Consider the following 57,671-nt stretch of genomic DNA (forward strand, 5'->3'; position numbering starts at 1 on the left):
CCGGATGGCCGGATGGCCGGATGGCCGGATGGCCGGATGGCCGGATGGCCGGATGGCCGGATGGCCGGATGGCCGGATGGCCGGATGGCCGGATGGCGGGGCGTCTGTCAGCCGCTTCGTCCGGTCCGCCGGTCGGCCGGTCGGCTCGCCGGCCCGCCACTTGGGCGGTCCGCCGGGGCGCCGGTTTACCTGCCAGCCGGTCCACCGATGCACACCGGTCCACCGCTCTGTCCTGGGCACCGGACCCCGGGCCACCGGACCACTGTGCGCCGGTGTGGCAACGGCCGTCGGAGGGACTTTCGTTGCGCAGCGGGAGGGGCGCCGGCGGGCGGGGCGTGTGGGTTACCAGGGCAATTGCCCGGCCACGCGCAGGTGTTGTACGGCGTACGACCGCCATGGGCGCCAGGTGCCGGGGAGGTCGGCGCCGGGCGGGGACACGTCCGGATCGCCGAGGGCGCGTACGCGCAGGGCGGCGGCGACGGCCGGGTCCATGCCGGGCAGGGCGAGCAGGGCCTCCTCGGCGTCGTCCCGGTCGGCGCCCGCGTCCAGCCGTACGGTGCCGTCGGCGAGGGCGGCGGCCAGCGCGCCCAGCGGCCCGGCGGGCTCGGCCTCGGCGAGGACGGCGGGCTCGGGGAAGAGATGCGTGAGGCTGCCGCAGGGCGCGTCGAGGGCCTTGCCGTACCTGCGGACCAGCTCCTGGGCGCCCCGGGTGCCGGCCAGGGCGCGCACGGCGGGCTCCAGCGGGTCCACCGCACCGGGTGAGCGCAGTCCGGGCCGGGCGGCGACGAGCGGGGCGAGCCGTGGGGCGGCGCCGAGGCGTTCGTCGACGGCGTACGGGTCGGCGTCCAGGTCGAACAGCCGGCGCAGCCGTTGCACGGCGGTGGTCAGGTCCCGGGGGTCGGTGAGGTTCAGCCGGGCCTCCAGCCAGCCGCCCGGGTGGGTGCCGGCACCGGCCCGGGAGGCCCGGGTGCGTTCGTGGACGGCGACGAGCGCGGTGCCATACGGCAGCCGCAGACTGCGCCGGTAGGTACGGCCGCCCGGGCGGCCGGTCACCTCCTCGACTCCCAGTACGGCCTCCTGGGCGAGCTGGTCGAAGACGGCGGCGGCCTGGTACGGGCCCCGGTGGGCGAGCCGCAGCGGGATGCCCGCGCCGGGCGCGGCGCGGCGGACGCCCCGGCCCCGGGGGGCGGCGGCACGCACTTCGGTGGGTGTCGCGTCGTACACCTCGCGGATGGTGTCGTTGAACTGCCGCACGCTGGCGAACCCGGACGCGAACGCGATCTCGGTGACGGGCAGGTCGGTGGTCCGCAGCAGCACCCGCGCGGTGTGCGCCCGCTGGGCACGGGCGAGCGCGACGGGCCCGGCGCCCAGTTCCGCGGTGAGCTGCCGCTGGACCTGCCGGGCGCTGTAGCCGAGCCGCGCGGCGAGCCCGGCGACGCCCTCGCGGTCCACGACGCCGTCGGCGATCAGGCGCATGGCCCGGCCGACGACGTCCGCGCGGACGTTCCACTCCGCCGAGCCGGGCACGGCGTCCGGCCGGCACCGCCGGCAGGCGCGGAACCCGGAGCCCTGGGCGGCGGCGACGGTCGCGAAGAACCGCACGTTGTGCCGCTTGGGCGTCACCGCCGGGCAGCTGGGCCGGCAGTAGATCCCGGTGGTCTCGACAGCGAAGAAGAACGCCCCGTCGAACCGTCCGTCCCGGCTGCGTACCGCCTCGTACCTGGTGTCCGCGTCCATCACGTGTTCCAGTGTGCGCCCGGCCGAGGGACGCGGCTGGCGGAAATCGGACGTGGACCGGGCGCCCGCCGAGCGACGGGACCCGGGAGCGGTGGCTTCCGGGTCCCGTCGCTCGGCGTGAGCCGGTCAGTGCCAGGACCTGCGCTTGGCCTCGCCCGCGGCCTTGCCGGCGAGGCCCCTGCGCTGCCACTCCTTCTTCAGCTCGGACCGGAGCCGCGCGTCGGACTTGGCCACGGTCCACTGGTTCTCCCGCACGAGCTTGCGGTAGCTCTCCAGCCGCCGGTCCGGAAGGTCGCCGTTCTCCACGGCGGACCGCACCGCGCAGCCCGGCTCGGCCTCGTGGGCGCAGTCATGGAACCGGCACCCCGCGGCCAGTTCCTCGATCTCGGCGAACACCTGCCCGACCCCGGTCCCGGCGTCGTACATGCCGACGCCCCGCAGCCCGGGCGTGTCGATGAGGACGCCGCCGGAGGGCAGGGTGAGCAGGCTGCGGGTGGTCGTGGTGTGCCGGCCCTTGCCGTCGACGTCACGGGCGGCCTGCACCTGCATGATGTCCGCGCCGGCGAGCCCGTTGGCGAGCGTGGACTTGCCCGCGCCGGACTGGCCGAGCAGCACGCTCGTACCGGAGCCGACCAGCGTGGCGAGGGCGTCGAGGCCGTCGCCGTGCAGGGCGCTGACGGGGATCACGGGCACGCCGGGCGCGCTGGTCTCCACGTCCTGCACGAGGTGGGCCAGGGTGGCCGGGTCCGGCACGAGGTCGGCCTTGGTGAGGACGACGACGGGTTGCGCGCCGGACTCCCAGGCGAGGGCGAGGAAGCGTTCGACGCGGCCGAGGTCGAGTTCCACGGCGAGGGACACGGCGACGACGGCGTGGTCGACGTTGGCGGCGAGGATCTGCCCCTCGGACCGCTTGGAGGAGGTGGAGCGGACGAAGGCGGTGCGGCGCGGCAGATACGCGCGGACGTAGCGGGGGTGGCCGCCGGGGTCGACGGCGGCCCAGTCGCCGGTGCACACGACCCGCAGCGGGTCGTGCGGGGTGACGAAGGCGGTGTCGGCGCGGACGACTCCGTCGGCGGTGACGACGTCGCACTGGCCGCGGTCGACCCGGACGACCCGGCCGGGCAGGAGGCCGTCGGCCGCGTGGGGGGCGAACGCGTCGGCCCAGTCCTCGTCCCAGCCGTAGCGGGCGAGGGCAGTGCGGACAGCGGAGGTGGAAGTCAAGGGAGACCCTTCACAGGGTGGCCCCGGGCAGGCGCGTCTGAGGCGCGGTCGGTCAGCCGGTGGCCACGAAGGTGGACTTGAGGAGTTCCTGGGGGAGGGCAGCGCCCGGCGCAGTCACAGCCATCGTCGACACCTCCTCGCCTCGCTCGCGCGTCCGCACACCACCTCGGCGTGCCCGGCAACTGTAGCCCACGGGCGGGGACATGCGTCAAAGCGTTTATCCGCCCGGCCCCGGCCGCCCGACCGAGGGCGCCCGCCGGTTCTCCCTCGCCGGCTCTCCGTTCCCGTTCCGTCCCGTTCCTTCCCCGGCGTCAGCTCACCGCGCAGGCCGCCCCGTTGAGGGTGAAGGCGGACGGGGGCCGGTTCGCGTCGTGCCAGGAGCCGAGGAAACCGAAGGACACGGTGCCGTGCGCGGCCACGGTTCTGTTGTAGTCGGCGGCGGTGGCGGTGACGCGGGAGCCGTCCTGGTGGACGGTGGCGTCCCACATGTTGCCGACCTGCTGGCCGTCGCGGAAGGACCAGGAGACGCGCCAGCCGGTGAGGGCCCGGTCGGTGGTGACGGTCACGGTGGCCTGGAAGCCGTCGGGCCACTGGCCGACCAGGTGGTAGGCGATCCGGCAGCCGGTGGTCCGCGGGGTGGCGGGGGTGCTCGTGGGGCGGGGCCGGGGAGCGGCGGAGGAGGTGCCCTGGGGCTCGGGGCCGGGTTCCTCCGGGACGGGCGCGGTCGTGGTGCCGGCCGCGGAGGGAGTGGCGGACGGTGTGGCGGACGGCGGCGCGGTCGTGGCCGGGCGGGCGGTGGTGTGGGAGGCGCCGCGGTCGGCGGCCGTCTGCCGGTTGTCACGGGCTTCGGCGACGCCGTCGCCGGAGGCGCCGAACGGCATCATCGACACGCCGAGCGCGAGCGCCGACAGCAGGACCGCGGCGGCGAGCAGTCCGCCGCGCAGGACGCGGCTGCGGCCCGCACCCTCCTCGGCGTCCCCCGTGCCGGGTCCGGACGGGCCGGGGCGGCCCGCGCCGAGACGGACCTCGGCGGCGCGGCGGCGGCGCTCCAGGTAGGCGAGGCCGCCCCAGCCGATCACCCCGCCGGCCAGCGCGGCGGGCAGGCCGCCGCCGTGCAGGCGCAGGCAGGCGGCGGCCTCGGCGCACTGCACGCAGGTCGCGAGGTGCCGGGAGAGGTCGGCGGGGGTCTCGGTGGCGGCCGAACGGGTGACCGCATCCAGCAGGCGGGCGTACGAGCGGCACTCCGCGTCCGTCAGGGAGTCGAGGTGGGCGCGGTGGCAGCGGTCCCGGAACAGGGTGCGGACCTGGTCGAGTTCGCCGGCGGCGGTGGCCGGGTCCAGGCCGAGCCGGCGGGCCACGGTGGGCAGGGGCAGCGCCTCCACCTCGGCCAGCCACAGCAGCGCGGCGTCGGCCTCCTGCATGTCCCGCAGGCCGCGCAGCGCGACCGGGCGGTGCAGCGGCGCTCCCGTGAAGCGGGCGGCGCCCGGCGAGTTGAGCCACAGTCTCAGGTCGGGGTCGAGCCGGTGTCCCTGGCCGCCCGCCTCCCAGGCCGCCGCGGTGTTGCGTACGGCGGTGAGCAGCGCCGGGATCGTGGGCAGCCGGGCGGTGCGGCGGCCGGCGCCGCGCACGTGGGGGGCGGCGGCGGCGCGGACCTCGCGCATGCCGAGCGTGAACGCCTCGGTCGCCAGCTGGTGGGCCGTCAGGGACCCGGAGGTGCACAGGTCCGCGTACGAGAGCACGGCGTCCCAGCACTCCGCGAACAGCGCGGCCTCGGTGTCGTCCTGGGGGGTCGGCAGGTCGGGCATGGGACTCCTGCATCCACGTGCGAGTCAACTCACCAGAGGGGGAATGGAGTTGTAGGGGACCTCGCGGGAGGACACAGAGCCTTTCACGGCCTCGACACAACTGACAAGCTGCCTGTTCACATCCTGTTACCGAAGGTCATCACCCGGACGCGTGGCACGACGGCCCGTGGCTCCCGCCTCTGGTACGGACGCGGACGCGGCCCCGTTCACCGGCCACGCCCGCGTATCGCGGGATCCTCGTCCGGCGGGGTCAGACCCCGGCCGGCGTCTCCGTCCCCTCCGCCGTTTCCCGCGCGGGCAGGCTGTCCATGAAGGAGCTGACGGAGAAGACCGCGCGGCCCGGTCCGGGCGGGCCGTAGCCGGGCGGGGAGGACAGGCCGAAGTCGTCCATCGTCTGCCGGTAGGCCTGGAGCAGCCGGATGTGGTACTCCAGCGGCGCGCCCTGCGGGTTGGCCTTGCCGAGCGGGGTGGTGGGCTCCGGGCACCAGGTGGTGAAGCGGGGCGTGATGCCGTGCGACATGAAGAACCGCAGGCCCTCGGTGGTGGAGGCGATGGCCTCGTCGACGGTGGTGAAGCCGAAGGGCTCGGCCATCTCCACCCCGGCCACGAAGTTGGGGATGACGTTGCGGGCGCCGAAGACGTCGGCGGAGTCGAGGATCCGCTTGTGCCACTCGTCGCGGCCGACGTAGCGCTCCTTGCCGGGGCAGTACAGCTCGAACAGCCGGCGGTCCCACACCTCGAAGTTGGGGTGGTAGATCTGCACGCCGTAGTCCTTGAACCGCTGCACGTCGTCCTTCGGCAGCGCCTGCGCCACGACCTTGCCGATCCACCGGCCCGGGAAGCGCTCCTCGATGGCCTTGGCGTAGTGGCCGTAGAAGTCGGCCTCGTCCCGGCCCGCCACCGTCTTGGTGATCGCACCGCCGGTGAGGGTGTACGCGGTGGACGCCTTCTGGGTGTCGTACCGGTCGATGATCTCCAGCGCCTCGAGGACCTCCTCGACGTCCTTGACCCCGGTGTACGGCCGGCCGGCGGCCTTGTGCTGGCGCCAGTTGTGGTTGATGTCGCAGTACTGGCACTCCTCCTTGGCGCCGAAGTACTGGCACACCCGGAAGACGGTCAGATAGATCAGATAGCCCCACTGGATGGTCGGGGCGACCTCCATCACGGACTTCCCGTTGGACAGGGTGTGCCGGTAGTACTCGGGCATCGGCGGCACGCCCACGTCGGCGATGCGCCTGCCGTCCAGGTACAGCCCCAGCAGCCCCTCCTCGTCGGAGGCGACCCGGTAGGGGGAGGCGGGGTTCACCCGTACGGAGACGACCGTACGCCTCAGGTCGTACGGGCCGCCCGTCAGGATGATCTCTTCCGGGGGCCGGCGCAGCGCGGCCTCGCCCAGCTCGGGCAGGGTGCCGTGGTCGAAGGAGAAGATGAAGTAAGACTTCGGCTTGACGTCCCCGTCCTCGTTGTCGCTGAGGGCGGACTCGTCGAAGGCGACACCGCCCCGGAGCAGGTCCTCCTTGAAGACGGCCTCCCGGGGCACCTGCGGGAAGCGCTCCATCAGATCCTCGACCAGCGCGGTACGACTGCCCATTCGTCTGTCTCCTCCCGGCTCAGGCGTACATCCCTCACCGTATGCCCCCGCCTCCGGCTTCCCCGTGCCGGGTCCCCGCCGGGCGCACGCCGTGTCCCGGCCCGGACCGTGCGCAGCCCGCGCCGGTCAGGCCGTGCGCTCCAGCGCCGCTCGGTCGACGGCGTGAAGGAGGCCGGCGCCCGACACCAGCCGCTCGGCCTCCTCCACCACCGTGCGGCCGAGGCGGGCGACCTCGTTGCCCTGGGAGCCGGCCAGGTGCGGGGTGACGAAGGCGTTCGGCAGGTCGTACAGCGCGGAGCCGGCGGGCAGCGGTTCGGGATCGGTGACGTCCAGGACGGCACGGAGGCGTCCGGTGCGCAGCTCCCCGACCAGTGCCTCGTGGTCGACCAGGGCGCCGCGCGCGGTGTTGATCAGCACCGCTCCCGTGGGCATGAGGGCGAGTTCGCGGGCGCCGATCAGATGACGGGTCTCGGCGGTCTCGGGGGCGTGCAGGGTGACGATGTCGCAGGTGCGCAGCAGCTCGTCCAGGGGCAGCAGCGGTACGCCGAGGCGGCCGGCCTCCGCCGCGTCCGCGTAGGGGTCGGCGAGCGCGACCCTGAGATCGTGCGGGCGGAGCAGTTCGATCAGGCGGCGGCCGACGCGGGAGGCACCGACGATCCCGACCCGCCGGCCGTGGTTGCCGATGCCGGGGACGATGCCCTCGTAGGGGAAGGCGCGCCGGGTGCGCAGCTGGTCGCGGAAGCCGAGGACGTCCTTGCCGGCGAGCAGGATCATGGCGAGCGTGTACTCGGCGACGGGCAGGGCGTTGGCGGCGGCGGCCGAGGAGACGAGGATGCCCCGCTGCCAGACCTCGGGGGTGGCGAACCCCTTGACCGAGCCGGCCGCGTGCAGCACGGCGCGCAGTCGTGGTGCGGCGTCCAGGGCGGCCGCGTCCAGGCGGGGGCAGCCCCAGCCGGTGACGAGGATCTCGGTGCGGGCCAGGACCCGGCGCACCCCGGGTCCGGTGAAGTCGTGCGCCACCAGGGCGGGATCGATCGCCACGCACGCCCGCAGCCGAGCGAGCAGCGCGGGCGGGAAGAGGTGCGGCAGGTTCTCGGCGGCCATCGCGAACAGTGCCTGGGGACGCTCGGGCACAAAAGTGACCTTCCGGCTCGGTGGCACGCGGGCAGCAAGCGTTCTCTACGGTAGGTGGCGCCGGACAAGAGGGTCAACGGACACGCGAGTTCCCGGGAGGGACGCAGACATGACGGAGAGCGCAGGGGCGACGGAACCGGCGACGGGAGGCGTGCGGCCGGGGACCGTCTTGCCGGGGTTGCCGGGCCGGCGCGAGCACGCGGGCGGGTACACCAACTGGGCGCGCACCGTGCGGTACGCGGCGCGGGAGCTGCACCGTCCGCGCACGCCGGAGGAGCTTTCGGCGCTGGTGGCGGGCAGTACCCGGGTGCGGGTGCTGGGCAGCGGGCACTCCTTCAACCGGATCGCCGACCCGGGCCCGGACGGCGTCCTGCTGTCCACCGCCGGGCTGCCGCCGGTGACGGAGGTGGACACGGCGGCCCGTACGGTCCGGGTGTCCGGCGGGGTCCGGTACGCCGAACTGGCCCGCGCGGTCCACGCGCACGGTCTGGCCCTGCCCAACATGGCGTCCCTGCCGCACATCTCGGTGGCCGGCTCCGTGGCGACCGGCACGCACGGTTCGGGTGTCGGCAACGGGCCGCTGGCGTCGGCGGTCCGGGAGGTGGAGCTGGTCGTCGCGGACGGTACGGCGGTGACGATCGGCCGGGACGACTCCCGTTTCGACGGGGCCGTGACCTCCCTCGGCGCGCTGGGTGTCGTCACCGCGCTGACGCTCGCGCTGGAGCCGGCCTATGAGGTGGAGCAGCGGGTGTACACCGAACTGCCCTTGGAGAAGCTGGATTTCGAGACCGTGGCGGCGGCCGGGTACAGCGTGAGCCTGTTCACGGACTGGCGGGAGCCGGGGTTCCGGCAGGTGTGGGTCAAGCGGCGCACGGACGGCCCGGCGGTGGACTTCCCGTGGGCGGCGCCCGCGGCCGTACCGCTGCACCCGGTGCCGGGGATGCCCGCGGCCAACTGCACCGCACAGCTGGGCGTGCCGGGGCCGTGGCACGAGCGGCTGCCGCACTTCCGGGCGGAGTTCACGCCGAGCAGCGGGGAGGAGATCCAGTCGGAGTACCTGCTGCCGCGGTCGGCGGCGCTCGACGCGCTGCACGCGGTCGACGGGATACGGGGCACGGTCGCCGGCGTCCTCCAGGTCTGCGAGGTGCGTACGGTCGCCGCCGACCGGCAGTGGCTCAGCCCCGCCCACGGCCGGGACTCGGTCGCGCTGCACTTCACCTGGGTGCGCGACGAGGCGGCGGTCCTGCCGGTGGTGCGCCGGCTGGAGGAGGTGCTCGACCCGTTCGATCCGCGTCCGCACTGGGGCAAGGTGTACGAGATGCCGCCGGCCGTGGTCCGCCGGCGGTACGCGCGTCTGCCCGGCTTCCGGGCGCTGGTCCGTTCCCTGGACCCCGGCGGCACCTTCACCAACGCCTTCGTACGGGACCTCCTCGACGGCTGACCGGCCCCGCGGGAACCGCCCGTCTCCCCCGCGGCCGCCTCCCTGCGCGGCCCCCGGCGGCCCCCGCCCGGGGCCCTTGTCGGACGTCCGCCCCAGCCCATAGCCTGACGGCCGCGCCGGTGCCGATGCCGCACCGGCCCGGCCGGCACCGGAAGGACAGCCGCGTGAAGCCCACCTCACGTGACCTCCGTACCGCGGACCACGACGAGACGCCGCGCCGGATCACCGCCGGGGCTCCCGCCTCCCGGCGGCCCCCGTGACAGCGCCCTGCCCGGTACGACGACGGAGGACGCACGTGTCCGGACCGCATCAAGGGCTGACCCAGGAGACCGATGTCTTTGCGCACCCGCACCGCCGACCACGTCGAGGACGTCTCACCGGGTTCCGGGGCGCTGCCGCCCCGCGCCTGGTACGCCACCTCGGACGCCAAGTCCCTCTCACTGAACGGAAGCTGGCGCTTCCGGCTGTCGCCGACGGCCGACGCCGAGGACGACTCCTTCGCGGCGCCGGGGTACGACGCCGGTGACTGGGCGGAGATCTCCGTGCCCGGCCACTGGGTGCTCCAGGGCCACGGCTCCCCCGTCTACACCAACCACCGCTACCCGTTCCCGGTGGACCCGCCCCGGGTGCCGACCGAGAACCCGACCGGCGACCACCTGCGCGTCTTCGACCTCCCGGCGGACTGGCCGGCACCGTCCGGCGGTGGTGCCGGCTTACGCTTCGACGGGGTGGAGTCCTGCGCCCGGGTCTGGCTGAACGGCACGGACCTCGGCCATTTCAAGGGCTCCCGGCTGCCGCACGAGTTCCCGGTCGGCCCCCTGCTGAGGGCCGGGGGAAACGTCCTGGCGGTCCGCGTCCACCAGTGGTCGGCCGGCTCCTACCTGGAGGACCAGGACCAGTGGTGGCTGCCGGGCGTCTTCCGTGACGTCACCCTGCTGCACCGGCCGGCCGGCGGCGTCGCGGACTTCTTCGTGCACGCCTCCTACGACCACACGGCCGGCGCGGGCACCCTGCGCGTCGACTCCGACGTGCCGGGCCGGGTGACCGTCCCGGAGCTGGGCATCGACATCGCGACGGGCGAGCCGGCGACCGTGCCCGTCGCACCGTGGTCCGCCGAGTCACCCCGGCTCTACGACGGCGTCCTGGCCACCGGGGGCGAGCGGGTGCCGCTGCGCGTCGGCTTCCGCACCGTGGAGCTGTCGGACGGCCTGATCGAGGTCAACGGCCTCCCGGTGCTCTTCAAGGGCGTCAACCGGCACGAGTGGCATCCGGAGCGGGGCCGCGCCCTGGATCTGGAGACCATGCGTGAGGACGTGCTGCTGATGAAGCGGCACAACATCAACGCGGTCCGCACCTCCCACTACCCGCCGCACCCGGCCTTCCTCGACCTGTGCGACACGTACGGCCTGTGGGTGATCGACGAATGCGACCTGGAGACGCACGGCTTCACCGAACAGGGCTGGCGGGACAACCCCGTCGACGACGACCGCTGGACCCCGGCGCTGCTCGACCGGGCGGCCCGCATGGTCGAACGGGACAAGAACCACCCGTCGGTCGTCATCTGGTCGCTCGGCAACGAGGCCGGCACCGGCCGGGGCCTGACGGCGATGGCCGCGTGGATCCGCGCCCGCGACAGCTCCCGCCCGGTCCACTACGAGGGGGACCACGACTGCCGTGACACGGACGTGTACTCACGGATGTACGTCGGCCACGCCGAGGTCGAGCGGATCGGCCGCGGCCTGGACGGCGGCCCCCGCAAACGCCGCGCGCTCCCCTTCCTGCTCTGCGAGTACGCGCACGCCATGGGCAACGGCCCCGGCGGACTCGCCGACTACCAGCGGCTGTTCGAGGCCCACGGCCGGCTCCAGGGCGGTTTCGTCTGGGAGTGGATCGACCACGGCATCGCCCACCCCGAGCTGGGCTACGCGTACGGCGGTGACTTCGGCGAGGAGCTGCACGACGGCAACTTCGTCTGCGACGGCCTGCTGTTCCCCGACCGCCGCCCCTCCCCCGGCCTGGCCGAGTACAAGAAGGTGATCGAGCCGGTCGCCATCGCCGCGTCACCCCCGCGCGAGCGGAGCCGGCGGCCCGGGACGGACGCGCACGGCACGGTGCGCATCACCAACCGGTACGACGCCACCGACCTGTCGGCGCTGGCGTTCACCTGGGCCTACGACGTGGAGGGCGCGACGGTGCGGTCCGGCACCCTGCCGGTGCCCGCGCTGGCCCCCGGGGAGAGTGCCGAGGTCGGGCTGCCCGCCGTGCCGGCCGGCGCACCGGCCGGTGAGGCCCACTGGACCGTCCGTGCGGTGCTCGCCTCCGGCACGGCGTGGGCGCCGCCCGGCCACGTCGTCGCGTGGGGCCAGATCCCGGCCTCGGCGCGCCGGGTCCCGTACGTCGCCGCGACCGCCCGGCCGGTGCACGGGGACGGCCTCGTCACCCTCGGCCCCGGTGTCTTCGACGCCCGCACCGGGGCGCCGCGGACGATCGGCGGGGTGGCCGTCACCGGTCTGCGCCTCGACGTGTGGCGGGCGACCACCGACAACGACGACGGCGCCGCCTGGCAGGGCGACCCGCGCCACGGGCCGCTGTGGCGCGGGCTCGGCCTGCACCGGATGCGGCACCGCCTGGACGCGGTCGAGGCCGGCGGCGACGCGCTGACGGTCCGCACCCGGGTGGCGCCGGCCGGCGGGGAGCTGGGCCTGTCGGCGGTGTACCGCTGGACGTCCGGCGGAGACCGGCTCCGGCTGACCGTGTCCACCGTCCCGGAAGGCCACTGGAGCGTCCCGCTGCCCCGTCTCGGCATCCGCTTCGGACTGTCCGGGGCCGACCGTGTGCGCTGGTACGGCGGCGGCCCCGGCGAGGCGTACCCGGACACCAGGACGGCGTCCGCGGCCGGCCGCTGGGAGTCGGCCGTGGACGACATGCAGACCCCGTACGTCCGCCCCCAGGAGAACGGCGCGCGCATCGACGTCCGCTGGGCGGAGCTGGGCGGCCTGCGCGTGGAGGGCGACCCGGCGTTCTTCCTCACCGTCCGCCGCTGGACCACCGAGCAGCTGGACGCCGCCGCCCACCGCTCCGACCTGGTCCCGGGCGGCACGGTCTGGGTCAACCTCGACCACGGCCAGCACGGCATCGGCTCCCAGTCCTGCGGCCCGGGCCCGCTGCCCCGCTACCACCTGCGCGCGGAACCGGCGGAGTTCTCCTTCGTCTTCTCCCCGCAGTCCTCCTCCTCGCAGTCCTCCTCCCCGCAGTCCATGTCCCCGCAGTCCTCCTCCTCGCCGCCCGGAACCCGCCTCGCCTGATCCCGCCCCGCCCGGGCCCGGCTCCCTAGAGGCTCTAGGATGGCTCCTAGCAGACCAAGGGGAGGTGGGCGGATGGCCCGGGTGGGGCTCACCGCCGAACGGCTGGTGGCAGCCGCCGCGGACCTGGCGGACGAGGCCGGCCTCGACCACGTCAGTATCTCCGCGCTGGCCCGGCGTTTCGGCGTCAGGGACGCCAGCCTGTACTCGCACGTCCGCAACCTTCAGGACCTGCGCACGCGGCTCGCGCTGCACGCGGGCGGCGAGCTGATCGACCGGATCGCGGTGGCCGTCGCCGGCCGCGCGGGCAAGGAGGCGCTGACCGCGTTCGCCGGCGCCTACCGGGCCTACGCCCTGGAGCACCCGGGCCGGTACGCGGCCACCCAGATCCGCATCGACCAGACCCTGGTCGCCGGCTCCCCGGCGCTGCGCCGCACCACCGAGATCACCTACGGCATGCTGCGGGCCTACGGCCTGGACGAGCCCGACCTGACGGACGCGGTACGGCTGTTGCGCAGCACCTTCCACGGCTACTGCGTCCTGGAGGCGGCCGGGGGGTTCGGCGCGGCGCGGCCCGTCGCCCGGTCCTGGGACAAGGCGGTCGACGCCCTGCACCTCACCCTCGCGCACTGGCCCCGGGAGCGGAAGAGCGATGGCTGACCGCCCGCACCACGACGTCACCGGCCGCGGCCCCGTCCTGCTGCTGATGCCGGGCGGGGCCGGGCACCCGATGGGTCTCGGCCCGCTGACCGAGCGGCTGGCGCGGCGCTTCACCGTGGTGACGTACGACCCGCTCGGCCTCGCCCACGGCCGGCTCGGACTGCCGGTCGCCGAGCAGCGGGTGGCGGACTGGAGCGAAGGGGCGCACCGGGTGCTGGAGGAGGTCCTGCCGCCCGGCGAGCGGGCGTACGCCTTCGGGACCAGTTCCGGCGGCATCGCGGTCCTCGACCTGCTCGCCCGGCACCCGGAACGGCTGGCGCACGTGGTCGCGCACGAACCGCCGTGCGTGACCCTGCTGCCGGACGGGGCGCGGCGCCGCCAGGAGCTGATCGACGGCCTCGACGGCCCCGGCCGGCCACCCGCCGAGGGGGAGTCGGCGACGCCGATGGGCGTGTTCCTGGCCCACGTCCTGCGCCCGTTCACCGCCTGGACACCACGGTTCACGACCGACCGTCTCACCGTGGCCGCGGGAACCGCCTCGCGCGGTCAGCTCCTCCACGACACCGCCCGCCGCGTCGCCGGCCACCTCGACAGCCCCTTCGTGGAGTACCCGGGCGGCCACCTGAGCGCCCTGGACCACCCCGACGCCCACGCCGCCCTCCTCGGCGACACGTTCCTCCCCGGCACCGCGCGTCCCGGTCTCACTCCCCCACGCTGACGTCCGCTCCGTCGGCGTCCAGCCGTACCCGCAGCCGCGCCGGGGTGCCCGTGGTCCAGCGGACGTCCAGGGTGCCGGCGCCGTCCGTCCGTACGGCGACCAGGTCCGCGAGCGGCGCCGGGTCCGGCTCGGCGGTCAGTCTGGCCAGTGCGGCGAAGAGGGTGGGGCCCTCGCCGGTGGTGCCGGTGAGGGTGCCGGACAGGCCCACGGCGGGCAGGAGTTCGGCTCGCCGGCCGTTGCGGGCCGCCCATCCGGTGAGCCGTACCGGTGTGCCCGGTGCGGCGCCGTCGACCAGGTGGCCGCGGACCTCCACCGCCCCACGCGCCAGCACGACACTCGTCACCCGGGTTCCCCCGCCGCCCGTGTGCCGTGAGGCCGCCCAGCCGTCGCCGACGCCCAGCGGTTCGATACCGGTACGGCTCGGATCCCCGCCGACGATCACGCTGTTGTCGTACGACGGTGCGGGCGCGGTCGCGGTCGAGTAGGCGAGCCGGGTGTAGTACGGGTCGTAGCGGACGTCCTCGCTGCCGTGGTTGTGCAGTCGGACCAGACCGTCCGAACGGGTGCTCTGGAGCAGCCAGTTGGGGGCGGGCAGGGGGCGTACGACGTCCGCGCGGTCGGCCGGGGCGGGCTCCTCGAGTGCCGTCCACACCTCGTGTGCGGGTGGCAGCAGCAGGCCGAGGAAGCCCTTGCTCGCCCAGTACGGCGAGGCGGGTCCCGAATAGGCCTGGGCGAGCGACTCGTCGCGGCCGAGCCAGCCGAGCGGCAGCAGGCCCCGCCGGTCGACCGCGCCGCCGTCGAGGAAGTACCGCAGCGCGCCGGAGGCGAGGCGCCGGGTCTCGCCCGGCGGCAGGGGCGTGTGGCCGGTCAGGGCGCCGAGCCAGAGCGGGGCCGCCGTCGCGAACCGGTAGGTCAGGGAGCGGCCCTGGTGCAGCGGGGCGCCGTCGCCGCCGAACAGGTGGGCGTAGTCGGCGAGATGGCGTGACAGCCGTCCGCCGTACAGGGACAGCAGGGCGCGGTCGTCCGCCAGCCAGGCGTGCAGGACCGGGTACAGGTGCAGGGCCCAGCCGTTGTAGTAGTCGAACTTCCGGCCGTCGCCGTCGGTGTACCAGCCGTCGCCCGCGTACCAGCCCTCGATCCGCTCCAACCCCCGGTCGATCACCCTGCGCGCCGCCTGCTCCCGGTGGCCGGTCTCCGCGAGGAAGCCGGCGACGGTGACCGGGAACAGCTCCCAGTTGCACGGCCAGGGTTGTGCGGTGAGCGCGTCCGAGAGCCAGGTGGCGGTCCGCTGGCGGACCGCGTCGTCCAGGCGGTCCCACAGCAGCGGCCGGGTCAGGCGCAGGGCGAGCGCGACGGACGCGGCCTCGACCAGCGGCTGGCTGCGGTCGGTGATCCGCGGCCAGAGCCCGCCGGGTCCGGCCGCGAGGCCCTCGGCGTACCGGCCGAGCACGTTCTCGTCCCGGCGGAAGGCGGCCAGCAGCAGGGTGCGGGCGTACCCTTCGAGGCCGTCGGAGAGCCGGCCGGCGTGGCTCACATGGCCGCCGGGCAGCTGGTAGAGGGCGCGGCCGGCGGTGGCATAGGGCTCGACGGCGGCGAGCAGGGCGTCGGCGGCGGCTTCCCAGTGGGCGCGGGTGTAGCCGGTGTACGGGCTCGACGCGCGGTCGTCGGCGGGCAGGTCCAGCACGGCGGTGGCCTTCCTTCCTGGCGGGTTCCGGGACGCCCCGGTTCCGGTCGGGGCGCCCCGGGGGTTCATCCCATCCGTACCCGGCGGACGGGGCCCCGGTCCGCGTGGTCACGTGCCGCGTGTCCACTGCTGGTTGGTGCTCCCGGTGCACGTGTAGGTGATGACCGCGGCGGAGTCGGCGGTGGACGCGCCGGACACGTCCAGGCATTCGCCGCTCGCCCGGGCCCGGACGGTCACGTACGAGCCGGAGGCGACGACCGACCACTGCTGGGCGGTGGCGCCGGTGCAGTCCTCCTGCGTGACGTCGCTCGCGTTCTCCTGGAGGCACAGGGAGCTGCCGCGGCCCAGCAGGGCCACGTAACCGTTGCCGAGGTCCTTGAACCACCACTTCTGGTTGGTGCCGCCGTTGCAGGTGTACTGCGCGACGGCGACGCCCTGCCACAGCGACCGGCTCGGTACGTCCACGCACTTGGAGCTGTGCCGGGCGACCAGGGTGCGGTACGCGGCACCGGTGCCGGTGACGGTGCCCGCGGTGGTGTCGACGGTGATCTCCGGATACCAGGTCATGCTCATCGAGGTGGCGGCCGGGAAGGCCAGCGGCAGCCACACGTACCGGGAGTCGTCGACCGTGCCGCCGAAGGAGTCGCCCCAGCGGTCGCCCAGGTACAGGTACGAGGTGCCCGAACCGCCCTGCACGGTCAGGACGTAGGCGGTCTGGGAGCCGTAGGCGGTGGAGTCCCCGACGTTCGACCAGGAGCTCCAGGGACCGGAGAGGGAGGTAGCGGTGGCGTACTGCTGCTGGTTGGGATCCCAGCCGGTGGCGCCCGAAGTGAGCATGAAGTAGACGCCGTTGCGCCGGAACAGGGCGGGTGCCTCGCGGTGACCGCCGGGCCAGGGGTTGGCGACCAGGCCGGCGATGCCGGTGTAGTCGGCGGTGAGCCGGTAGATGTGCAGGTCGTAGTTCTCGTTGGCGGCGGAGACCATGTACGCGGTGCCGTCGGTGTCCACGTAGGTGGTCAGGTCGCGGGACATGTACTGGCCGAGGGGGCGGAAGCTGCCCCGGTAGGTGTAACTGCCGTCGACGGTGCCGGAGACGGCCACCGCGGCGCGCGCCTCGCCGTAGTCGGTGCCGTTCTCCTTGTGCATCCACATGACGAACATGCCGGTGGCCGCGTTGTAGACGACCTTGGGGCGTTCGATGTAGGCGGTGCCCAGTTCGGCGGCGGAGGACCGGGTGAGGACGCGGGCGCGGAACTCCCAGTTCTTCAGGTCGGTGGAGCGGTAGGCGTTCACGGACCGGAAGGTGTTGTCGCTGTTCCGGTCCTCGCCGAACCAGTAGTAGAAGGACCCGACCTTGATGACCCCGCCGCCGTGGGCATGCACGGGGTCGCCCGACGTGTCCGAGAACCGGGTGCCGTTGGTGATCGTCCGCGGTGCCGCCTGCGCGGGGCCCGCGGTGGCCAGGGCGGCGGCGAGCGTGCAGCACAGGGCCAGCAGCACCGCGTACGCGCGTCTCATCTCACGCACTTCCCTTCACGGTGTCGGCGACGGGGACGCCGAAGTCCGGGGTGCCGTCGGGTTTCCAGCCGAACCTCTGGACGCGGGTGTGCCGGTTGGGGTCGTCCAGGGGGTCGCCGGTGATCTCCCGGTACTGGCGGGCGTGGTAGACGAGGACATCGCCGCGGCCGTCCTCGGCGACGGTGAAGCAGTTGTGGCCGGGGCCGTACTGCCGCGTGGTGTCGTTGCTGGTGAAGACCGGGACGGGTGACTTGGCCCAGCTCCGCGCGTCCAGCAGGTCACTGCCGGCGTCGGCGGTCAGCAGGCCCATGCAGTAGTGCCGGTCGGTGGCGCCGGCCGAATAGGTGAGGAAGACACGGCCGTTGCGCTTCAGGACGGACGGCCCCTCGTTGACCCGGTAGCCGACGCACTCCCAGTCGTACTCCGGGGTGGAGAGCCGGACCTGGGGGCCGGTCAGTGTCCACGGGTCGGCCATCTTGGAGATCCACAGCGCGGTGTTGTTGTCCATGCCGGGCTCGTGCTGTGCCCACACCAGGTAGCGGCTGCCTCGGTGGGTGAAGGTGGTGGCGTCGAGGGAGAAGGTCTCCCAGGCGGTCCTGATCTGGCCCCGTTCCACCCAGGTCCCCCGGAAGGGGTCGGGGTGGGCGTTCTCCAGCACCCAGATGCGGATGGCCCACACGTCCTCGGCGGGGGCCGAGGCGAAGTAGACGTACCACTTGCCGCCGATCCGGTGCAGCTCGGGCGCCCAGATGTGCGCGCTCATCGGACCGGTGGTGTGCGCCCGCCAGATCACCGACTCGGTAGCCGTGGACAGGCCGTTCAGGGTGCGGGCACGGCGCAGGACGACGCGGTCGTACTCGGGGACGGTGGCCGTGAAGTAGTAACGGCCGTCGGTGTGGCGGGTGATGTGCGGATCGGCGCGCTGGAGGACGAGCGGGTTGGTGTAGGGGGCCGCCCCCGACGGGACGGGGGCCGCCTGGGCGAGGCCGGGGGTGGCGGCGAGGGCACCGGCGGCGAGCGCGGCACCCCTGAGCATCAGTCTGCGGCTGGGGACTGCGGGCGGGTGCGCTCCGGGGAGGTCGTGGTCGCGGCTCATGCGGTCTGCCTCTCGGTCGGGCGGGGCTGTTTCCGGCACCGCCTGTTCGGCATTTCGTACGCCATCTGTGATTACGAACGTCGAAAAGGTAGAGGCGGGTCACGGGAGGGTCAATGGGAACGACGGGAGAAGAGGAAAAAGGGGGAAAGCCCTTTCACCGTCGAGGTGCCCACTTCCCGGACACCGGGGGCCGCGCGGAGCGCGCGTCGACTAGCGTCGTGACATGACCAGCGACCTCTCCCCCGGCCTCGCCGACGCCCTCGCCGGCGGCGGTACGGTCGTGCTCGACGGCGGCATGTCCAACCAGCTGGAATCGGCCGGGCACGACCTGAGCGACGACCTGTGGTCGGCACGGCTGCTCGCCGAACGGCCGGACGCGGTGACCGAGGCCCACCTCGCCTACTACCTCGCCGGCGCCGACATCGCCATCACCGCCAGCTACCAGGCCACCTTCGAGGGCTTCGCACAGCGCGGCACCGGTCGCGAGGAGGCCGCGCGGCTGCTCGCGCTCAGCGTGGAGCTGGCCCGTACGGCGGCCCGGCGGGCGGCCGGCACGGGCATCCGACGGCCGCTGTGGGTGGCGGCGTCCGTCGGGCCGTACGGGGCGATGCGGGCCGACGGCTCCGAGTACCGGGGCCGGTACGGGTTGAGCGTGGCCGAGCTGGAGCGGTTCCACCGGCCGCGGATCGAGGTGCTCGCCGCCGCCGCGCCCGACGTCCTCGCGCTGGAGACCGTCCCGGACGCCGACGAGGCCGCTGCCCTGCTGCGGGCGGTACGCGGGCTGGGGGTGCCGGCGTGGCTGTCGTACACGGTCGACGGCCGGCGGACACGGGCCGGCCAGCCCCTGGAGGAGGCGTTCGCGCTCGCCGCCGACGCCGACGAGGTGATCGCGGTCGGCGTCAACTGCTGCGCGCCGCGGGACGTCGGACCCGCGGCGGAGATCGCGGCCCGCGTCACCGGCAAACCGGTCGTGGTCTACCCCAACAGCGGCGAGGCCTGGGATGCCGGGGCCCGCGCCTGGACGGGCCGTACGACGTTCACCGCCGAGCAGGTCACGGGGTGGCGGGAGGCCGGAGCGCGGCTGATCGGCGGGTGCTGCCGGGTGGGCCCGGACACGATCGCGTCGATCGGGCGGGCGCTGGAGAAGGCGTGAGGTGACCGTGCGGCACACCGAGCCCAACCCGGGCCGGCCGACCGAGCGCCGGGCGACGTGAGCTTGCCACCGGGACCCTGAGCATGGCCTGAACCGGTCGGCCGCACCCTGGACACAGGGCGGCTGACGCCGGGCGCTCCGGACTCTCCCGGCCGCAGACCTCGGGCGCGCCGCTCTGGAGCACCGCCCGCCGGATGAGCCCCCTGGTCGCGGGTGCGGCGAGCAGCCTTTCGCCGCACCCGCACCGTGCACAGCGGCGCGTGCGCGTTGCTCCACATCAGAGCATCACAGTGCGCGGAAGCCTTCCGCCGCACAGGCCCTGGGCCGGGCCGTCCGGCGAACGTCCGCGTGCCGGAACCGTGCCGGTGCGGATCCGTGCACGCCCGTCGTCTTCCCGCCATGGTTACGGCACGTCTATCGTAGGAAGCGCTTTCCGTCCGTCGCCGAGCGGGCGGCGGAAGCAGTGCCGGTCGCGGCTCCCGAGGGCCCACGGTCGGGCCGGAGAGGTGGTTCCCATGGTCCGAGCGGGAGGGGCGGGCGTGGCGGCCGGGCCGACGCTGGCGGTGGTGGCCCGGGAGGCGGGCGTGTCCGTGCCCACTGCCTCCAAGGTGGTCAACGGCCGCGAGGACGTCGCCCCGGAGACCCGCCGGAGGGTCACCGAGGCGCTCGACCGGCTCGGCTACGTGCGCCGCCCCCGCTTCGACGCGGCGAAGGCACCGGGCCTGGTGGACCTGGTGCTGCACTCGCTGGAGGATTCCTGCTCGGGCGCGGTGCTGCGCGGTGCGGAGGCGGCGGCGTACGAGGCGGGCCTGGAGGTGGTGGTCTCGGCGGGGCCGGTCCGGACGCGGGACGGGCGGCCGGAGCGCGGCCGGCTGGACCGGCTGGCCGCGCGCGGCTCGTCGGGAGCCCTGGTGCATCTGGCGGAGCTGTCCGCGACGCAGTACGCGTGGCTGGAACACCACCGCATCCCGTACGTGCTGATCGACCCGGCGCACGAGCCGCCGGCCGGCGTGGTCTCGGTCGGGGCGGCCGACCGGCAGGGCGGGGCCAGCGCGACCGGGCACCTGCTGGGGCTCGGCCACGAGCGGATCGCGGTCATCACCGGCCATCCGCGCACGGTGACGGGCAACGCCCGCCTGGCGGGCCACCGTTCGGCGCTCGCCTCGGCCGGGGTCCGGTACCGCGCGGAGTACGTGCGGCACGCGGGCGACGAGGCCACCGCCCGGCTGCGCACGCACGAGCTGCTGGACCTGCCCTGGCCGCCGACCGCGGTGTGCTGCTCGGACCGGATGGCGCTCGGGGTGTACGCGGCGCTGGCCGAACGGGGGTTGAGCGTGCCGGACGACATCAGCGTGGTGGGCTTCGGTGATCTGCCCGAGGCCCGCTGGGCGGTCCCGGCGCTGACCACCGTCCGCCGGCCGCTGGCGGAGATGGCCGCGACGGCGCTGCGGCTGCTGGTGCGGATGGCGGACGGCGAGCGCCCGGAGGGGACGCGCACGGAGCTGTCGACGCGGCTGGTGCGGCGGGCGAGCACGGCCCCACCGGCCAACTGCGTGAACGCGGCGGCCCGTTCGGAGGCAGAACGGTGACCCGGGCCCGGCACGGACCGTTCGCCGGGCATGAACCACACCACGCGTACCGCCGCGGCTCTCGCCCTGGCCGCAGTCGCCCTGGTCACCGCCTACGGCACGGCCCACGCCACCGGCCACACCCTCGCCCCCGGACAGCAGCGCGTCACCGTGGCCTCGCCCACCGGCGCCCACGAACCGGAGGAGGACGTCGAGGTGGACGAGAACGGCCGCCCCGACCTCACGGAGGACTGAGCGCCGCCACCACGGCGCCGCCGGGAACGGTCACGGCCGGGCGTCTCCCGCACGGGATGCCCGGCCGTCCTCTGTGTTCCGTCGTCCCTCGGCACTGCGCCTTCGAGGTGCCTTCGGCCCGGCTCGGCGCCTCAGTCCGATGCGTGGTGGGCGCCGGCACCGAAGAGGGCCTCCACCACGTCCACGGCGCTGCCGTCGTGGTCGCTGCCGGCGGTGCCGCTGCCGGTCTGGAGGTTGGCCGTGCGGTCGACCTCCAGGATGGAGTCGGCGTGGGAGTTGTCGACCACGGTGATCAGGCCCCCGGTTCCGGCGGCGGCCACGGCGCCGGGGCCGGCGCCGAGGAGTGCGGCGGCGACCGCCGCGACCACGCCGAGCCGGGGTACGGCACCGGTCACACGCCCACTCCTTCGGGGGTGAGCCGCTCCGGGGCGATGTTGCGTTCCAGCAGGCTGGTGGCGGCCCGCACACCGATGCCGCTCGCGGGGTCCACCTCCGGCAGCCGGCCGTCGGCCGCCTTCAGACCGGAGAGCGCGGAGTCCACTGCCTCGTGCGCGGCGAACAGGCAGGGGGTGCTGTAGATCGCCACGTCGACGCCGAGGTCGGACAGTTCACCGAGGGACAGCCGGGGCGACTTGCCGCCGGCGATCTGGTTGAACAGCAGCGGCTTGTCCCCGACGACCTCCCGGATCCGCCGGATCCAGGCGACGCTGCGCACCCCGTCGACCAGGACCACGTCCGCGTCGGTGGCCGCAAGCCGCTCGGCGCGGTGCAGGATGTCGTGCTCGTCGGTGGCGTCGGTCCGGGCGACGACGACCAGGTCCCTGCGGGTCTCCAGGACCCGGTGCAGCTTCTCCAGGTACTCCTCCAGCGGCAGCACCTGCTTGCCGTCGGCGTGGCCGCAGCGGCGGGGGCGCTTCTGGTCCTCGAGGATCACACCGGAGGCGCCGATGCGCTCCAGGCCCTCGACGACGTGACAGGCGACCTCGGGGTCGACGTACCCGTCGTCGATGTCGACCAGCAGGTGGTGGTGGGGGAACGCCCCCCGCAGCCGCTGGACGAAGGCCACCATGTCGGGCCACGCGATGAAACCGATGTCCGGCAGCCCGTAGTACGAGGCCGCGAAACCGAAGCCCGAGACGAACATCCCGTCGTAGTGCCTGGCCGCGATCGATGCGGAGTACATGTCATACACGCCGATCAGCGGGGTGGTCCCGGGCCCGGCGATGCGCTCGCGCAGCTTCTTACCGTAAGTCAAGGTCCGGCTCCTTGTGTGGGTGGGTGACGCGGGACGGGGAGGGCCGCCGCGTCTCGACGCCCTTTGCCAAGACAAGAGCATCTCTAGAAACTCGCCTGACCTTCCGCCTACGCGCGCTTTACTCACCCCAATGGCGGTACGGGTTCACCGCAGAAACGTCACTCGGCGAACCGCCCCGCCCAGGTGAGGCCGCCGATGAGGTGGGCGAGGAAAACCGGGTCGCCATAGGCCCCGGCCGTGTGACCGAGCGCCGTGTAGAACATGCGTCCGCCTGTCGGGTCCTGTTCCCGGCACCAGGCGAGCGGATGGTCCGCGCCCATCCCGCCGCCGTCGTACGACGTCTCGTCGGCGCGCAGCAGCACCCGGGTACGGCCGCGCGGCGTGTGGTCGAAGTCGTACCACTCGTCGGTGAACTCCCAGACGGGCGGCAGCCGCCGGGTCGCCGGGTGGCCGGGGTCCGCGACGAGGGCGCGGCCGGGCTGGCAGGCGGGGTGCCGGGTGAAGCGCGCGCCGAGGAGTCCGCCGAACCATGGCCACCCGTACTCGGTGCAGGCCGCCGCGTGCACCCCGGCGAAGCCGCCGCCAGCGGCGACGTACCCCCGCAGCCGCTCACGCCCGGCCGGGGTCAGCACATCGCCGCTGGTGGAGAGGAAGACGACGGCCGCTAACCCGTCCAGCGGCCGTTCCAGGTCCGCCGGCTCCTCGGTGTGCTCGACCGCGAAAGGGCCGTGGGCCCGGACGGCGGCGACGGCGTCCGGGATGGAGTCGTGCCGGTAGTCGGTGGTGCGGGTGTAGAGGAGGAGACGGGGGGTCATGCGCCCATGGTGCCGCACGGCTTCCCCGCCTCCCGGTGGCCCGGACGGTCAGTGGTCCCGGTGCGGGGTGTCGCCGTTGGTCTTGTGGACGTGGTGGGGGTTCTTCGCGTGGGTGCGCAGGCGGGCCGTCACGTCCTCCGGGGGAAGGAAGCGGGACCAGCGTTCGGGGAACTCGGAGGGCATGTCGGGGTCGTCCGGGTCGGCGTCGAGGGCCGCCGCGGCCCGGGCGACGTACTCGGCGACCTGCGCCTCCCGCATCCGGTCGTTGGCCTCGCGGGCGGCGGCCGTGGCCGCGGCGGGCCAGACCCGGTCGATGGCCGCGTTCACGGCCGCGCCGACCAGTACGGCGAAGGCGGACACGCCGATCCACAGCAGGACGGCGACGGCGGCGGCCAGGGAGCCGTAGATCGTGGCGCCCTCGATGGTGCTGGTGAGGTAGATGCGCAGCAGGAAACTGCCGAGGACCCACATCGCGAGGGCGATCAGTGCGCCGGGCACGTCCTCGATCCACGGCGAGCGGACCGGCACCGACACGTGGTACAGGGTCGTCAGGAAGACGATGGAGAGGACGATCACGACCGGCCAGTACAGGACCTGCACGACCGTCGCCGACCAGGGCACGATCCGGACCACCGCGTCCGGTCCCGCCACCATCAGCGGCAGCGCCACCGAGCCGATCAGCAGCGCCACGACGAACAGCAGGAAGGCCATGATCCGGGTCTTGACGATGCCCCGGACGCCGTCGAGGCCGTACATGACGGTGATGGTGTCGATGAAGACGTTCACGGCGCGCGAGCCCGACCACAGGGCGAACAGGAAGCCGATGGAGATGACGTCGGGCCGGCCGCCCCTCATCACGTCGTGCAGGATCGGCTGGGCGATCTCCTTGACGCCCTTGTCGGACAGCACCGTGCGGGAGGCCTCCAGGAGGTTGTTCTCCAGGCTGTGGATGGTGTCGGCGCCGGTCCAGTCGTCGACGTAGCCGAGCAGCCCGATGAGGCTCAGCAGCAGCGGCGGCACCGACAGCAGCGTGAAGAACGCCGCCTCGGCCGCGAGCCCCAGGATGCGGTACTCCATGCAGGAGTTGACGGTGTCCTTCAGCAACAGCCAGGCGGTCCTGCGCTTGGAGACGTTCCGGTAGAGGGCTCTGGCCCGGTGGAGCCGGCCGGCGGGCCGCTCGGAGGGTTCACTTGCTGGCTGCACGTCCTAACGGTATCCGCCGAGCCGGGCCCGCCTCACCTTTCGGGGGCGATCACCGGTCCGGCACACCGGGTTCCCGCTCCCGCGGCCCGGCTTCCCGCTCCGGCGGACCGGCTTTCCGGCTCCGGTAGGCCGGGCTTCCCCACTCCTGCGGACCGGCTTTCCCGCTCCGGCAGGCCGGGCTTCCCCGCTCCCGCGGACCGGCTTTCCCGCTCCGGCAGGCCGGCCTTCCCGCCGCGGCAGGCCGGGCTTCCGGCCCCCGGAGGACCGGCTTTCCGGCTCCGGCAGCCCGGGCTTCCCCACCCCCGCCGACCGGCCTTCCCCCTCCGGCAGCCCAGGCTTCCCCACCCCCGCCGACCGAGTTTCCCGCCCCCGGCGGACCGGCCTTCCCCCTCCGGTAGCCCGAGCTTCCCGCCCCCGGCGGACCGCCTTCCCGCTCCCGCGGACCGGCTTTCCCGATCCGGTGGGCCAGGCTTTCCGGTCCGGCACGCCCGGCTTCCCGCTCCAGCAGGCCGAACTTCCCGCCGTCCCCGGAGGACCGGCTTCCCCGCTCCGGTAGGCCGAGTTTCGGTCCGGCGGGCCGGGCTCCCGGTCCGGCGCCCCACCGTTTCGCGGCTCGGCGCGCCCCTCACCGTCGTCGTGCCCGGTTTCCGGCGACGTGCCACGGCGGGGGCCTCACTGCCGCCGTCCCGGGTAGGTTCCCGTCATGGCAGGCACCCCCACGCACACCGTGACGAACCAGCCGCCCCCGCTGGTCGGCTACGACCTCTTCACCGCCGACCGGGCCCTCGCCGAGGCCGTCGGCCGCCACACCGCCCCGGACGTCCTGGACGAGGTGCGCGCCGAGCTGACCGCGCTCGGCCGGGCCGCCGGCTCGGCCCAGCTCCAGGAGTGGGCGGCGCAGGCCGACGGGCAGCCGCCGCGGCTGCGCACGCACGACCGCTACGGTCACCGGATCGACGAGGTCGAGTTCCATCCGGCCTGGCACCGGCTGCTCGGCAAGGGCGTGTCGGCCGGGCTGACCGGTGCCTGGACGCGGCCGGCCGGGCACGTGCGCAGGGCGGCCGGGTTCCTGCTCTGGACGCAGGTCGAGGCGGGCACCTGCTGCCCGCTGTCGATGACCCACGCGGCCGTGCCCGCGCTGCGCGCCGACTCCTCGCTGGCCGCCGAGTGGGAGCCGCGGCTGACCTCCACGGTCTACGACCGGGCGTTGCGGCCCCCCGGGGAGAAACCCGGAGCACTGTTCGGCGTGGCCTTGACGGAGAAGCAGGGCGGCAGCGACGTCCGCGCGAACACCACGGAGGCGCGGCCCCTCGCGGAGGCGGGGACGTACCTGCTGACGGGCCACAAGTGGTTCTGCTCGGCGCCCATGTCGGACGCCTTCCTCGTGCTCGCCGTGGCGCCGGGCGGGATGACCTGTTTCCTGGTGCCGCGGGTCCTGCCCGACGGCAGCCGCAACGTCTTCCTGATCCAGCGGCTGAAGGACAAGCTGGGCAACCGCGCGAACGCCTCCGCCGAGATCGAGTTCGCCGGTACGTGGGCGCGCCGGGTCGGTGAGGAGGGCAACGGGGTGCGGACCGTCATCGGGACGGTCGCCGCGACCCGGCTGGACTGCGCGGTCGGCTCGGCGGGCCTCATGCGGCAGGCGGTGGCGCAGGCCGTGCACCACTGCACCCACCGGGAGGCATTCGGCGGGAAGCTGGCCGACAAGCCGCTGATGCGCAACGTCCTCGCCGACCTGGCGCTGGAGTCGGAGGCCGCGACCGCCCTCGCGCTGCGGCTGGCCGCCGCCTGCGACGACGGCGGCGAGCGGGAGCGTGCTTTTCTGCGGCTCGCGGTGCCGGCCGCGAAGTACTGGATCACCAAGCGGTGTGCGCCGGTGGCCGTGGAGGCCGCCGAGTGCCTGGGCGGCAACGGGTACGTCGAGGAGTCCGGCCTGCCCCGGCTGGTGCGCGAGTCACCGCTGAACTCCGTCTGGGAGGGCGCCGGGAACGTGCAGGCACTGGACGTGCTCAGGGTGCTGAGCCGGGAGCCGGACGCGCTGGACGCCTGTCTCACCGAGATCGGCCGGGCGCACGGCGCCGATCACCGCCTGGACCGGGCGGTGAAGGACCTGTTCACCGAACTCGCCGACCTGGAGGGCATGGAGGGACGGGCGCGGCGGCTGGTGGAGCGGCTGGCGCTGGTGCTCCAGGGTTCGCTGCTGGTGCGGCACGCGCCGCCGGAGGTGGCCGACGCGTTCTGCGCCTCCCGTCTCGGCGGCGATCACGGCGCCTCCTTCGGCACCCTGCCGGCCGGCCTGGACCTGAGGCCGGTGGTGGAGCGGGCCCGCCCGGCCTGACCCGCCCGGGGACGACGGCGCCCCGCACGCCGTGCCGACCGCCCACCTGCACCCCCGGGCCGCCGATGGCAGGGGGTGGTGCCGCGCCGACACGGCACCACCCCCGGCGTCCGGGCCCGTCGGGCCCGCGGACGCGCGAACGCGTCGGGGTCGAGTCTCGGCCGGTCCGCGACGGTGCGCCAGGGTTGCAGGGGGTTGCAACTCATGGGGCACGCCGGGGACGTGCCCGGAGTCCGTCCATCCGCCGTGCCCGGGACGGCAGTATGGGAGACGCAGCCGGGCCGGAAACCGCCGTCCGGACGGCTTGACACCTCTGTTCGACGCCCTTGTTTCCGGGAGGACCCCCGTGGGATACCCGACGCTGGACGTGGCGCGCCTGGCCGCCGTGGACGCGGCGCACGCGGCACGGGTGCTGCGCGAGGTGCGTGACGCCACACTCGCGGGGCGACGTGCGCGGATCGCGCCCCGCCCGGTGATCGAGCAGTCGTGGGGACGGATGCTGCGCAGCGGCCTCGATCCCGAGCGCGACGTCAGATCCGGGCTGCTGCCCCCGGACGAACTGCGGCGCCGGCGCCAGGAGTCACCCCTGCGGCACGTGCTGCCGGTGCTGCGACAGGGTCTGCTTTCGGTCGCGGACGCCGCCCAGCACATCATGGTCGTGGCGGACGCCGACGGGCGCGTGCTGTGGCGGGAGGGAGCGGCGCGGGTGCTCCGCAAGGCCGACGGGCTCGGTTTCGAACTCGGCGCGGACTGGCGGGAGGACGTCGTCGGCACCAACGGGGTGGGCACCCCGGCGGTACTGCGGCGGCCCGTGCAGGTGTTCGCCGCCGAGCACTTCGTGCGGTCGCAGACCTCCTGGACCTGTTCCGGCGCCCCCATCACCGATCCCCGGGACGGCCGGCTGCTCGGTGTGGTGGATCTGAGCGGTCCGCTGGAGACCATGCACCCGGCGACGCTCGCCTGGGTGGACTCGGTGGCCAAGCTGGCCGAGGCCCGGCTGCGGGAGCGGCATCTGGACTCGCTGGAGCGGCTGCGCACGGTGGCGGCGCCGGTGCTGGCGCGGCTGGCCGGGCGGGCGGTGGCCGTGGACCGGGACGGCTGGGCGGCGGCCGTGACCGGGATGCCGTACGTGCGGCGGGTGGCACTGCCGGAGGGACTCGCGCCGGGCCGCCGGTGGCTGCCCGCGCTCGGTGTGTGCGCGGTCGAACCGCTGGGCGGGGGCTGGCTGCTGCGGGCGGAGGACGAACCGTTCGTCACCGCGGCGCCCCGGATCGTGCTGGATCTCGCCCGGCCGGACCGCCGCACGGTGACGGTCGTGGCGGCGTCGGCCTCCTGGACCCGCGAACTGAGTCCCCGGCACGCCGAGTTGCTGTTCCTGCTCGCCGAGCACCGCGGCGGGCGCGGGGCGGCGGAGCTGGCCGAAGACCTGTTCGGGGACGCCTCCAGGACGGTGACCGTGCGGGCCGAGATCTCCAGGATCCGGCGGTATCTCGGAGAGTTCCTCCAGCACCGGCCGTACCGGTTCCACGCGAATGCGGACGTCGAGGTGGTGCTCCCCGCCGACTCTCGTGACCTGCTCCCCCGGTCCGCCGCTCCGGCAGTGGCCCGGAGTCGGAACGCCGTGGAGAACGGCCGGACCGTCCCGCCCCGTCGGCACCCGCCGGCGGCCCGGACGGTGACCCCGTGAGCGCGTCTTCCGTCCATGTGCGCGGTCTTTGCCCTACGGGGCCCGTTCCTGCCGTAGCATCCCGTACGGGCCTCCCCATCTGCTCCTCGCGTCAACGTACGGACCATCAGGCGCAGTTGGCCCGCCTTCTGGAGGAGAGATGAACCATCGCGGCAGACACCGCCGGCGCAGGCGGGGAGCGGCACTGCGCGGCGTGCTGGCCGGGACCGCGCTGGCGCTGACCGCCGCCGCGACCCTGATCAGCGCGTCACAGGCTCAGGTCGCCGAGAACCCCGGCGCGCTCAAGCCGTTGACCTCCCCGGCGGACACCGGCCCGCTCCGGCTCCGGGAGCACCTGGTGCCCGGGCGCACCCTGGACCGGCTCGCCGCCGGGATGGGCCGCCCGGTCGGTGTGGACGCCGTCCTGCGCGGCGCCGACCACGCTCTGCGCGAGGCCGGCGACTGCTCCTCCGACGACCGCGCCTCCCTGCCCGTCGCCCCGGCCGCCGCCCGCGCCTACTGCTGGGACCCGGCCGACACCGCCTCCGGCGCCTGGCGGCCTGCCTCGGTGACCACCTCGGGGGACGCCGGCGACGACGGTGTCTGGGGCACCCACCGGGTCGTCCTGGCCGGCTGGACCCACCGCACCGGCACCGGCCGCCCCGCCGAACGGGGCCTGGCCCGGGTCGCCTTCGTCGACGCCGACGATCCCGCCCACCTCGCCTACCGCTGGGTGCTGCTGGTCGTGCCGGCGCACGGCGGCCGGGACTACCGGCCGCTGGCCTCCGGTATCTCCGGGATGGTCTGGTACGCGAACAAGCTCCTGGTCACCACCAGGGCGGGCAGCGCCGACGCGCTCTACGTCTACGACCTCGACCGCATCGAGCGCACCACGGTCGACGGGCCGGCGATCGGCCGGGTGCCGGGCGGCTGGTCCGCCGACGGGTACCGCTATGTGCTGCCCGCGGTCGGCTCCTACCGATTCGCCTCCGGCCGCTGTGCCGCCTCCGGGCCGCCGTGCCCGGGTGCGCTCGCCGTCGACCGCGGTACGGCGCCCGACAGCCTGGTCGCCGCGGAGTGGACCGCGCCCGGCGGCGACCGGCACACCCGTCTGTGGCGGTACGCGTTCAGCACCGACCCGGCGCGTGCCGGGCTGCTCGCCACGGATGCCGCTGGACGCGCGAACCCGGTGGAGGCCTACCGGACCCGGGCGACCGGCGTCCGGGGCGTGCTGTCGTACCGGAAGGCCGGGGCGGACCGCCCGTCCTGGTATGTGGGACGCCTGCCCGGCTCGCAGGACGGACACGGCGGGCTGTGGCGGCAGGACACCGACGGCGCCCAGGGGGCCCGGTGCGGCTCCGACACCTCGCACCGCTGCTGGGCGCGGGACGCGGGCTCCCTCTCCTACTGGCAGGCGACCGGCGAGGTGTGGTCACTTTCGGACCGGATGCTGTTCGCCCTGCCCCTGGCCGGTCTCGACCGCTCCCTGGGCTGACCGGGGCCGATCGACAGACCGGGCGGCGGGATGATTCCCTGGCCCGCATGAGCAGCGTCCCTGTCACCACGTGGTCCCTGGAGCAGACCTCCCCGGCCGACCTCCTGCCCGCCGCCGCCCCCGACGGCGAGGTCCGGATCGTCCGCGCAGAGGTGCCCTCCCCCGAGCTCAGCCGGTTCCTGTACGCGTCGGTCGGCGGCGACATCCGCTGGACCGACCGGCTGGGCTGGACGTACGCGCGGTGGCAGGAGTACCTGGACCGGCCCGGCGTGGAGACCTGGGTGGCCTACGACCGGGGCACCCCGGCCGGTTACGCCGAACTGGACCCGCAGGACGGGGGCGTGGTCGAGATCGCCTACTTCGGGCTGCTCCCCGCCTTCCGCGGCCGGCGCATCGGCGGCCATCTGCTGGCGTACGGCACGGCCCGCGCCTGGGACCTGGCCGAGCGGTGGCCGCAGCGGACGCCGACGAAGCGGGTGTGGCTGCACACGTGCAGCAAGGACGGCGAGTTCGCGATGGACAACTACCGGCGGCGGGGCTTCAAGCTGTTCGACACCAAGGTGGAGCTGGAACCGGAAGGCGCGGCACCGGGTCCGTGGCCCGGCGCATACCCCGCCTGACCTGCCGGGACAAGACTTCGCGCGGCGCATGTGAGCGACGACACCCTCGTCCCACATTTCGGGACTAGGATGTCCGCATGATGGACGAAGCTGGACTGTGTCCAGATCGCCGTGACACGCTTCCGTCATGTCCGGAACTGGAGTTGCCTTGGTGAGTCGGCGGCACGTCGACCTCGGCCGCATGTCCAGCGCCATCTGTCCGGCGAGCTGACCACTCCAGCACCGCCGACCCCCCTCGCACCGATTCCTGCCGCGCAAGGACGCGCGCGCCTGCCCGCATGCGCACGTACGCGCAGGTCAGAGCCGATTTCCGCCTGTCCCGAAGGACGTAGAACCATGGCCGCCACCCCACAGGACCCCGCCGCCTCCGCGCCCCGCCGCAAGGTGAGCCGTCACCGCGGCGAGGGTCAGTGGGCCATGGGTCACTTCACGCCGCTCAACGGCAACGAGCAGTTCAAGAAGGACGACGACGGTCTCAATGTGCGGACACGCATCGAGACGATCTACTCCAAGCGCGGCTTCGACTCGATCGACCCCAACGACCTGCGTGGCCGGATGCGCTGGTGGGGGCTGTACACCCAGCGCAAGCCCGGGATCGACGGCGGCAAGACCGCGATCCTGGAGCCGGAGGAGCTGGACGACGAGTACTTCATGCTCCGCGTCCGCATCGACGGCGGTGCGCTCACCACGCGGCAGCTGCGGGTGATCGGCGAGGTCTCCCAGGAGTTCGCGCGCGGCACCGCCGACATCACCGACCGGCAGAACGTGCAGTACCACTGGATCCGGATCGAGGACGTGCCCACGATCTGGGAACGGCTGGAGGGCGTCGGCCTGTCCACCGTCACCGCCTGCGGCGACACCCCTCGCGTGATGATCGCCTCCCCGGTGGCGGGCATCGCCGAGGACGAGATCATCGACGCCACGCCGGCGCTGGAGGAGATGAAGCGCCGCGTCCTGAACAACCCGGCCTACTCCAACCTGCCGCGGAAGTTCAAGACGGCCATCTCGGGCTCGCCGCTGCTGGACGTCGTGCACGAGATCAACGACGTGGCCTTCGTCGGCGTACGGCACCCCGAGCACGGGCCGGGCTTCGACGTGTGGGTGGGCGGCGGCCTGTCGACCAACCCCAAGCTCGGCGTGCGCCTGGGTACCTGGGTGCCGATCGACGAGGTACCGGACGTCTACGAGGGCGTCATCTCCATCTTCCGTGACTACGGCTACCGCCGGCTGCGCACGCGTGCCCGCCTGAAGTTCCTGGTCGCCGACTGGGGCGCGGAGAAGTTCCGGCAGGTGCTGGAGGACGAGTACCTGCACCGCAAGCTCGCCGACGGCCCCGCTCCCGAGCAGCCCGTGCAGCAGTGGCGCGACCACATCGGCGTGCACCGGCAGCAGGACGGCCGGTTCTACGTCGGGTTCGCCCCGCGCGTCGGCCGGGTGGACGGCGCCACACTGACGAAGATCGCCGACCTCGCGGAGGCGCACGGCTCGGGCCGGGTGCGGACCACGGTCGAGCAGAAGATGATCGTCCTCGATGTCGAGCAGGACCGGGTCGAGTCGCTGGTCGAGGCACTGGAGGCGCTGGACCTCACCGCCCGGCCGTCCTCCTTCCGGCGCGGCACCATGGCCTGCACCGGCATCGAGTTCTGCAAGCTCGCCATCGTCGAGACCAAGCAGCGCGGCTCCCAGCTGATCGACGAACTGGAGCGCCGGCTGCCGGACTTCGACGAGCCGATCACCATCAACCTCAACGGCTGCCCGAACGCCTGCGCCCGTATCCAGGTCGCGGACATCGGTCTCAAGGGCCAGCTGGTCCTCGACGGCCAGGGCCGGCAGGTCGAGGGCTACCAGGTGCACCTCGGCGGCGCGCTCGGCCTGGAGGCGGGCTTCGGCCGCAAGGTGCGCGGCCTGAAGGTCACCGCGGAGGAACTGCCCGACTACGTCGAGCGGGTGCTGAAGCGGTTCCAGGCGGAGCGCGAGGACGGCGAGCGGTTCGCGGCCTGGGCGGCGCGGGCGTCCGAGGAGGCGCTGTCGTGAGCGAGCGGGCCGCGCCCTTCTACTGCCCCTACTGCGGCGACGAGGACCTGCGTCCCGGCGACGAGGGCCACGGCGCGTGGGAATGCGGGGCGTGCAACCGCGCCTTCCGGCTGAAGTTCCTCGGCCTGCTGGCCCGGGGGCTCCAGCGAGCCGACCACGAAGGGGACGAGCGCATATGACGACGGCTCAGGAAGGCCGTACCGACGAGGAGTCGAAGGCACTCGCCGAGCAGGCGGGCCGTGACCTGGAGGACGCCAGCGCACTGGAGATCCTCCGGTGGGCGGTGGACACCTTCGGCGAGGAGTTCTGCGTCACCTCCTCCATGGAGGACGCCGTGGTCGCCCATCTCGCCTCGCGCGTGCTGAAGGGCGTGGACGTCGTCTTCCTCGACACCGGCTACCACTTCCCGGAGACCATCGGCACCCGGGACGCCGTGGAGGCCGTGATGGACGTCAACGTCATCACCCTCACGCCGAGGCAGACGGTCGCCGAGCAGGACGCGGAGTACGGCCCGAAGCTGCACGACCGCGACCCCGACCTGTGCTGCGCCCTGCGCAAGGTGCGCCCCCTCGAAGAGGGCCTGAGGAACTACCGGGCGTGGGCGACCGGCCTGCGCCGCGACGAGTCCCCGACCCGGGCGAACACCCCGGTCGTCGGCTGGGACGAGAAGCGGCGCAAGGTCAAGGTCTCGCCGATCGCCCGCTGGACCCAGGACGACGTGGACGCCTACATCGCCGAACACGGCGTGCTCGCCAACCCGTTGCTGACGGACGGCTACGCCTCCATCGGCTGCGCCCCGTGCACCCGCAGGGTCCTGGAGGGCGAGGACGCGCGCGCCGGCCGCTGGGCGGGCCGCGGCAAGACCGAGTGCGGACTGCACGGATGACGAACGACCAGATTCAGGAGAACCACGTGACGACCGGAGCCACCGTCTGGCTCACGGGCCTGCCGAGCGCCGGCAAGACCACCATCGCGTACGAGCTGGCCGGCCGGCTGCGTGCCGGCGGCCGGCGCGTCGAGGTGCTCGACGGCGACGAGATCCGCGAGTTCATCTCGGCGGGCCTCGGCTTCTCCCGGGAGGACCGGCACACCAACGTGCAGCGCATCGGCTTCGTCGCCGAACTGCTCGCCCGCAACGGCGTCACGGCGCTGGTGCCGGTGATCGCGCCGTACGCGGACAGCCGGGACGCGGTGCGCAAGCGGCACGAGGAGAACGGGACGCCGTACCTGGAGATCCATGTGGCGACCCCGGTCGAGGTGTGCAGCGAGCGCGATGTGAAGGGGCTGTACGCCAAGCAGGCCGCGGGCGAGCTGACCGGGCTGACCGGCGTGGACGACCCGTACGAGGAGCCGGTCGGACCCGACCTGCGGATCGAGTCGCAGCACCAGACGGTGCAGGAGTCCGCGGCGTCGGTGTACGCGCTGCTGAGCGAGAGGGGATGGGCATGACCGCGGTCGTCACAGTGGAAGAGGGCACGCACAGCCCGTACGCCCTGTCGCATCTGGACGCCCTCGAGTCCGAGGCCGTGCACATCTTCCGCGAGGTGGCGGGCGAGTTCGAGAACCCGGTGATCCTGTTCTCCGGCGGCAAGGACTCCATCGTCATGCTCCACCTGGCGCTGAAGGCGTTCGCCCCGGCCCCGGTCCCGTTCGCCCTGCTCCATGTGGACACCGGACACAACTTCCCGGAGGTTCTCGAGTACCGGGACCGTGTGGTCGCCGCACATGGGCTGCGCCTCCATGTGGCCTACGTCCAGGACTACATCGACCGCGGTGTGCTCAAGGAACGTCCCGACGGCACCCGCAACCCGCTCCAGACCCTTCCCCTCACCGAGAAGATCCAGAGTGAGCGGTTCGACGCCGTGTTCGGCGGCGGACGCCGGGACGAGGAGAAGGCCCGCGCCAAGGAGCGCGTCTTCTCCCTGCGCGACGAGTTCTCCCAGTGGGACCCCCGCCGTCAGCGCCCCGAGCTGTGGAACCTGTACAACGGCCGGCACGCCCCCGGCGAGCACGTCCGGGTGTTCCCGCTGTCGAACTGGACCGAGCTGGACGTCTGGCAGTACATCGCCCGGGAGGGCATCGAGCTGCCGCAGATCTACTTCGCGCACGAGCGCGAGGTGTTCCGGCGGGCCGGCATGTGGCTGACGGCCGGCGAGTGGGGCGGCCCGAAGGATGCCGAGACCGTCGAGCTGCGGCAGGTGCGCTACCGCACGGTCGGTGACATGTCGTGCACCGGCGCCGTCGACTCCGACGCCACCACGCTGGAAGCCGTGATCGCCGAGATCGCCGCCTCCCGGCTCACCGAGCGGGGCGCGACCCGCGCCGACGACAAGATGTCCGAGGCCGCGATGGAAGACCGCAAGCGCGAGGGGTACTTCTAACGATGAGCACGACCACGACCGAGGTCCTCCGGGAGACCACCCTGCTGCGGTTCGCCACGGCGGGTTCCGTGGACGACGGCAAGTCCACGCTCGTCGGGCGGCTGCTGCACGACTCCAAGTCGGTCCTCACCGACCAGCTGGAGGCCGTGGAGCGCGTCTCCGCGAGCCGCGGCCAGGACGGTCCGGACCTCGCGCTGCTCACCGACGGCCTGCGCGCCGAGCGGGAGCAGGGCATCACCATCGACGTCGCCTACCGCTACTTCGCGACCCCGCGCCGCCGGTTCATCCTGGCCGACACGCCGGGCCACGTGCAGTACACCCGCAACATGGTCACGGGCGCCTCCACCGCCGAGCTGACGGTGGTGCTGGTCGACGCCCGCAACGGCGTGGTCGAGCAGACCCGCCGGCACGCGGCCATCGCCGCCCTGCTCCGGGTTCCGCACGTCGCCCTGGCCGTCAACAAGATGGACCTCGTCGGGTACGCGGAACCGGTGTTCGCCGCGATCGCCGAGGAGTTCACGGCGTACGCGATCGAGCTGGGCGTGCCCGAGGTCACCGCCATCCCGATCTCGGCGCTCGCCGGGGACAACGTGGTGGAGCCGTCCGCGAACATGGACTGGTACGGCGGTCCCACCGTGCTGGAGCACCTGGAGACCGTGCCGGTCAGCCACGACCTGGCGCACTGCCACGCGCGGCTGCCCGTGCAGTACGTGATCCGGCCGCAGTCCGCCGAGCACCCGGACTACCGGGGATACGCGGGCCAGATCGCGGCCGGCACGTTCCGGGTCGGCGAGGACGTCACGGTCCTGCCGTCCGGCCGGACCACGCGGATCGCCGGGATCGACCTGCTGGGCGAGCCGGTCGACGCGGCCTGGACGACGCAGTCGGTGACGGTCCTGCTCCAGGACGACATCGACGTCTCGCGCGGCGACCTGATCGTCCCGACCGAGGACGCCCCGGCCATCACGCAGGACGTGGAGGCGACCGTCTGCCATGTCGCCGACGCCCCGCTGACCGTCGGCCACCGGGTGCTGCTCAAGCACGGCACCCGCACGGTCAAGGCGGTCGTGAAGGACATCCCGTCCCGGCTCACCCTCGACGATCTTTCCCTGCACCCGCACCCGGGACAGCTCGTCGCCAACGACATCGGCCGGGTGAAGATCCGTACCGCCGAGCCGCTGCCGGTGGACTCCTACGCCGACTCGCGCCGCACAGGCTCCTTCATCCTGATCGACCCCGCCGACGGCACCACGCTCACCGCGGGCATGGTGGGCGAGTCGTTCGCGTCCCCCGTACCGGTCGCGGACGAGAGCGACGACGGGTGGGACTTCTGAGCATGACGACGACCGATTTCTACTCGACGTTCGCGAAGGAGGGCGGCCGCGTCGGCAGCGGCGCCCTCGGCAGCGGGCAGGGCGGGGTCGCCCGATGTGTGTGATGACGTACGCGCACCGCCTGCGCGCCCCGTCCCCCCTCGCTCCCCCACATGCTCCACTTCGCTCGCAGGCGGGGGGATCCCCACCCCGGAAGCGACGAAGACCGAACGCCGATTTCCCGGCCACGACCTGAAAGACCGTGACCGCCGGGCCAACGAGAGGAACGCCTCCCGTGCCTGCCAACCGCTCCACCCTGCTCCGCCGCGGCATAGCCGCCGTCGCCGCTCTCCCCCTGCTCACCCTGGCCGCCTGCGGCTACGGGTCCGATGCCAAGAACGACACCACCACCAAGGTCGCCGCCGGGGCGAAGAAGACCGACGGACTCGACTCCGTCAAGATCGGCTACTTCGGCAACCTGACCCACGCGACCGCCCTGGTCGGCGTGCAGAAGGGCTTCTTCCAGAAGGCGCTGGGCGCCACCGAGGTCAAGCCCGCGATCTTCAACGCCGGCCCGTCCGAGATCGAGGCCCTCAACTCCGGCTCCATCGACATCGGCTGGATCGGCCCGTCCCCGGCGATCAACGGTTACACCAAGTCCGGCGGACAGAGCCTGAAGATCATCGGCGGTTCGGCGTCCGGCGGGGTGAAGCTGGTCGTGAACCCGAAGAAGATCAAGTCCCTGAAGGACGTCCAGGGCAAGAAGATCGCCACCCCTCAGCTGGGCAACACGCAGGACGTGGCGTTCCTCAACTGGGCGGCGGACCAGGGCTGGAAGGTCGACGCACAGAGCGGCAAGGGTGACGTCACCGTCGTCCGCACCGACAACAAGATCACTCCGGACGCCTACGCCTCCCGTTCGATCGACGGTGCCTGGGTGCCGGAACCGACCGCGTCCAAGCTGGTCGCCGAGGGCGCCAAGGTGCTGCTGGACGAGTCGACGTTGTGGCCGGACAAGAAGTTCGTGATCACGAACATCATCGTGCGGCAGGGCTTCCTCAAGGAACACCCGAAGGCGGTCGAAGCCGTGCTGAAGGCCGCGGTCGACACCAACAAGTGGATCAACGCCAACCCCGACGAGGCGAAGGCGGCGGCGAACAAGCGGCTGGAGATCGACTCCGGCAAGGCACTGCCGGCGAAGGTTCTCGACCCCGCCTGGAAGTCCATCCAGTTCACCGACGACCCGCTGGCCGCCACCCTCGGCACCGAGGCGCAGCACGCGGTCAGGGCCGGCCTGCTGGAGAAGCCGGACCTCAAGGGGATCTACGACCTGACGATCCTCAACAAGGTCCTCAAGGCCGCGGGCGGGAGCCCGGTCGACGCCGCCGGTCTCGGCTCCAGCTGACGCCGGTCCCCGATGACTTCCCAGGAGGTGACGACCATGGCCACGACCCTCGCCGAGGCCGACCAGGCGGTCGAGTACGCGGCACGTCTTGAGCACGTCTCGAAGTCCTTCGCGACACCGGGCGGGCAGCAGCTCGTCCTGGACGACATCAGCATCGATGTCGCGCCGGGTGAGTTCGTCACCCTCCTGGGGGCCTCGGGCTGCGGCAAGTCCACACTGCTGAACCTGGTTGCCGGTCTCGACCGGCCGTCCGCCGGAGCCATCCGCACGGACGGGCGGCCGGCCCTGATGTTCCAGGAACACGCCCTCTTCCCATGGCTGACCGCGGGCAAGAACATCGAACTCGCCCTGAAACTCCGGGACGTTCCCAAGCCCGAACGCCGTCCCAAGGCCGAGGAACTGCTCGAACTGGTCCGGCTGAAGGGCGCGTACGGCAAGCGCGTCCACGAACTGTCCGGCGGTATGCGCCAGCGTGTGGCCATGGCCCGCGCACTGGCCCAGGAGAGCGGCCTGCTGCTGATGGACGAGCCGTTCGCGGCACTGGACGCCATCACCCGGGACGTGCTGCACGACGAGTTGACCCGGATCTGGCAGGAGACCGGCCTGTCCGTGCTGTTCGTCACGCACAACGTGCGCGAGGCGGTGCGCCTGGCCCAGCGGGTGGTCCTGCTGTCCTCCCGTCCGGGCCGCATAGCGCGGGAGTGGACGGTCGACATCCCGCAGCCGCGCCGCATCGAGGACGCGCCCGTGGCGGAACTGTCCCTCGAAATCACCGAAGTCCTGCGTGGGGAGATCCGCCGTCATGGCCAGCACTGACACGACCAAGACCGTCCGGTCGGACGCCGGCAGCGTCGAGGCGGGCCTGGACGCGCTGGAGAGCGGTGTCGTCGGCCGTACGCCGCTGCGGCAGACGCTCATCGGCAAGGTCCTGCCACCGGTCGTCGCCGTCGCCGTGATCCTGGCGGCCTGGGCCCTGCTGTACCCGGTGGTCGACAACCCGACGAAGCTTCCGTCGCCGGCGGCCGTGGGTGACGCCTTCGAAACCGCCTGGCTCAAGGGCGATCTGCTCGGATACATCTGGACCAGCGTCTCGCGCGGTCTGCTGGGCTTCGCCTTCGCGGTGCTCATCGGCACTCCGCTGGGTCTGCTGGTGGCGCGGGTGAGGTTCGTGCGCGCGGCCATCGGCCCGCTCCTGTCCGGTCTGCAGTCGCTGCCGTCGGTGGCCTGGGTGCCGCCGGCGGTGATCTGGCTGGGCCTGAACAACTCGATGATGTACGCGGTGATCCTGCTCGGCGCGGTCCCGTCGGTCGCCAACGGCCTGGTGGCCGGCGTCGACCAGGTGTCGCCGCTGTTCCTGCGCGCGGGCCGCACGCTGGGGGCGACCGGCGTCCGCGGCATCCGGCACGTCACCCTGCCGGCCGCGCTGCCCGGCTACGTGGCCGGTCTGAAACAGGGCTGGGCCTTCTCGTGGCGGTCGCTGATGGCCGCGGAGATCATCGCGAACTACCCCGACCTGGGCGTGGGCCTGGGCCAGTTGCTGGAGAACGCCCGCACGGCTGCCGACATGGCCATGGTGTTCGAAGCCATCGCGCTCATCCTGTTCGTCGGTATCGCCATCGACCTGCTGATCTTCAGTCCGCTGGAACGGCGCGTGCTGCGCAACCGCGGCCTGCTGGTGAAGAGCTAGCCCTGTGCACCACAAGCCCGTTCTCCTCGTCATCGCCCACGGCAGCCGTGACCCGAGGCACGCCGCGAGCGTCCACGCCCTGGTAGGGCAGGTACGGTCGCTGCGGCCGGGGCTGCGCGTGGAGACGGCCTTCCTGGACTTCAACATCCCGTCGGTGCAGGGAGTGCTGGAGTCGCTGGCGGCCGAGGGCGTGCGAGACGTCGTGGCCCTGCCACTGCTGCTGACCCGGGCCTTCCACGCCAAGGCCGACATCCCCGCGGTGCTGCGGGACGCGCCGGCGCGGCTGCGGATCCGGCAGGCGGAGGTGCTCGGCCCGTCCCCGCTGCTGCTGGCCGCGTTGGAACGGCGTTTGTACGAGGCGGGGCTGATGCCCGCCGACAAGTCCTCGACCGGTGTCGTACTGGCCTCGGCGGGTTCCTCCGACCCGGAGGCGACCGCAGTGATCGCCGACATCGCGCGGGAGTGGTGGCTCACCGGCTGGTGCGCCGTGCGGCCCGCGTTCGCCTCCGCATCCCTTCCGCGCACCGAGGACGCGGTACGGGAGCTGCGTGCCCTGGGCTGCGAGCGGGTGGCCGTCGCGCCGTACGTGCTGGCTCCCGGTTTCCTGCCGGACCGCATCGCGCGGGGTGCGGCCGGGGCGGACGTGCTCGCCCAGGTGCTCGGCCCGGCCCCGGAGGTGGCTCGGCTCCTGCTGGAGCGGCTCGACGAAGCGGTGCCGCGGCTTTCACTCCCGCGCATCGCCTGAAGTTCCCGTACCGCGGTTCCGGCCCAGGGTGCGGCGCATCCGAATGTCGTGGCATATTCACGCGTATACCGTCTGCATATTTCTCGCGAAACCCGGACCTCAGATCATGCTCAACTGGGTTGCCCTCCCACTCATTCACACGAAAGGATGATCACACAACCAAAGAACGGGGAATACGGTGAACCTCACCAAGAAGCGGCTGGCCACTCTGGCGGTACCGGCCGCCGCCACAATTCTGCTGACCGGCCTGTCCACTCCTCAGGCGTCCGCTGCCACACTCAAGGCGGATGCGACCTGCTCGGCTTCGCTCACTCCCACCGCGGATGCCAAGATCAAGGTCCGGACGTATTACACGAAGAAGACGAGCACGACCTGGAAGCACCTGAACCGGTACTTCTACCCGAGCAGCCACGGCATCAAGAAGTCGCGTTCGGACACGGACATGACCAGCTGGCTGCTCGTCGGCAGCAACCGGATCGACTGGGACCACGAGAAGCCGGGGTCGATCCGGTGGGACAATATCGCGGTCAGCTACGGCTACCCCCAGGGGCAGAATCCCGTGACCAAGAAGGGCAAGACCCGCCTGGTCGCCCACGGCTGGTACGCGCTGGACACCTGGCCCACCGAGTGCAAGGCCCAGTCCTGGGTGTTCTAGTCCGCCGACCGTCGCGTGGGTGCGCAGCGCCGCTGCGCACCCACGCGGTGTCCCTGACACCGGGAAAAGCATGAGCGCCCAGAAGAAGCTTCTCGTACTTGCATCGGCATTGAGCGGACTTCTCCTCGCCACCGGATGCACTTCGCCGCCGAGCCCGAAAGCACAGCCGGCCGCAGACGATTCCGTCGTGCTGGTCGACGGGGATTCCCACGGCTTCATCACGTACGACACGAAACACGAGGCACTGACCGGATACACGAGCGACGGTACCGAGAAATGGCGAGAAAGTCGCTATTTCCCCACCGACGTGCACTGCACGGTTTCCTGCCCCGACGCCGTCATATCCGCGACGGCCGACATGAACGGGCGGGAATCACGGACGCACACCGTCTGGAAGACCGGCGGCACCTCCACGGTCCACTCGTCCTCCAGTCGGTCTCTGGTCGTCCACTGGGCCAGGGACCAGAACACCTGGGTCGCGACCGACGAATCCTCGGTCCTCTGGTCGGAATCCGGGCACATCCACACCAAGAAGTTCACCGAAGGGGTCGGCGACGCGCTGGGGCGGGTCTCCGCGGACGACAGCACGCTGGTGGTCTCGGTCCAGCCCGGCTCCGCCCGGACCTGGAGCGGTTACCGCTTCCGGCTCAAGGGCGCGCCTCTCTCACCGGTCCTGGTCTCCGACGCACTGCCCGGAAGCATCGGCTGCCTGTCCGCACAGCAGGAAACCATGTGGACGCTCGGCAAGAAGGCCGTCGAGTACGGCCTGGCGACCGGCAGGAAGATCCGTGAAGTCCCGCAGTTCTCCAGCGACTGCGCCAGTTCCGCGAGCACGACCGTACTCGGGACCTTCTCAGCGGGTACGGACCAGGCGCAGCAACAGCAGACGATCTCCCTCGCCCCGGCGAACCGGTCCGCGCCCCTGCGCAAGACCGTGGTGAACGGCGACGGGGAGATCGGTGTCTTCCGTGACTGCGGAGTTGTCCTGTCGGACGGCCGGCTGACCATACTCTCGGCGGACGGCGGCAGACATCGGACGCAGGTCGACGCCCACAGCGTGGTGACCACCGCGGACGGACTCGTCTACAGCATCGGCCCGTCGGGCAAGCCGGAGCGGCACGGCATCACGGCCGGGAAGCGGCAGTGCCGCATCACATGACACCGTCCCGGCTCTGTCGCCGCGTCGAGAAGCAGGCCCAGGGCGCACCCGGCGAGTGACGGCGCGTGCGGGGCCTCTGCCGCGACCGTCGGGCAGGAGCGCGGGGCACCACGCCCCTGCTTCCGCCTGAGCGACCGCGGGCACGCCCGGACACGGAGGCCGAACCCGGTGCCACCGTCCGCTGCGCGCCCCCGCTCCCGCGCGACGGACAGGAGGACGGCCCCCCGCCGGTCACGCTGAGCTGGAGCGTCAGGTGATGACGGACGGCCCGGAGCGGATCGCGTCCCGGCCCGGACGGCGGCATGCCGGTGTGGTGACCGGGAGAAGGCCCCGTGGCGGCGGGGCCCCGGGCGCTCAGAGACCGAGGGCGTCGGTCAGCTGCTGGGTGAAGGTGAGGCTGGCGGTGCCGGCCGCCGCGCCGATGGCGATGTTCTCCAGGGCGGTGCGGATCCGGCCCCGGTTGGGCGGCAGACCGTCCTCCGCGGACTGTGCCAGTTCCCGCTGGACGACCTCGCCGTTGCTCACCAGCTGCGGGTACTCGGCGCGCAGCGCCTCGGTGAACCGGTCGGCGACGTGCATGAGCGCGGGCAGGTCCGGGGTGACGTAGGGGGTGCGGGTCCGGCCGCGGTCACGGAGGTCGGCCGGGCCGTGGTCGGGTCCGAAGTGGTAGGTGCTCATGTCCTGTCCTCGCTTGTGGGGCGGCGGCCCGGGTCCGGGCCGCAGGAGCCGTCGGATGGCTGGGGATCGCGGCTTCGGCGCGCCGCCCGCCCGGGAGGACCGCCCCCCGCGCGCCTGGAGGTGCCGGGACGGCCGACGTCACCGATGCCGCGGGTCCGCGGGTGGCCCGGAACGCTCCGCGCGATCGCGGGAACGCCGGGAGGGCCGAAAACAGCCACCCGTCCGGGTGACGGATGTGCGTTGACCGGGGTGCGGAAACCGGCACGGTGGTGACCGGGGACGCCGCCGCGAGCGGCCACGCGCGCGTCCCGGGCGCCGGACGGCGCCGGGCGCACCGGCTCACGGGCGGGGCTCCGCCCCTGCGTGTCGCCTGGTGGTGCGTCCGTCACCGTCATCCGTCCCCTCCGGCCCTTCCACGCGTTTCACCCTAGGGACGCCGCGCGGGGACTGTCGCGAGGTTCGGTGAGCACGCCCGCCCGGGGGCGGATGTGTGCTATCGGCCGCCGCGGTCCGGCGTTCCCCTGTGACGTCGGACCGCGGTGGCTCTCTGTTCTGCGCCGGGCCCGGCGTCCGCGTCACAGGGGTGCCGGAGCCGGCGCGCGTCAGGGGCGGTTATCGGCCAACTCCCCCTGCGGGTCAGTCGAAGCGGAGGGCGCCGGTGCGGGTGCGCTTCAGTTCGAAGAGGTCGGGATGCCGGGCCAGCGCCCGGAAGCTGTCGAAGAGTTCGGCCGCTTCGGCGCCGCGCGGAACGGCGCGCAGCACCGGGCCGAACCACACCGTGCCGTCGAGGTGGAGGGTAGGGGTGCCGACGTAGCCGCCGGTCTCCGGTTCGGCACCGGCCGTGTGGCTGCGGCGGACCGCCTCGTCGTACGACGGGTCATGGGCGGCGGCCGACAGCTCGGCGGGGAGACCGAGTTCGGCCAGCGACTCCTCGATCACCGTGTCGAAGTCCTCGCTGCCCTCTGCGTGGATGCGGGTCCCGAACGCGGTGTACAAATCGCGCAGCACCGTCTCGCCGTGCCGCTCGGCGGCGGCCGCCGCGACCCGCACCGGGCCGATCGAACGGTCCACCAGGTCCCGGTACCAGCCGGGGAGTTCGTTGCCGGTGTTGTGCAGGTACAGGCTCATCACCCGGAACCGGAGGTCGACCGGGCGCAGCCGCTCGACCTCCAGGAGCCAGCGGGAGGTGATCCAGGCGAAGGGGCAGGCCGGGTCGAAGAAGAAGTCGATCCGGGTCGGGACGGTGGGGGCGTCGGGGGTGGTTCCGGTGCTGCTGTGCGTCATACCGCCGACGCTAGAGGGCCGGTGGGCCGAAGTCCCGGCCCAATCAGCGCCGCTTTCCCTGGCCCACTCGACGCCCCCGGGACGCCTGCCCTCCGCCCCGTCCCGACGCGTCGCGGGCCGGGACGGCAGGCGTCAGCCGCCCTGGTGTGCCGCCTCGTCGGCCAGCCGGACCAGTTCGGTGACCGGCAGGGAGCCGGCCGGCCGGCGTTCGCGCGCGAACCGGTTCGCGAGGCGTTGCAGCAGGGCGTTCAGCGGCGTCGGCACGCCGTGCAGCCGGCCCAGCAGGACGATCTCGCCGTTGAGGTGGTCGGCCTCGATGGTGCCGGTGCCCCGCACGAGGGACTGCCAGGAGGAACCGCCGCCGCGCGGGGCACCGTCCAGCGGGACGAGGGTGACCTTGTCGCCGCGTGCCGCGCGCTGTTCCTCCACGCTCGCGTACGCGATCCCGGCCGCGTCGAGCACGGCCTCGCCCTCGGCCCGCACGCGCGCGTAGAGCTCCTCGGCGTCCCCACCGGTCACGGGCCCGCTCAGCGCTTCCAGGGCGTTGCCGAGGTTGCCGAGCAGTTTGGCGTACTGCCAGCGCGCCACGTCGGGCACGACCGGCGCCTCGAACCGGGCGTCCGCCAGGTCGGCGGCGATCCGCCGGGCGGTGTCGTCGGTGCCGTGCGGGACGCGGCCGAGGTGGAGGATGCCGGTCAGCGGGGTGCCCGCGGCCGAGACGACGCCGGGTTCCACGAACGTCGACGGCAGCCAGACGCAGACACCGTGGACGTGCCGGAAACGGCGCAGCGCCAGCCGTCCGCCCTCGACGCCGTTCTGGAGGCAGACCAGCGGCAGCCGTTCGGCCGCCGTCCCGCCCCCGGCTACGGGCACGTCCGCCCAGGCGTCCAGGGCGGCCACGGTGTCCTGGGTCTTGACGGCGAGGACGAGGACATCGTCGGCGCGCAGCTCGCCGAGCGGGCCCGGCCCGTCGACGGCGGGCAGCCGGTACGTCGACTCGCCCTCGGGGACGCGCAGTCGCAGTCCGTGGGCGCGCAGGGCCGCCAGGTGCCGGCCGCGGGCGACGAGAACGACCTCGCGCCCGGCCTGGGCCAGCCGGCCGCCGACGGTGCCGCCGACCGCTCCCGCCCCGATGATGAGGTAGCGCATGCCGCAGAGCCTGGCACACGCGCCGACCGTGTGCGGGTGGCCCGACCGGCATGCCACGCCCCGCCCTTGCCGGCCGCCGGCCCTGGCGTACCGTGCCGCGTCCCGGAACCGCGTCGCCGGGTGCGACGGCCCGGTGGTTCCCCGGGGGATCACATCGCCGCGCGCGGTTTCCGGGCCCGGCCCGGCACCGCGGCGTACCGCTGAAGGGCGCCCGTCACGGGCGGCGGCCCGGGAGTTCGGCCTCGATGAGGTCCGCCGCCCGCGGGGTGCCGCCCTCGCGGGCCGTCTCCGCCCGGATCTTTGCCAGCCGGCGCGCGACCTCCGGATCGTCCACGAGGGCGAGCGCGGCCTCGCGCAGCCGCTCGGCGGTGGCCTGCTCGGCCGGCAGGTGCCGGGCGACGCCGAGGCTCTGGAGCATGTCGGCGTTGCCGAACTGGTCGACGGCCTGCGGTACGGCGATCATGGGCGTGGCGGTGACCAGGCCCTCCTGGCTGCCGCCGGCGCCCGCGTGGGTGACGAACAGGTCGGCCTGCCGCAGGATCGCCAGCTGGGGCACCCAGCTGTGGACCTCCACACCGGCGGGTACGTCGCCCAGCTCGGCGCGGGTCACGTGCGGGCCGGTCTGGAGGACGAGGTGCCAGCCGGGCAGGTCCGCGAAGGCGCGCACGCACGCGCGGTAGAACGTGGGCTGCTTGGTGAACGCCGAGCCGAGCGAGACGAGCACGACCTTCTCCGCGCCGGCGGGCCGCTGCCAGTCGCCCTGGCCGGCGAGGTCGCCGCGGCAGGCGCCGACGAACGTGTGGACGCGTTCGTCGACCCGGTCGGCGTGCGGCTGGAGCGCCTTCGGGATGAGCACCAGGGAGCGTGCCGGGCGGCCGACGAAGGAGTCCGGGTCCCGGGTGATCCCGTTCTCGGCCAGCCACGCCTCGAACCGGGCGTAGTACGCCTGTCCGCGCTCGGTCCGCCGCGGTTCCCGCCACATCGGCTCGGCGACCTCCTCCTCGTAGCCCTCCCAGGCGACGAGGTTCGGGGAGAGGGAGATCGCGGGGACGCCCCAGCGGTGGGCGAGGACGCGGGCCGGGTAGGAGGCGATGTCGTGCAGGACCAGGTCGGGCGTGTCACCGGCGTAGGCGGCGGCGAGCTGCGGGAGCGCCTGGACGGCGTCGTCCAGGAAGGGCTCCACGTTGTCCAGCAGGGTGCTGCCCCACGCCTCGGGGTCGGCGTCGGGGCCGGGCAGGGTGGAGGTGTAGGGCACGGGCTCGGCGCCGGTGGCGGCCACCTTGTCGGCGAGGACCGGCGGGATGGCGTACGTGACCCGGTGGCCGCGGACGACGAGTTCACGGACGACCTCCAGGCTCGGGTTCACATGGCCGTGCGCGGCGATGGAGAACATGGCGATGTGGGCGGGTGCGGTCACGGGAGTCATGTCAGGGACCCTATGCGAGACGATACGTCTCGTCTAACGAATATCCCGCCACCTCCCAGCGGGACCGTCGCGCAGCGCCCCCGGGGTCAGCCGCTTCGCCCGCTCGGATCGGCGTGTTCGGGTTCGTCAGGACTCGACGCCTCGTCAAAGGAACCGCGCTTACCGGCCCACCTGGACGAATGGGAGACTGACCGGGAACGGCCCCGCGTCCGGCACACGCGGCGGGCCCGTGGAAGGCGCGGAAGACGGCACGGAGGCACGACGATGGACGAGGCACGGGCGCGGGACGTACTGGCCCTGGCGGGAGTGCTGCCGGGCCCGGCCCGGGACGCACGGCTCCTGGCCCTCGGCGAGAACGCGGTGTTCGCCGCCGGCGGCCTGGTGGTGAAGGTGGGCCGCGACGCCGAGCTGCTGGAGCGGGCCGGGCGCGAGCTGGCCGTCGCCGGCTGGCTGGCCGGGGCGGGCGTGCCGGCGGTACGGGCGGCCGAGCCCGAGCCGTTGCTGGTGGACGGCCATCCGGTGACCGTGTGGCACCGGCTCCCGGATCCCGTGCGGCCCGCCGAACCGCGGGACCTGGCCGGGCTGCTGCGGATCGTGCACGCCCTCCCCTCGCCCCCCTTCGCCCTGCCGCCCCGCGATCTGCTGGACGGTGTGGAGCGCTGGCTGCGGCTCGCCGGCGACGCGATCGACCCCGAGGACGCCGCCTATCTCCGTGCGCGCCGCGACGGCTTCGCGGTCCGGGCGGCGGCGCTGACCCCACGGCTGACGCCTGGCCCGGTCCACGGCGACGCGCTGCCCCGCAACGTGCACATCGGGCCGGACGGTCCGGTCCTGGTCGATCTGGAGACCTTCTCGGCCGATCTGCGCGAGCACGACCTGGTGGTCATGGCCCTCTCCCGCGACCGGTACGGACTGCCCGCCGACGCCTATGACTCCTTCACCTCGGCGTACGGCTGGGACGTGCGGGAGTGGGAGGGCTGCGCGGTGCTGCGGGGCGCCCGGGAGACGGCCAGCTGCGCCTGGGTGGCCCAGCACGCGCCGGGCAACCCGGAGGCGCTGGCCGAGTTCCGGCGCCGGGTGGCCTCCCTGCGCGACGGCGACCAGACGGTGCGCTGGTACCCGTTCTGAGCCGGCGGCGATCGCTCCGCTCAGACCCGCTCAGACCCGCTCGTCCACCGGCTCCCGCAGTGGCCACACCCCGTCCACCACCGCCCCCGCGTCCCCCTTGCGGCGCAGGAACGCCTGGAAGTCCGCCGCCCAGGCCGCGTACCACTCGATCTGACGGTGGTGCAGTTCCGCCGGGCCGAGGTCGGCGATCTTCGGGTGGCGGTCGGCTATGGCGGCGGCGAGACGGGCCGCGGCCAGGGCGTCGGCGGAGGCGTCGTGCGCGGCGCCGAGGACTATGCCGTACTCGGCGCAGACCGCTTCCAGGTTCCGCTTGCCGCGGCGGTAGCGGTCGACCCAGCGGTCGATGGTGTAGGGGTCGATGACCGGGGCGGGCCGCATGCCGCCCAGCCGGTCGGCGAGGGACGGCAGGCCGTACCGGCGCAGTTCCGCCGAGAGCAGGCTGAGGTCGAAGGCCGCGTTGTAGGCGACGACCGGGACGCCCGCCGTCCAGTAGGACACCAGGACGTCCGCGACGGCGTCGGCGACCCGGTCGGCCGGACGGCCCTCGGCCGTCGCGCGTTCGGTGCTGATGCCGTGCACGGCGACCGCGTCGGCCGGGATCTCCACGCCCGGATCGGCCAGCCACTCCCGGTGCCCCATGGGCTCACCGGCCCGCACCTCGATCACGGCAGCCGTGACGATGCGCGCCTCGCGCGGATCGGTCCCGGTCGTCTCCAGGTCGAAGCCGATCAGCAGCTCCTGGTGCCAGCCCATGGGCGGCCCCCCTTCTTGGTGGTGCTTTCCCCCAGTGGCCTTCACCCTCGCACGCGCCACTGACAATGGGGGGACCGCGTTCCGCTCGGCCGCGCGGACCGGTCAGGACACGGGGCGCGAATCCGACCAGGCCAGCTCGAACTCCTCGCGGTAAGTCGGGAAGAGCCCGGCTTCGCCCGACCGGTCCGGTCTGACCACCCGGCTGCCGTTGCGCAGCACCAGCACCGGCGACTCCATGCCCCGCGCCCCGCGCAGATAGGACTGCACCACGGCCACGCCGTCGGCGCCGTCGCCGTCCACCAGGTACGCGGTGAAGCGAGGCGTCTCGTCGTACACCTGGATCTCGAAGGCGCCCGGGTCGCGCAGCCTCGACCGCACCCGGCGCATGTGCAGGATGTTCATCTCCACGGAGCGGCCCAGTTCGCCCCGTTTCATCCCGAGTTCGCGTTCGCGGCGTTTGACCGAACTGGAGGCCGGGTTGAGGAAGAGCAGCCGCACCCGGCAGCCGGACTCGGCGAGCCGGAGCAGGCGCCGCCCGGAGAAGTTCTGCACCAGCAGGTTGAGCCCGATGCCGATGGCGTCGAGCCGGCGGGCGCCGTCGAAGATGTTCTCGGCCGGGAACTGGCGCAGCAGCCGCACCCGGTCGGAGTGGACGGCGACGACGTCGGCGTACCGGTCGCCGACCAGGTCCTCCACCGCGTCGACGGGCAGCCGGCGCGCCGAGGGCACGTCACCGCCCGCGCCGAGCATCTCCAGCAGCCGCGCCGAGGCCCGCTCGGCCTGGCCGAGGACCGCCTCCGACAGGGCCCGGTTGCGGGAGACGACGTTGCGGGTCACCTCCAGCTCGTCCAGGGCGAGTTCGAGGTCCCGGCGTTCGTCGAAGTAGGGCTCGAAGCACGGCCAGTGCTGCACCACCAGCTCGCGCAGCTGCGGCAGTGTGAGGAAACTGAGCACGTTGTCGTCGGCCGGGTCGAGCAGATAGCCCTTGCGGCGGCTGACCTCGCGTACGGCGACCGCGCGCTGCACCCACTCCTGCCCGGCCGGGCCGGCCGCGGCGACCACCCACTCGTCGCCGTGGACGGGTTCGTAGACGGGCCGCAGCACGGCGGCCACGACCGCGCGCAGCCGTTGTTCGACGAGGTTCAGCCAGATGTAGGCCCGGCCGGCCCGCTGCGCGCGGGTGTGCACCTCGCGCCAGGCGTCGGCGTCCCAGTCCAGGTCCGGCCCGATGGATCCCGCGTCCATCGGCCGGGCCAGGGACACCGCGCCGGGCGGGACGTCTGCGGAGTTCCCCTCGTGACCCTCGTCACCAGAAGGCAGCTCCAGCCCTCCCGAGCCCACCCGCGCACCGCCTTCCGCTCCCCCGGGCCTTCCCCGTCTCAACGATCAAGGAAGGGTACTCCGCGAGGGGTGCGCGGTGCAGCCGGACGGTCAGGTCGGTTTCCCGTCCGCCGCGCTCAACTACGCCACCGCCAGTGACCGTTCTGCCATGCCAGGTCCTTGGGAGTGAGCGGATTCATAGCCGTGACGTCCCGGGGGGCGATGGAGAAGCCCTGCCAGTGCACGGGCATGGGCTGCTGGTCCTCGTCCCGCGCGATGTGGTGGAAGCCGACGTTCATCCAGACCACCGGGTGGCTGAGGGTCTGGCCGCCGACCCACTTGTCGACGGACTGCGGGTGTCCGGCGGCGCACCCGGGGTTGTTGCTGGCGAACAGCTCGCACGGGTCGTACTCGGTGACGTACATGTCGTGCCTGGTGAAACTGCGGCCGGGGTACCGGGTGGTGGGCCCGGGGACCAGCTCGTAGGAGCGGGCGTGGCCGTCCTTGTTCCGGCCGGTCGCGCTGACCACCCGCCACCAGCGGTAGGTCTTGTAGTCGGCCGCGAGTTCCCTGGTGACCTCGGTGCGGGTGGTCCTGGCGGACGGGCCCTCCTGCCGGCCGGAGGGGGCGCTGACGGTCGAGTCGTACTGCTCGACCTTCGTGCGGGAGGAGCCGTCGAGGCCGAAGTCCAGCCGCCAGAAGACGTTGTGGCTGTGGCTGGTGGAGTAGTCCTTGGCGCCCTTGCCTATGGGCCAGCCCCGTCCGTCCTGGGCGTTGTAGTCCTCCCAGGAGAGGCTGCCGGTCGCGCCGACGTTCATGTCGATCGTGCCGTCGTCCCGGAACCGCCACTCGGTGATGTACTCGTACCAGCCGACCTGGTTGACCGTGTACACCAGCAGGTCCTTGCCCTGCGCCTGGTGGACCCGGCCGGTGGCGAAGTCCGACATCCGGTAGGCGTGGCCGCGGGAACGGGTGGTCGTGCACAGGCCCTTGACGTCCGGGTGCCGCGGATCCCCGTCCGGCACCCTGACCGGCTTGATGGTGCCGCCGGGGCATTCGCCGGGCGCCAGCTCCATCAGCCCCTGGGCGAAGCCCTGGCCCGTCAGGTCGTCGTACTCGTGCTTGCCGTCGTCGTAGGGGACGTGGATCTGGCCGAGTCTGGCGCTGTTGAGGACCTTGATCGGCTTGGTCTCGCCCTTGGGCTGGTAGGAGATGTTCTCCAGGACGAGGCCGGCCTTGCTGTCGTAGCGCCGGCACATGCGCCAAGTCGTGCCGGTGGACAGCTTCTGTTCGATTCTGTAGGCGGTGCTGCATCCGGCGGCCGGCGCGGCCGCGGTCTGCGGGCGGGCCGCGGCCGGGCCGGCGCCCGTGGTGGCGCCGGCGGCCAGCGCGGCGAGGGAGAAGGCGACGGCCGCTCCCTTGCGGACACGGCCGGCGGCTCGGGCCCGGACGCCGCCGGGCAGGTGCTGTGCGGGCATGACGAGGTGACTCCCTTGCCGGAGGTCGGGTGGGTGAGGCGGGCGGCGGCCGGTCAGCCCCGGTCGAGGGCGGCGGCCTTGCGGGTGCTGAGGTCGATCACCAGGTCCCGGGTGTCGATCCAGGGGCCGTTCCTGACCTTGGAGAACAGCCGCACGCAGCGCTGCGTCCCGCAGTCGCCGAGCACCGCCGGCTGGGCGCCCGGTGCCGCCCGGTAGACGCCGCCGCTCAGCTCCAGCTGGTCCGGGGAGGTCAGCTCCCTGCCGGTGGCGTCCTTGTAGTCCTCCCTCAGGCCCGCGCCGAGCGGGCCGGCGATGAGGATCCGGGCCGCTTCGGCGTTCTCGGCGCGGCTCGGCGGCGGCTGGACGCCGCGCTGGGTGCCGGTCCGCTCGGCCTTCCCGGTCCGCAGGTCGACGGTCGTGGTGACGAGGGTGTCGGTCCGGTAGTCGTAGGCGGTCACGTCGGCCCGGCGCGGCGCGTCCGGGTCGTCGGCCTCGCCGGGTCCGGGTTCGGCGAGGTCGACGGCGAGGCGCTGCGGACCGCGGCCGCCGCCGGCGTCGCGGCCCGTGACCGACAGCCGCCCGGTGACGGCGGCCTTCTCGACGCGCCGGATCTCGTCGTCGGTCAGCGGGTCACGGCCCGTGCCCTGTTCCCGCTGGGCGGGCGCCCGCTCCACGACGCCCGGCCGGACGGTGTCCGGTCCGTCAGCGGCCTGTCCCGCGGCCCGGAGGCCGCCGCCCCCCGCGCCCCCGGAGTCGTCCGCGCCCGCCGTGCCCGGCAGGGTGACCGCGACCATCGCGGCGGTCCCCGCCGCCGCGAGGGCCGCGCCGGTCAGTAATTTCCCCAGATGGCGGTGGACTGTCTCGCGCACATTTTCCCCCTGCTGCCCGTGGTCGTCGGGAGTACGTGTTTGCCCCGCTGGTTCGGCGCAGGGCGGGTACCAGAACCGCCATGCGCACTGGTCGGTGGGTAAGAGGGACGTAAGTCGCGGAGGGTTCCGCCACTTGCGGGCACATTCGGGGGTCAACACGGCTCCCGGCGGCAGCACACCTGGGAGAGTCGTATCCATGCAGGTCTGGCCTGGCGAGAGGTATCCGCTCGGCGCCACCTATGACGGCGCCGGCACCAACTTCGCGGTCTTCACGGAGGCCGCGGACCGAGTAGAACTGTGTCTGCTGCACGACGACGGCTCGGAGACGGCCGTGGAACTGCGCGAGAGCGACGCATTCGTGCGGCACGCGTACGTGCCGGGCGTGATGCCGGGACAACGGTACGGGTTCCGGGTGCACGGCCCGTACGACCCCGCGCGCGGACTGCGCTGCAACTCGGCGAAGCTGCTGCTCGACCCGTACGCGAAGGCGGTGAGCGGGTCGATCCGGTGGGGCGAGGAGGTGTACGGCTACCACTTCGACGACCCGGAACGGCGCAACGACCTGGACTCCGCGCCGCACACCATGGCGTCGGTGGTCATCAACCCCTACTTCGACTGGGGCGACGACCGGCCGCCCCGCACCGAGTACCACCGCACGGTGATCTACGAGGCCCACGTCAAGGGCCTGACCATGCGGCACCCCGGGCTGCCGGAGGAACTGCGGGGTACCTACGCGGGGCTCGCCCATCCGGCGGTCATCGAACACCTGACCAAGCTCGGGGTGACGGCGCTCGAACTGATGCCCGTCCACCAGTTCGTGAACGACCACCGGCTGGTCGACATGGGCCTGAACAACTACTGGGGATACAACACCCTCGGTTTCTTCGCCCCGCACAACGCGTACGCCTCCTGGGGCGACCGCGGCCAGCAGGTGCTGGAGTTCAAGTCGGCGGTCCGGGCCCTGCACGAGGCCGGGATCGAGGTCATCCTGGACGTCGTCTACAACCACACCGCCGAGGGCAACCATCTGGGCCCGACGCTGTCCCTCAAGGGCATCGACAACCCGTCGTACTACCGCCTGACCGAGGATCCGCGCTACTACATGGACACCACGGGCACCGGCAACTCGCTGCTCATGCGGTCCCCGCACGTGCTCCAGCTGATCATGGACTCGCTGCGCTACTGGGTCACCGAGATGCACGTCGACGGCTTCCGCTTCGACCTCGCGGCCACCCTGGCCCGGCAGTTCCACGAGGTGGACCGGCTGTCGTCGTTCTTCGACCTGGTGCAGCAGGACCCGGTGGTCTCCCAGGTGAAGCTGATCGCCGAACCGTGGGACGTCGGCGAGGGCGGCTACCAGGTGGGCAACTTCCCGCCCATGTGGACCGAGTGGAACGGAAAGTACCGGGACACCGTGCGGGACGTGTGGCGGGGCGAGTCGCGCGCGCTGGCGGAGTTCGCCTCCCGGCTCACCGGCTCCTCGGACCTCTACCAGGACGACGGCCGCCGTCCGCTGGCCTCCATCAACTTCGTCACCTGCCACGACGGCTTCACACTGCACGACCTCGTCGCGTACAACGACAAGCACAACGAAGCCAACGGCGAGGAGAACCGGGACGGCGAGAGCCACAACCGGTCCTGGAACTGCGGGGCGGAGGGCGACACCGACGACCCCGGGGTGCTGGAGCTGCGCGCCCGGCAGATGCGGAACTTCATCGCCACGCTGATGCTGTCCCAGGGCGTGCCGATGATCAGCCACGGCGACGAGTTCGCCCGCACCCAGGGCGGCAACAACAACGCCTACTGCCAGGACAACGAACTGTCGTGGGTGGACTGGCCGGACTCCCTGGAGAGCGACCTGCTGGAGTTCGTCCGCTCCATGGTGTGGCTGCGCCGGGACCACCCGGTCTTCCGCCGGCGCCGCTTCTTCCACGGCCGCCCGGTGGAGGGCCCGCACGACGAGCTGTCCGACATCGCCTGGTTCACCCCCGACGGCGGCGAGATGACCCAGCAGGACTGGGACTCGGCGCCGGCGTCCGCGCTGACGGTGTTCCTGAACGGCAACGCGATCTCGGAACCCGGCCCGCGCGGGGAGCACATCGCCGACGACTCCTTCCTGCTGATGTTCAACGCCTCGCCCGAGCCGCTGGACTTCCTGGTACCGGCCGACCTCGGCCGGCAGTGGCAGGTGGTGGTCGACACGGCCCGCCCGGACGGGGTGCCGCCGAACACGGGCGAGAAGGTCGCGGCCGGCGACCGGATCACCCTGCCGGACCGCAGCCTGACGGTGCTGCAACGCCCCGCGTGAGCGCCGGCCCGCCGGGACCGGGCGCCGCCGGGAACACCCGGAGCGCCCGCTCCCGGCGGACCTGACGGCGGCGTGACGGCGGCACGAGACGGCGTGACGGCGGCACGAGGCGGCGTGACGGCGGCACGAGGCGGCGTGACGGCGGCGTGACCGCGTCCCCTGGAGGCGGGCCTCACGGCGGGCTTTCGGCGGGCTTTCGGCCGGCTTCGGCGGAGGCCGCCCTGGGAGCCGGGCGGGCAGCCGGGCGGGCGGACGGACGGCGGCCTGTAGGCCGTCCGGCCCAGCGCACGTGCCCCGCCGGACAGCCCCCGTGCCGGACCCGGCACGCTCGTCCGGACGGTCGGCCGGACGGCCGGCGGCACCCTCCCCGGGCCGGACGGCACCGCCGGCAGCCGCCGTCGTCCCCGTCCATCCCCCCGTCCGGCGCCGGGCACACGCGCGTGGATCGGCGCTGAGGTGACACGAAACCCGGCGAGCTGGGTACGTAGGTTCCCATGACTTCTGCGCGCCCCGGACCGGAGGTGCCCACGGCCACCTACCGGCTCCAGCTCCAGCCCGCGTTCCCGTTCGCGGCCGCCGCGGCGGCCGTCCCCTACCTGGCGTCGCTCGGCGTCTCGCATCTGCACCTGTCCCCGGTCCTGGAGGCCGTCCCCGGCTCGGCGCACGGCTACGACGTGGTGGACCACACGCGTGTGCGCGAGGAACTGGGCGGCGAGGACGGCCTGCGCGCCCTGGCGCACACCGCGCGGGAGCACGGCCTCGGCCTGGTCGCGGACATCGTGCCCAACCACATGGCGATGGCGCCCCGGCACAACCACGCCCTGTGGGAGGTGCTGCGCGAGGGCACCGGCTCGCCGTACGCGCGCTGGTTCGACATCGACTGGCAGGCGCAGGGCGGCCGGATGCTGCTGCCCGTGCTCGGCGGCCCGGTCGGCACGGAGCTGGAACACCTGCGGGTCGACGGTGACGTGCTGCGCTACCACGACCACGCCTTCCCGCTCCGCCCCGGCACCGCGCACCTGCCGCTGCCCCAGCTGCTGGACGCCCAGTGGTACCGCCCGGTGTGGTGGCGGCTGGCCCGCACCGAACTGAACTACCGGCGCTTCTTCAGCATCTCGGAACTCATCGGGCTGCGGGTGGAGGACCCGGAGGTCTTCGACGCCACCCACGCCAAGATCCTCCAGCTGCTGGCGGAGGGCGTGCTCGACGGGCTGCGCGTCGACCACCCCGACGGACTCGCCGACCCCGACGGCTACCTGGCGCGGCTGCACGAGGCGACCGGCGGGCGCTGGACGGTCGTGGAGAAGATCCTGGCCGACGGCGAGCACCTGCCGGCCACCTGGCCCGTCGCGGGCACCACGGGTTACGACGCCCTGCGGCACGTCGACGGCCTGTTCACGGACCGCACCGGGGCGTACGGCCTGCTGGGCCGGTACCGGGCCTTCGCGGCACCGCAGACGGACCGGGGCGGCAACTGGGAGGCCACGGCCCGGCGGGCCGCCTACAAGGTGCTCACGCACGAACTGGCCGCCGAGACCGACCGGCTCACCCGGGTCGCCACGCGGCTGTGCGCCGTCTCGCCCGACCTGTCGCTGCGCGACCGGGCACCCTGGGCGCTGCGCACGGCCGTGGAGGAGCTGCTCGTCCGGATGCGGGTCTACCGGCCCTACGCCTCCGGTGACGCCGCCGCCGTCGTCACCGAGGAGGCCGCCGAGGAGGCCCGGCTGGCCTTCGTGGTGCCGGAGGAGGCCGAGGCCGTCGGCGTCGTGCGCCGGCTGCTGGTGGAACCGCCCGGTGACCCGTCCGCGCCGGACCACGCCGACCGGGTGGAGTTCCGCACCCGGTTCGCGCAGACCGCGTCGGCGCTGCGCGCCAAGGCGGTGGAGGACACCGCCTTCTACCGCTTCGTGCCGCTGCTGTCGGCCAACGAGGTGGGCGGCGACCCGGGCAGCCCGGGTGTCTCCCCGGACGACTTCCACGCGTACTGCGCGCGCGTACAGCGCGACTGGCCGCTCACCGGCACGGTCGTCACCACGCACGACACCAAGCGCAGCGCCGACGTGCGCGCGGCGCTGGCCGTGCTCACCGAGTGCCCGGACCACTGGGCGGAGCTGCTCGCCGAGGTGACCCGGGCCGAGGAGGGAGTGCCGGACGGGCAGCTGGCCTGGGCCGCCTGGCAGACGGTGTTCGGGCTGGGTCCGGCCGAGGAGGAGCGGGTCCGGGAGGCGCTGCTCAAACACGTGCGCGAGGCGGGCATGTACACCAGCTGGACGGAGCAGGAGCCGCCGTACGAGGAGGCGGTGACCGCCTTCGTGGCCGCGGGGCCCTGCGGGCCGCCCGGCGAGCGCGTGGCCGCGTTCCGCAAGGCGCTGGAACCGCACGTGCGGGCCAACGTCCTCGGCACCGCGCTGGTCCACCTGACGATGCCGGGGGTGCCGGACGTGTACCAGGGCACGGAGGGCGAGTACCGGGCGCTGGTGGACCCGGACAACCGGCGGCCCGTGGCCTTCCCGCCGGAGGGGCCCGGAGAGAAGGACGCGCTGACCGCGGCGGCGCTGCGGCTGCGCGCCCGGCGGCCCGGCGCGTTCGGCGCGGGCGGGTCGTACGACCCGCTGGCCGCCGAGGGCCCGGCGGCCGGGCACTGCCTGGCGTTCGCACGCTCCGGCGAGGTGGTCACGGCGGTGACCCGGCTGTCGCTGCGGCTCGCGGAGGCGGGCGGCTGGCAGGACACGCGGCTGGCGCTGCCGCCCGGGCGCTGGAGGGACGTCCTCGCACCGGAACGCGAGTTCACCGCTCACGCGCGCGTGGCGGACCTCTTCGACCGGTCCCCGGTGGTGCTGCTGGAGCGGGCCGGGTAGGACTGAGGCGGCGGAGCCGGCTCGGCGGGCGCCAGGGGTCCTCGGACGGACCGGTGGCGCCCGGGCCGGCCAGGTGGCCCGCAGGAGCTCCACGAAGGCCGCGGCGGCCCCTGCGGGCGGCACGCGCGCGTAGACGGTCACGGGCCGCTGAGTACGCCCCCTTCCACCGGTCCATGGGCGCCCAGGTCACCCTCGTGGAGGCCGCCGACCGGATCGTGCCGCTGGAGGACGCCGATGTGAGCCGGTATCCCACGCGGCGCGGGGTTCGTCGTACCGGCGGACCGGGGCCGGCTGGAGACGGCCGTGCCCGGCATCCACGTGGTGGGCGACCTGCTGCCGCCGCCGTCGCCGGGGCTCGCCCACGCCTCCTTCGCGGAGGGCCTGCTGGTGGCGAGACGCCGGCGGGGCTGCCGTCGGCACCGGTCGATCACGCGGCCGTGCCCCGGGTGACGTACTCCTCGCCGCGGACCGCCTCGGTGGGGCTCGGCGAGGCCGAGGCACGCGCGCGTGGGCACGAGGTCCGCGTCAACACGATGCCGCTGACCGCCGTGGCCAAGGGGATGGTGCACGGGCAGGCGGGATGGTGAAGGTCGTGGCGGAGGCCGGCGGCGGGCGGGTGCCCGGCGTGCACCTGGTCGGCCCGCACGTGTCGGAGATCATCGCCGAGAGCCGGCTGATCGTCGGCTGGGACGCCGAGCCGGCGGACGTCGCCCGGCATGTGCACGCGCATCCCACGCTGTCGGAGGCGGTGGGCGAGGTGTTCCTG

General features: G+C 73.4%; 47 protein-coding genes and 1 pseudogene (1 of these 48 running past the window's edge). 28 read left to right on the forward strand and 20 right to left on the reverse strand.

The window, feature by feature from the left end; all coding sequences use genetic code 11:
* Positions 1-342: 342 nt before the first annotated feature.
* The 5 genes from ABZ117_RS03305 to ABZ117_RS03325 form a co-directional block, all read right to left on the reverse strand.
* On the reverse strand, positions 343-1,737 hold the full coding sequence (locus ABZ117_RS03305; RefSeq protein WP_356817393.1) for an AlkA N-terminal domain-containing protein: 1,395 nt from the start codon (positions 1,735-1,737) through the stop codon (positions 343-345).
* A 126-nt stretch (positions 1,738-1,863) separates the two neighbouring features.
* Complete coding sequence (rsgA, locus tag ABZ117_RS03310; RefSeq protein WP_356816888.1) at positions 1,864-2,958, reverse strand: ribosome small subunit-dependent GTPase A; 1,095 nt, start codon at positions 2,956-2,958, stop codon at positions 1,864-1,866.
* A gap of 311 nt (positions 2,959-3,269) precedes the next feature.
* Positions 3,270-4,763, reverse strand: coding sequence for a cellulose-binding domain-containing protein (locus tag ABZ117_RS03315; protein ID WP_356816890.1), 1,494 nt, complete (start codon positions 4,761-4,763; stop codon positions 3,270-3,272).
* Positions 4,764-5,013: 250 nt separating this feature from the next.
* The gene (locus tag ABZ117_RS03320) at positions 5,014-6,354 is read right to left on the reverse strand and encodes a radical SAM protein (RefSeq protein WP_356816892.1); all 1,341 of its coding nucleotides are present in this window, start codon (positions 6,352-6,354) and stop codon (positions 5,014-5,016) included.
* Positions 6,355-6,480: 126 nt separating this feature from the next.
* Entirely contained in the window at positions 6,481-7,488 is a 1,008-nt protein-coding gene (locus ABZ117_RS03325; protein WP_356816894.1) for a hydroxyacid dehydrogenase, read from the reverse strand.
* Between the two features lie 109 nt (positions 7,489-7,597).
* Here ABZ117_RS03325 and ABZ117_RS03330 point away from each other — a divergent pair, with 109 nt between their 5' ends.
* The 4 genes from ABZ117_RS03330 to ABZ117_RS03345 all read left to right on the forward strand — a co-directional run bounded on the left by ABZ117_RS03330 (position 7,598) and on the right by ABZ117_RS03345 (position 13,609).
* Positions 7,598-8,929, forward strand: coding sequence for an FAD-binding protein (locus tag ABZ117_RS03330; RefSeq protein WP_356816896.1), 1,332 nt, complete (start codon positions 7,598-7,600; stop codon positions 8,927-8,929).
* A 332-nt stretch (positions 8,930-9,261) separates the two neighbouring features.
* Entirely contained in the window at positions 9,262-12,234 is a 2,973-nt protein-coding gene (locus ABZ117_RS03335; RefSeq protein ID WP_356816898.1) for a glycoside hydrolase family 2 TIM barrel-domain containing protein, read from the forward strand.
* Positions 12,235-12,306: 72 nt separating this feature from the next.
* Positions 12,307-12,891, forward strand: coding sequence for a TetR-like C-terminal domain-containing protein (locus tag ABZ117_RS03340; RefSeq protein WP_356816900.1), 585 nt, complete (start codon positions 12,307-12,309; stop codon positions 12,889-12,891).
* Positions 12,884-13,609: an alpha/beta fold hydrolase gene (locus ABZ117_RS03345; RefSeq protein ID WP_356816902.1), complete on the forward strand. Its 726-nt coding sequence runs from the start codon at positions 12,884-12,886 to the stop codon at positions 13,607-13,609. The genes ABZ117_RS03340 and ABZ117_RS03345 overlap by 8 nt, the downstream gene beginning before the upstream one ends.
* Here ABZ117_RS03345 and ABZ117_RS03350 read toward each other — a convergent pair.
* From ABZ117_RS03350 to ABZ117_RS03360, 3 genes are all read right to left on the reverse strand, one after another.
* Complete coding sequence (locus tag ABZ117_RS03350) at positions 13,593-15,290, reverse strand: DUF2264 domain-containing protein (RefSeq protein WP_356817395.1); 1,698 nt, start codon at positions 15,288-15,290, stop codon at positions 13,593-13,595. The genes ABZ117_RS03345 and ABZ117_RS03350 overlap by 17 nt on opposite strands.
* 111 nt (positions 15,291-15,401) lie before the next feature.
* Positions 15,402-16,811: an RICIN domain-containing protein gene (locus ABZ117_RS03355; RefSeq protein WP_356816904.1), complete on the reverse strand. Its 1,410-nt coding sequence runs from the start codon at positions 16,809-16,811 to the stop codon at positions 15,402-15,404.
* A gap of 1 nt (position 16,812) precedes the next feature.
* Positions 16,813-17,907 (reverse strand): glycoside hydrolase family 43 protein, encoded by a 1,095-nt coding sequence (locus ABZ117_RS03360; RefSeq protein WP_356816906.1) that lies wholly within the window; start codon positions 17,905-17,907, stop codon positions 16,813-16,815.
* A gap of 223 nt (positions 17,908-18,130) precedes the next feature.
* Between ABZ117_RS03360 and mmuM the strand changes: the two genes are divergently transcribed.
* From mmuM to ABZ117_RS03375, 3 genes are all read left to right on the forward strand, one after another.
* Complete coding sequence (mmuM, locus tag ABZ117_RS03365) at positions 18,131-19,060, forward strand: homocysteine S-methyltransferase (RefSeq protein WP_356816907.1); 930 nt, start codon at positions 18,131-18,133, stop codon at positions 19,058-19,060.
* A 515-nt stretch (positions 19,061-19,575) separates the two neighbouring features.
* The gene (locus tag ABZ117_RS03370; protein ID WP_356816909.1) at positions 19,576-20,649 is read left to right on the forward strand and encodes a substrate-binding domain-containing protein; all 1,074 of its coding nucleotides are present in this window, start codon (positions 19,576-19,578) and stop codon (positions 20,647-20,649) included.
* A 30-nt stretch (positions 20,650-20,679) separates the two neighbouring features.
* A complete protein-coding gene (locus ABZ117_RS03375) occupies positions 20,680-20,883 on the forward strand; it encodes a hypothetical protein (protein ID WP_356816911.1) in 204 nt (67 codons plus the stop codon).
* 131 nt (positions 20,884-21,014) lie between these two features.
* On the opposite strand, the gene ABZ117_RS03380 is transcribed toward ABZ117_RS03375, so the two are convergent.
* The 4 genes from ABZ117_RS03380 to ABZ117_RS03395 form a co-directional block, all read right to left on the reverse strand.
* The gene (locus ABZ117_RS03380; RefSeq protein ID WP_356816912.1) at positions 21,015-21,278 is read right to left on the reverse strand and encodes a hypothetical protein; all 264 of its coding nucleotides are present in this window, start codon (positions 21,276-21,278) and stop codon (positions 21,015-21,017) included.
* Complete coding sequence (locus ABZ117_RS03385; RefSeq protein ID WP_356816914.1) at positions 21,275-22,138, reverse strand: isocitrate lyase/PEP mutase family protein; 864 nt, start codon at positions 22,136-22,138, stop codon at positions 21,275-21,277. Before ABZ117_RS03385 ends, ABZ117_RS03380 begins: the two co-directional genes overlap by 4 nt.
* A 158-nt stretch (positions 22,139-22,296) precedes the next feature.
* A complete protein-coding gene (locus tag ABZ117_RS03390; protein ID WP_356816916.1) occupies positions 22,297-22,953 on the reverse strand; it encodes a ThuA domain-containing protein in 657 nt (218 codons plus the stop codon).
* 48 nt (positions 22,954-23,001) lie between these two features.
* Positions 23,002-24,156, reverse strand: a complete 1,155-nt coding sequence (locus ABZ117_RS03395) for a YihY/virulence factor BrkB family protein (RefSeq protein ID WP_356816918.1) — start codon at positions 24,154-24,156, stop codon at positions 23,002-23,004.
* Between the two features lie 703 nt (positions 24,157-24,859).
* Between ABZ117_RS03395 and ABZ117_RS03400 the strand changes: the two genes are divergently transcribed.
* From ABZ117_RS03400 to ABZ117_RS03480, 17 genes are all read left to right on the forward strand, one after another.
* A complete protein-coding gene (locus tag ABZ117_RS03400; RefSeq protein WP_356816920.1) occupies positions 24,860-26,494 on the forward strand; it encodes an acyl-CoA dehydrogenase family protein in 1,635 nt (544 codons plus the stop codon).
* A gap of 346 nt (positions 26,495-26,840) precedes the next feature.
* Entirely contained in the window at positions 26,841-28,181 is a 1,341-nt protein-coding gene (locus ABZ117_RS03405; RefSeq protein WP_356816922.1) for a GAF domain-containing protein, read from the forward strand.
* Between the two features lie 139 nt (positions 28,182-28,320).
* Positions 28,321-29,655 (forward strand): hypothetical protein, encoded by a 1,335-nt coding sequence (locus ABZ117_RS03410; RefSeq protein WP_356816923.1) that lies wholly within the window; start codon positions 28,321-28,323, stop codon positions 29,653-29,655.
* A 47-nt stretch (positions 29,656-29,702) separates the two neighbouring features.
* A complete protein-coding gene (locus ABZ117_RS03415) occupies positions 29,703-30,275 on the forward strand; it encodes a GNAT family N-acetyltransferase (protein ID WP_356816925.1) in 573 nt (190 codons plus the stop codon).
* Between the two features lie 127 nt (positions 30,276-30,402).
* The gene (locus ABZ117_RS03420) at positions 30,403-30,486 is read left to right on the forward strand and encodes a putative leader peptide (protein ID WP_345942706.1); all 84 of its coding nucleotides are present in this window, start codon (positions 30,403-30,405) and stop codon (positions 30,484-30,486) included.
* Between the two features lie 125 nt (positions 30,487-30,611).
* On the forward strand, positions 30,612-32,309 hold the full coding sequence (locus tag ABZ117_RS03425) for a nitrite/sulfite reductase (RefSeq protein ID WP_356816927.1): 1,698 nt from the start codon (positions 30,612-30,614) through the stop codon (positions 32,307-32,309).
* Positions 32,306-32,488 (forward strand): hypothetical protein, encoded by a 183-nt coding sequence (locus ABZ117_RS03430; RefSeq protein ID WP_356816929.1) that lies wholly within the window; start codon positions 32,306-32,308, stop codon positions 32,486-32,488. Before ABZ117_RS03425 ends, ABZ117_RS03430 begins: the two co-directional genes overlap by 4 nt.
* A complete protein-coding gene (locus ABZ117_RS03435; protein ID WP_356816931.1) occupies positions 32,485-33,195 on the forward strand; it encodes a phosphoadenylyl-sulfate reductase in 711 nt (236 codons plus the stop codon). The genes ABZ117_RS03430 and ABZ117_RS03435 overlap by 4 nt, the downstream gene beginning before the upstream one ends.
* A gap of 26 nt (positions 33,196-33,221) precedes the next feature.
* Entirely contained in the window at positions 33,222-33,758 is a 537-nt protein-coding gene (gene cysC, locus ABZ117_RS03440; protein ID WP_356816933.1) for an adenylyl-sulfate kinase, read from the forward strand.
* The gene (gene cysD, locus ABZ117_RS03445; RefSeq protein ID WP_356816934.1) at positions 33,755-34,690 is read left to right on the forward strand and encodes a sulfate adenylyltransferase subunit CysD; all 936 of its coding nucleotides are present in this window, start codon (positions 33,755-33,757) and stop codon (positions 34,688-34,690) included. The genes cysC and cysD overlap by 4 nt, the downstream gene beginning before the upstream one ends.
* Before the next feature lie 2 nt (positions 34,691-34,692).
* Complete coding sequence (locus ABZ117_RS03450) at positions 34,693-36,024, forward strand: GTP-binding protein (protein ID WP_356816936.1); 1,332 nt, start codon at positions 34,693-34,695, stop codon at positions 36,022-36,024.
* A 274-nt stretch (positions 36,025-36,298) separates the two neighbouring features.
* The gene (locus tag ABZ117_RS03455) at positions 36,299-37,408 is read left to right on the forward strand and encodes an aliphatic sulfonate ABC transporter substrate-binding protein (RefSeq protein ID WP_356816938.1); all 1,110 of its coding nucleotides are present in this window, start codon (positions 36,299-36,301) and stop codon (positions 37,406-37,408) included.
* Positions 37,409-37,444: 36 nt separating this feature from the next.
* Positions 37,445-38,224, forward strand: coding sequence for an ABC transporter ATP-binding protein (locus ABZ117_RS03460; protein WP_356816940.1), 780 nt, complete (start codon positions 37,445-37,447; stop codon positions 38,222-38,224).
* Positions 38,211-39,095 carry an ABC transporter permease gene (locus tag ABZ117_RS03465; protein WP_356816942.1) on the forward strand — a complete coding sequence of 295 codons (885 nt, stop codon included), beginning with the start codon at positions 38,211-38,213 and terminating at the stop codon, positions 39,093-39,095. The genes ABZ117_RS03460 and ABZ117_RS03465 overlap by 14 nt, the downstream gene beginning before the upstream one ends.
* A gap of 4 nt (positions 39,096-39,099) precedes the next feature.
* Positions 39,100-39,840: a sirohydrochlorin chelatase gene (locus ABZ117_RS03470; RefSeq protein WP_356816944.1), complete on the forward strand. Its 741-nt coding sequence runs from the start codon at positions 39,100-39,102 to the stop codon at positions 39,838-39,840.
* 178 nt (positions 39,841-40,018) lie between these two features.
* Positions 40,019-40,495, forward strand: a complete 477-nt coding sequence (locus ABZ117_RS03475) for a hypothetical protein (RefSeq protein WP_356816946.1) — start codon at positions 40,019-40,021, stop codon at positions 40,493-40,495.
* 187 nt (positions 40,496-40,682) lie between these two features.
* Positions 40,683-41,654, forward strand: a complete 972-nt coding sequence (locus ABZ117_RS03480) for a hypothetical protein (RefSeq protein ID WP_356816948.1) — start codon at positions 40,683-40,685, stop codon at positions 41,652-41,654.
* 354 nt (positions 41,655-42,008) lie between these two features.
* On the opposite strand, the gene ABZ117_RS03485 is transcribed toward ABZ117_RS03480, so the two are convergent.
* The 4 genes from ABZ117_RS03485 to mgt form a co-directional block, all read right to left on the reverse strand.
* On the reverse strand, positions 42,009-42,332 hold the full coding sequence (locus ABZ117_RS03485) for a hypothetical protein (protein WP_356816950.1): 324 nt from the start codon (positions 42,330-42,332) through the stop codon (positions 42,009-42,011).
* A 636-nt stretch (positions 42,333-42,968) separates the two neighbouring features.
* Positions 42,969-43,616: a DsbA family protein gene (locus ABZ117_RS03490; protein WP_356816952.1), complete on the reverse strand. Its 648-nt coding sequence runs from the start codon at positions 43,614-43,616 to the stop codon at positions 42,969-42,971.
* Positions 43,617-43,748: 132 nt separating this feature from the next.
* Positions 43,749-44,765, reverse strand: a complete 1,017-nt coding sequence (locus ABZ117_RS03495; RefSeq protein ID WP_356816954.1) for a 2-dehydropantoate 2-reductase N-terminal domain-containing protein — start codon at positions 44,763-44,765, stop codon at positions 43,749-43,751.
* 214 nt (positions 44,766-44,979) lie between these two features.
* Positions 44,980-46,191, reverse strand: coding sequence for a macrolide-inactivating glycosyltransferase (gene mgt / locus ABZ117_RS03500; RefSeq protein ID WP_356816956.1), 1,212 nt, complete (start codon positions 46,189-46,191; stop codon positions 44,980-44,982).
* 264 nt (positions 46,192-46,455) lie between these two features.
* Here mgt and ABZ117_RS03505 point away from each other — a divergent pair, with 264 nt between their 5' ends.
* Positions 46,456-47,319, forward strand: coding sequence for an aminoglycoside phosphotransferase family protein (locus tag ABZ117_RS03505; protein WP_356816958.1), 864 nt, complete (start codon positions 46,456-46,458; stop codon positions 47,317-47,319).
* 30 nt (positions 47,320-47,349) lie between these two features.
* On the opposite strand, the gene ABZ117_RS03510 is transcribed toward ABZ117_RS03505, so the two are convergent.
* From ABZ117_RS03510 to ABZ117_RS03525, 4 genes are all read right to left on the reverse strand, one after another.
* Entirely contained in the window at positions 47,350-48,072 is a 723-nt protein-coding gene (locus ABZ117_RS03510) for a 3'-5' exonuclease (RefSeq protein WP_356816960.1), read from the reverse strand.
* 102 nt (positions 48,073-48,174) lie between these two features.
* The gene (locus ABZ117_RS03515) at positions 48,175-49,413 is read right to left on the reverse strand and encodes an SAV2148 family HEPN domain-containing protein (protein WP_356816962.1); all 1,239 of its coding nucleotides are present in this window, start codon (positions 49,411-49,413) and stop codon (positions 48,175-48,177) included.
* A gap of 116 nt (positions 49,414-49,529) precedes the next feature.
* Positions 49,530-50,870: a copper amine oxidase gene (locus ABZ117_RS03520; protein ID WP_356816964.1), complete on the reverse strand. Its 1,341-nt coding sequence runs from the start codon at positions 50,868-50,870 to the stop codon at positions 49,530-49,532.
* 53 nt (positions 50,871-50,923) lie between these two features.
* Positions 50,924-51,739, reverse strand: a complete 816-nt coding sequence (locus ABZ117_RS03525) for a Tat pathway signal sequence domain protein (protein WP_356816966.1) — start codon at positions 51,737-51,739, stop codon at positions 50,924-50,926.
* A gap of 196 nt (positions 51,740-51,935) precedes the next feature.
* Here ABZ117_RS03525 and glgX point away from each other — a divergent pair, with 196 nt between their 5' ends.
* From glgX to ABZ117_RS03540, 3 genes and pseudogenes are all read left to right on the forward strand, one after another.
* Entirely contained in the window at positions 51,936-54,047 is a 2,112-nt protein-coding gene (gene glgX, locus ABZ117_RS03530; protein ID WP_356816968.1) for a glycogen debranching protein GlgX, read from the forward strand.
* A gap of 494 nt (positions 54,048-54,541) precedes the next feature.
* Positions 54,542-56,905, forward strand: coding sequence for a malto-oligosyltrehalose synthase (gene treY, locus ABZ117_RS03535; RefSeq protein ID WP_356816970.1), 2,364 nt, complete (start codon positions 54,542-54,544; stop codon positions 56,903-56,905).
* Between the two features lie 149 nt (positions 56,906-57,054).
* Positions 57,055-57,671 (forward strand): annotated as a pseudogene (locus ABZ117_RS03540) (hypothetical protein); its annotated part runs 33 nt beyond the window's last position; the annotation flags it as partial.

Source organism: Streptomyces sp. NPDC006309 (assembly GCF_040613095.1).
Taxonomy (GTDB): Bacteria; Actinomycetota; Actinomycetes; order Streptomycetales; family Streptomycetaceae; genus Streptomyces.

What these genes read in the sequence shown, in the direction of transcription:
- ABZ117_RS03305 (WP_356817393.1), bottom strand. Translation starts at nt 1,737, where the DNA reads ATGGACGCGGACACCAGGTACGAGGCGGTACGCAGCCGGGACGGACGG.
- ABZ117_RS03315 (WP_356816890.1), bottom strand. Translation starts at nt 4,763, where the DNA reads ATGCCCGACCTGCCGACCCCCCAGGACGACACCGAGGCCGCGCTGTTC.
- ABZ117_RS03320 (WP_356816892.1), bottom strand. Translation starts at nt 6,354, where the DNA reads ATGGGCAGTCGTACCGCGCTGGTCGAGGATCTGATGGAGCGCTTCCCG.
- ABZ117_RS03330 (WP_356816896.1), top strand. Translation starts at nt 7,598, where the DNA reads ATGACGGAGAGCGCAGGGGCGACGGAACCGGCGACGGGAGGCGTGCGG.
- ABZ117_RS03335 (WP_356816898.1), top strand. Translation starts at nt 9,262, where the DNA reads ATGTCTTTGCGCACCCGCACCGCCGACCACGTCGAGGACGTCTCACCG.
- ABZ117_RS03340 (WP_356816900.1), top strand. Translation starts at nt 12,307, where the DNA reads ATGGCCCGGGTGGGGCTCACCGCCGAACGGCTGGTGGCAGCCGCCGCG.
- ABZ117_RS03345 (WP_356816902.1), top strand. Translation starts at nt 12,884, where the DNA reads ATGGCTGACCGCCCGCACCACGACGTCACCGGCCGCGGCCCCGTCCTG.
- ABZ117_RS03355 (WP_356816904.1), bottom strand. Translation starts at nt 16,811, where the DNA reads ATGAGACGCGCGTACGCGGTGCTGCTGGCCCTGTGCTGCACGCTCGCC.
- ABZ117_RS03360 (WP_356816906.1), bottom strand. Translation starts at nt 17,907, where the DNA reads ATGAGCCGCGACCACGACCTCCCCGGAGCGCACCCGCCCGCAGTCCCC.
- mmuM (WP_356816907.1), top strand. Translation starts at nt 18,131, where the DNA reads ATGACCAGCGACCTCTCCCCCGGCCTCGCCGACGCCCTCGCCGGCGGC.
- ABZ117_RS03370 (WP_356816909.1), top strand. Translation starts at nt 19,576, where the DNA reads ATGGTCCGAGCGGGAGGGGCGGGCGTGGCGGCCGGGCCGACGCTGGCG.
- ABZ117_RS03375 (WP_356816911.1), top strand. Translation starts at nt 20,680, where the DNA reads ATGAACCACACCACGCGTACCGCCGCGGCTCTCGCCCTGGCCGCAGTC.
- ABZ117_RS03390 (WP_356816916.1), bottom strand. Translation starts at nt 22,953, where the DNA reads ATGACCCCCCGTCTCCTCCTCTACACCCGCACCACCGACTACCGGCAC.
- ABZ117_RS03400 (WP_356816920.1), top strand. Translation starts at nt 24,860, where the DNA reads ATGGCAGGCACCCCCACGCACACCGTGACGAACCAGCCGCCCCCGCTG.
- ABZ117_RS03410 (WP_356816923.1), top strand. Translation starts at nt 28,321, where the DNA reads ATGAACCATCGCGGCAGACACCGCCGGCGCAGGCGGGGAGCGGCACTG.
- ABZ117_RS03415 (WP_356816925.1), top strand. Translation starts at nt 29,703, where the DNA reads ATGAGCAGCGTCCCTGTCACCACGTGGTCCCTGGAGCAGACCTCCCCG.
- ABZ117_RS03420 (WP_345942706.1), top strand. Translation starts at nt 30,403, where the DNA reads ATGTCCGGAACTGGAGTTGCCTTGGTGAGTCGGCGGCACGTCGACCTC.
- ABZ117_RS03425 (WP_356816927.1), top strand. Translation starts at nt 30,612, where the DNA reads ATGGCCGCCACCCCACAGGACCCCGCCGCCTCCGCGCCCCGCCGCAAG.
- ABZ117_RS03435 (WP_356816931.1), top strand. Translation starts at nt 32,485, where the DNA reads ATGACGACGGCTCAGGAAGGCCGTACCGACGAGGAGTCGAAGGCACTC.
- cysD (WP_356816934.1), top strand. Translation starts at nt 33,755, where the DNA reads ATGACCGCGGTCGTCACAGTGGAAGAGGGCACGCACAGCCCGTACGCC.
- ABZ117_RS03450 (WP_356816936.1), top strand. Translation starts at nt 34,693, where the DNA reads ATGAGCACGACCACGACCGAGGTCCTCCGGGAGACCACCCTGCTGCGG.
- ABZ117_RS03460 (WP_356816940.1), top strand. Translation starts at nt 37,445, where the DNA reads ATGGCCACGACCCTCGCCGAGGCCGACCAGGCGGTCGAGTACGCGGCA.
- ABZ117_RS03465 (WP_356816942.1), top strand. Translation starts at nt 38,211, where the DNA reads ATGGCCAGCACTGACACGACCAAGACCGTCCGGTCGGACGCCGGCAGC.
- ABZ117_RS03485 (WP_356816950.1), bottom strand. Translation starts at nt 42,332, where the DNA reads ATGAGCACCTACCACTTCGGACCCGACCACGGCCCGGCCGACCTCCGT.
- ABZ117_RS03490 (WP_356816952.1), bottom strand. Translation starts at nt 43,616, where the DNA reads ATGACGCACAGCAGCACCGGAACCACCCCCGACGCCCCCACCGTCCCG.
- ABZ117_RS03495 (WP_356816954.1), bottom strand. Translation starts at nt 44,765, where the DNA reads ATGCGCTACCTCATCATCGGGGCGGGAGCGGTCGGCGGCACCGTCGGC.
- mgt (WP_356816956.1), bottom strand. Translation starts at nt 46,191, where the DNA reads ATGACTCCCGTGACCGCACCCGCCCACATCGCCATGTTCTCCATCGCC.
- ABZ117_RS03505 (WP_356816958.1), top strand. Translation starts at nt 46,456, where the DNA reads ATGGACGAGGCACGGGCGCGGGACGTACTGGCCCTGGCGGGAGTGCTG.
- ABZ117_RS03510 (WP_356816960.1), bottom strand. Translation starts at nt 48,072, where the DNA reads ATGGGCTGGCACCAGGAGCTGCTGATCGGCTTCGACCTGGAGACGACC.
- ABZ117_RS03520 (WP_356816964.1), bottom strand. Translation starts at nt 50,870, where the DNA reads ATGCCCGCACAGCACCTGCCCGGCGGCGTCCGGGCCCGAGCCGCCGGC.
- glgX (WP_356816968.1), top strand. Translation starts at nt 51,936, where the DNA reads ATGCAGGTCTGGCCTGGCGAGAGGTATCCGCTCGGCGCCACCTATGAC.
- treY (WP_356816970.1), top strand. Translation starts at nt 54,542, where the DNA reads ATGACTTCTGCGCGCCCCGGACCGGAGGTGCCCACGGCCACCTACCGG.